Source organism: Oceanicola granulosus HTCC2516 (assembly GCF_000153305.1).
GTDB classification, from domain to species: domain Bacteria; phylum Pseudomonadota; class Alphaproteobacteria; order Rhodobacterales; family Rhodobacteraceae; genus Oceanicola; species Oceanicola granulosus.
Window position 1 is genome coordinate 1,680,697 of record NZ_CH724107.1, and the last position, 54,811, is coordinate 1,735,507.

The 54,811-nt window shown below is 70.5% G+C and carries 57 protein-coding genes and 1 tRNA gene (2 of these 58 running past the window's edge); 32 read left to right on the forward strand and 26 right to left on the reverse strand.

The features are described 5' to 3' along the window. Together OG2516_RS07935 and OG2516_RS07940 are read left to right on the forward strand one after the other, a co-directional pair. On the forward strand, nt 1-109 hold the final stretch of the coding sequence (locus tag OG2516_RS07935) for a sulfite exporter TauE/SafE family protein (RefSeq protein ID WP_007255126.1). It extends 809 nt beyond the left edge of the window; 109 of the gene's 918 nt are visible here — the last part of the coding sequence; the start codon falls outside the window, past its left edge; it ends in the stop codon at nt 107-109. Next, nucleotides 106-861 carry a TIGR02186 family protein gene (locus tag OG2516_RS07940; protein WP_007255127.1) on the forward strand — a complete coding sequence of 252 codons (756 nt, stop codon included), beginning with the start codon at nt 106-108 and terminating at the stop codon, nt 859-861. The genes OG2516_RS07935 and OG2516_RS07940 overlap by 4 nt, the downstream gene beginning before the upstream one ends. Before the next feature lie 3 nt (nt 862-864). On the opposite strand, the gene OG2516_RS07945 is transcribed toward OG2516_RS07940, so the two are convergent. The 5 genes from OG2516_RS07945 to OG2516_RS07960 form a co-directional block, all read right to left on the reverse strand. Then, entirely contained in the window at nt 865-1,593 is a 729-nt protein-coding gene (locus OG2516_RS07945) for an SDR family oxidoreductase (RefSeq protein ID WP_007255128.1), read from the reverse strand. After that, on the reverse strand, nt 1,590-3,119 hold the full coding sequence (locus OG2516_RS07950; protein ID WP_007255129.1) for an ATP-dependent DNA helicase: 1,530 nt from the start codon (nt 3,117-3,119) through the stop codon (nt 1,590-1,592). Before OG2516_RS07950 ends, OG2516_RS07945 begins: the two co-directional genes overlap by 4 nt. A 52-nt stretch (nt 3,120-3,171) precedes the next feature. Continuing rightward, nucleotides 3,172-3,939 carry a helix-turn-helix transcriptional regulator gene (locus tag OG2516_RS07955; protein WP_050769123.1) on the reverse strand — a complete coding sequence of 256 codons (768 nt, stop codon included), beginning with the start codon at nt 3,937-3,939 and terminating at the stop codon, nt 3,172-3,174. Beyond that, the gene (locus tag OG2516_RS20410) at nt 3,884-4,105 is read right to left on the reverse strand and encodes a hypothetical protein (protein ID WP_192808363.1); all 222 of its coding nucleotides are present in this window, start codon (nt 4,103-4,105) and stop codon (nt 3,884-3,886) included. Before OG2516_RS20410 ends, OG2516_RS07955 begins: the two co-directional genes overlap by 56 nt. A gap of 161 nt (nt 4,106-4,266) precedes the next feature. Further along, nucleotides 4,267-5,625: a 1-acyl-sn-glycerol-3-phosphate acyltransferase gene (locus OG2516_RS07960; RefSeq protein WP_040615022.1), complete on the reverse strand. Its 1,359-nt coding sequence runs from the start codon at nt 5,623-5,625 to the stop codon at nt 4,267-4,269. A gap of 287 nt (nt 5,626-5,912) precedes the next feature. Here OG2516_RS07960 and OG2516_RS07965 point away from each other — a divergent pair, with 287 nt between their 5' ends. After that, a complete protein-coding gene (locus tag OG2516_RS07965; RefSeq protein WP_040615023.1) occupies nt 5,913-6,233 on the forward strand; it encodes an H-NS histone family protein in 321 nt (106 codons plus the stop codon). Further along, entirely contained in the window at nt 6,233-6,937 is a 705-nt protein-coding gene (deoD, locus tag OG2516_RS07970) for a purine-nucleoside phosphorylase (RefSeq protein WP_007255133.1), read from the forward strand. The genes OG2516_RS07965 and deoD overlap by 1 nt, the downstream gene beginning before the upstream one ends. 5 nt (nt 6,938-6,942) lie before the next feature. Here deoD and OG2516_RS07975 read toward each other — a convergent pair whose 3' ends face one another. The 10 genes from OG2516_RS07975 to OG2516_RS08020 all read right to left on the reverse strand — a co-directional run bounded on the left by OG2516_RS07975 (nt 6,943) and on the right by OG2516_RS08020 (nt 13,599). After that, nucleotides 6,943-7,788, reverse strand: a complete 846-nt coding sequence (locus OG2516_RS07975) for an urea carboxylase-associated family protein (RefSeq protein WP_007255134.1) — start codon at nt 7,786-7,788, stop codon at nt 6,943-6,945. A 10-nt stretch (nt 7,789-7,798) separates the two neighbouring features. Further along, entirely contained in the window at nt 7,799-8,581 is a 783-nt protein-coding gene (locus OG2516_RS07980; protein WP_007255135.1) for a succinate dehydrogenase iron-sulfur subunit, read from the reverse strand. A gap of 30 nt (nt 8,582-8,611) precedes the next feature. Next, complete coding sequence (locus OG2516_RS07985; protein ID WP_007255136.1) at nt 8,612-8,950, reverse strand: hypothetical protein; 339 nt, start codon at nt 8,948-8,950, stop codon at nt 8,612-8,614. A gap of 14 nt (nt 8,951-8,964) precedes the next feature. Further along, complete coding sequence (locus OG2516_RS07990; protein ID WP_007255137.1) at nt 8,965-9,258, reverse strand: hypothetical protein; 294 nt, start codon at nt 9,256-9,258, stop codon at nt 8,965-8,967. Continuing rightward, nucleotides 9,258-11,063, reverse strand: coding sequence for a succinate dehydrogenase flavoprotein subunit (gene sdhA / locus OG2516_RS07995; protein WP_007255138.1), 1,806 nt, complete (start codon nt 11,061-11,063; stop codon nt 9,258-9,260). The genes OG2516_RS07990 and sdhA overlap by 1 nt, the downstream gene beginning before the upstream one ends. Nucleotides 11,064-11,084: 21 nt before the next feature. Beyond that, entirely contained in the window at nt 11,085-11,456 is a 372-nt protein-coding gene (locus OG2516_RS08000; protein WP_007255139.1) for a succinate dehydrogenase, hydrophobic membrane anchor protein, read from the reverse strand. Between the two features lie 11 nt (nt 11,457-11,467). Further along, the gene (sdhC, locus tag OG2516_RS08005) at nt 11,468-11,851 is read right to left on the reverse strand and encodes a succinate dehydrogenase, cytochrome b556 subunit (RefSeq protein ID WP_007255140.1); all 384 of its coding nucleotides are present in this window, start codon (nt 11,849-11,851) and stop codon (nt 11,468-11,470) included. 151 nt (nt 11,852-12,002) lie between these two features. After that, the gene (locus OG2516_RS08010; protein WP_007255141.1) at nt 12,003-12,209 is read right to left on the reverse strand and encodes a DUF1737 domain-containing protein; all 207 of its coding nucleotides are present in this window, start codon (nt 12,207-12,209) and stop codon (nt 12,003-12,005) included. Continuing rightward, complete coding sequence (locus OG2516_RS08015) at nt 12,206-12,754, reverse strand: NnrU family protein (protein WP_007255142.1); 549 nt, start codon at nt 12,752-12,754, stop codon at nt 12,206-12,208. The genes OG2516_RS08010 and OG2516_RS08015 overlap by 4 nt, the downstream gene beginning before the upstream one ends. Further along, complete coding sequence (locus OG2516_RS08020; protein ID WP_007255143.1) at nt 12,751-13,599, reverse strand: HpcH/HpaI aldolase/citrate lyase family protein; 849 nt, start codon at nt 13,597-13,599, stop codon at nt 12,751-12,753. The genes OG2516_RS08015 and OG2516_RS08020 overlap by 4 nt, the downstream gene beginning before the upstream one ends. 147 nt (nt 13,600-13,746) lie before the next feature. On the opposite strand from OG2516_RS08020, the gene OG2516_RS08025 reads away from it, so the two are divergent. Together OG2516_RS08025 and OG2516_RS18945 are read left to right on the forward strand one after the other, a co-directional pair. After that, nucleotides 13,747-14,061: a hypothetical protein gene (locus OG2516_RS08025; protein ID WP_007255144.1), complete on the forward strand. Its 315-nt coding sequence runs from the start codon at nt 13,747-13,749 to the stop codon at nt 14,059-14,061. A gap of 93 nt (nt 14,062-14,154) precedes the next feature. Continuing rightward, on the forward strand, nt 14,155-14,634 hold the full coding sequence (locus OG2516_RS18945) for a PRC-barrel domain-containing protein (protein WP_007255145.1): 480 nt from the start codon (nt 14,155-14,157) through the stop codon (nt 14,632-14,634). A gap of 4 nt (nt 14,635-14,638) precedes the next feature. Here the strand turns inward: OG2516_RS18945 and OG2516_RS08035 are convergent, their stop codons facing one another. Continuing rightward, nucleotides 14,639-15,391 carry a sulfite exporter TauE/SafE family protein gene (locus OG2516_RS08035; protein ID WP_007255146.1) on the reverse strand — a complete coding sequence of 251 codons (753 nt, stop codon included), beginning with the start codon at nt 15,389-15,391 and terminating at the stop codon, nt 14,639-14,641. Nucleotides 15,392-15,541: 150 nt separating this feature from the next. Between OG2516_RS08035 and mdh the strand changes: the two genes are divergently transcribed. Both mdh and OG2516_RS08045 read left to right on the forward strand, forming a co-directional pair. Further along, complete coding sequence (gene mdh, locus OG2516_RS08040) at nt 15,542-16,504, forward strand: malate dehydrogenase (protein WP_007255147.1); 963 nt, start codon at nt 15,542-15,544, stop codon at nt 16,502-16,504. Nucleotides 16,505-16,592: 88 nt separating this feature from the next. After that, complete coding sequence (locus tag OG2516_RS08045; protein ID WP_007255148.1) at nt 16,593-17,795, forward strand: hypothetical protein; 1,203 nt, start codon at nt 16,593-16,595, stop codon at nt 17,793-17,795. Here the strand turns inward: OG2516_RS08045 and OG2516_RS08050 are convergent. Further along, a complete protein-coding gene (locus OG2516_RS08050) occupies nt 17,792-18,772 on the reverse strand; it encodes a glycosyltransferase family 2 protein (protein ID WP_007255149.1) in 981 nt (326 codons plus the stop codon). The two genes, OG2516_RS08045 and OG2516_RS08050, sit on opposite strands and share 4 nt — an antisense overlap. Before the next feature lie 230 nt (nt 18,773-19,002). On the opposite strand from OG2516_RS08050, the gene sucC reads away from it, so the two are divergent. The 10 genes from sucC (at nt 19,003) to rpe (ending at nt 31,063) form a co-directional block, all read left to right on the forward strand. Beyond that, nucleotides 19,003-20,196 carry an ADP-forming succinate--CoA ligase subunit beta gene (gene sucC / locus OG2516_RS08055; protein WP_007255150.1) on the forward strand — a complete coding sequence of 398 codons (1,194 nt, stop codon included), beginning with the start codon at nt 19,003-19,005 and terminating at the stop codon, nt 20,194-20,196. Between the two features lie 5 nt (nt 20,197-20,201). Continuing rightward, nucleotides 20,202-21,146 (forward strand): hypothetical protein, encoded by a 945-nt coding sequence (locus OG2516_RS08060; RefSeq protein ID WP_007255151.1) that lies wholly within the window; start codon nt 20,202-20,204, stop codon nt 21,144-21,146. A gap of 55 nt (nt 21,147-21,201) precedes the next feature. Next, nucleotides 21,202-22,083: a succinate--CoA ligase subunit alpha gene (sucD, locus tag OG2516_RS08065; RefSeq protein ID WP_007255152.1), complete on the forward strand. Its 882-nt coding sequence runs from the start codon at nt 21,202-21,204 to the stop codon at nt 22,081-22,083. Between the two features lie 208 nt (nt 22,084-22,291). Continuing rightward, the gene (locus OG2516_RS08070) at nt 22,292-25,261 is read left to right on the forward strand and encodes a 2-oxoglutarate dehydrogenase E1 component (RefSeq protein ID WP_007255153.1); all 2,970 of its coding nucleotides are present in this window, start codon (nt 22,292-22,294) and stop codon (nt 25,259-25,261) included. 4 nt (nt 25,262-25,265) lie between these two features. After that, nucleotides 25,266-26,888, forward strand: a complete 1,623-nt coding sequence (gene odhB / locus OG2516_RS08075) for a 2-oxoglutarate dehydrogenase complex dihydrolipoyllysine-residue succinyltransferase (RefSeq protein WP_007255154.1) — start codon at nt 25,266-25,268, stop codon at nt 26,886-26,888. A gap of 5 nt (nt 26,889-26,893) precedes the next feature. Next, complete coding sequence (locus OG2516_RS19925) at nt 26,894-27,556, forward strand: hypothetical protein (RefSeq protein WP_156799298.1); 663 nt, start codon at nt 26,894-26,896, stop codon at nt 27,554-27,556. A 27-nt stretch (nt 27,557-27,583) separates the two neighbouring features. After that, nucleotides 27,584-28,507: a glycosyltransferase family 2 protein gene (locus OG2516_RS08080; protein WP_007255156.1), complete on the forward strand. Its 924-nt coding sequence runs from the start codon at nt 27,584-27,586 to the stop codon at nt 28,505-28,507. Next, entirely contained in the window at nt 28,504-28,926 is a 423-nt protein-coding gene (locus OG2516_RS08085) for an MAPEG family protein (protein WP_007255157.1), read from the forward strand. Before OG2516_RS08080 ends, OG2516_RS08085 begins: the two co-directional genes overlap by 4 nt. A 78-nt stretch (nt 28,927-29,004) precedes the next feature. Next, entirely contained in the window at nt 29,005-30,390 is a 1,386-nt protein-coding gene (lpdA, locus tag OG2516_RS08090; protein WP_007255158.1) for a dihydrolipoyl dehydrogenase, read from the forward strand. Further along, complete coding sequence (gene rpe, locus OG2516_RS08095) at nt 30,383-31,063, forward strand: ribulose-phosphate 3-epimerase (RefSeq protein ID WP_007255159.1); 681 nt, start codon at nt 30,383-30,385, stop codon at nt 31,061-31,063. The genes lpdA and rpe overlap by 8 nt, the downstream gene beginning before the upstream one ends. Nucleotides 31,064-31,163: 100 nt before the next feature. On the opposite strand, the gene OG2516_RS08100 is transcribed toward rpe, so the two are convergent. The 4 genes from OG2516_RS08100 to araD are packed head-to-tail and all read right to left on the reverse strand — an operon-like array spanning nt 31,164 to nt 36,304. Beyond that, the gene (locus OG2516_RS08100; RefSeq protein ID WP_007255160.1) at nt 31,164-32,687 is read right to left on the reverse strand and encodes an aldehyde dehydrogenase (NADP(+)); all 1,524 of its coding nucleotides are present in this window, start codon (nt 32,685-32,687) and stop codon (nt 31,164-31,166) included. Between the two features lie 23 nt (nt 32,688-32,710). Continuing rightward, complete coding sequence (locus OG2516_RS08105) at nt 32,711-33,628, reverse strand: dihydrodipicolinate synthase family protein (protein ID WP_007255161.1); 918 nt, start codon at nt 33,626-33,628, stop codon at nt 32,711-32,713. 10 nt (nt 33,629-33,638) lie between these two features. Next, entirely contained in the window at nt 33,639-34,562 is a 924-nt protein-coding gene (locus OG2516_RS08110; protein ID WP_007255162.1) for a Gfo/Idh/MocA family protein, read from the reverse strand. Beyond that, entirely contained in the window at nt 34,562-36,304 is a 1,743-nt protein-coding gene (araD, locus tag OG2516_RS08115) for an L-arabinonate dehydratase (RefSeq protein WP_007255163.1), read from the reverse strand. Before araD ends, OG2516_RS08110 begins: the two co-directional genes overlap by 1 nt. 129 nt (nt 36,305-36,433) lie before the next feature. Here araD and OG2516_RS08120 point away from each other — a divergent pair, with 129 nt between their 5' ends. Genes OG2516_RS08120 through OG2516_RS20710 form a run of 3 tightly spaced genes read left to right on the forward strand, consistent with a single transcriptional unit; the run spans nt 36,434 to nt 40,063 of the window. Further along, on the forward strand, nt 36,434-37,351 hold the full coding sequence (locus tag OG2516_RS08120) for a LysR family transcriptional regulator (RefSeq protein ID WP_007255164.1): 918 nt from the start codon (nt 36,434-36,436) through the stop codon (nt 37,349-37,351). Nucleotides 37,352-37,409: 58 nt separating this feature from the next. Then, nucleotides 37,410-38,483 carry an NAD(P)/FAD-dependent oxidoreductase gene (locus OG2516_RS08125; RefSeq protein ID WP_007255165.1) on the forward strand — a complete coding sequence of 358 codons (1,074 nt, stop codon included), beginning with the start codon at nt 37,410-37,412 and terminating at the stop codon, nt 38,481-38,483. Further along, nucleotides 38,444-40,063, forward strand: coding sequence for an FAD-dependent oxidoreductase (locus OG2516_RS20710; RefSeq protein ID WP_007255166.1), 1,620 nt, complete (start codon nt 38,444-38,446; stop codon nt 40,061-40,063). Before OG2516_RS08125 ends, OG2516_RS20710 begins: the two co-directional genes overlap by 40 nt. A 3-nt stretch (nt 40,064-40,066) precedes the next feature. Here the strand turns inward: OG2516_RS20710 and OG2516_RS08135 are convergent, their stop codons facing one another. Beyond that, on the reverse strand, nt 40,067-40,483 hold the full coding sequence (locus OG2516_RS08135; RefSeq protein ID WP_007255167.1) for a hypothetical protein: 417 nt from the start codon (nt 40,481-40,483) through the stop codon (nt 40,067-40,069). Nucleotides 40,484-40,662: 179 nt separating this feature from the next. Between OG2516_RS08135 and OG2516_RS08140 the strand changes: the two genes are divergently transcribed. Continuing rightward, nucleotides 40,663-43,167: a cation:proton antiporter gene (locus tag OG2516_RS08140; protein WP_007255168.1), complete on the forward strand. Its 2,505-nt coding sequence runs from the start codon at nt 40,663-40,665 to the stop codon at nt 43,165-43,167. A gap of 14 nt (nt 43,168-43,181) precedes the next feature. Here OG2516_RS08140 and OG2516_RS08145 read toward each other — a convergent pair. The 4 genes from OG2516_RS08145 to OG2516_RS08160 all read right to left on the reverse strand — a co-directional run bounded on the left by OG2516_RS08145 (nt 43,182) and on the right by OG2516_RS08160 (nt 46,895). Continuing rightward, nucleotides 43,182-43,258, reverse strand: a tRNA-Arg gene (locus OG2516_RS08145). Between the two features lie 77 nt (nt 43,259-43,335). Then, nucleotides 43,336-44,736 carry a sensor histidine kinase gene (locus OG2516_RS08150; protein ID WP_007255169.1) on the reverse strand — a complete coding sequence of 467 codons (1,401 nt, stop codon included), beginning with the start codon at nt 44,734-44,736 and terminating at the stop codon, nt 43,336-43,338. 12 nt (nt 44,737-44,748) lie between these two features. Then, nucleotides 44,749-46,164: a dihydrolipoyl dehydrogenase family protein gene (locus OG2516_RS08155; protein ID WP_007255170.1), complete on the reverse strand. Its 1,416-nt coding sequence runs from the start codon at nt 46,162-46,164 to the stop codon at nt 44,749-44,751. Further along, on the reverse strand, nt 46,164-46,895 hold the full coding sequence (locus tag OG2516_RS08160) for a TVP38/TMEM64 family protein (RefSeq protein WP_007255171.1): 732 nt from the start codon (nt 46,893-46,895) through the stop codon (nt 46,164-46,166). Before OG2516_RS08160 ends, OG2516_RS08155 begins: the two co-directional genes overlap by 1 nt. Before the next feature lie 277 nt (nt 46,896-47,172). Between OG2516_RS08160 and rpmH the strand changes: the two genes are divergently transcribed. From rpmH to OG2516_RS08210, 10 genes are all read left to right on the forward strand, one after another. Further along, nucleotides 47,173-47,307: a 50S ribosomal protein L34 gene (gene rpmH, locus OG2516_RS08165; RefSeq protein ID WP_007255172.1), complete on the forward strand. Its 135-nt coding sequence runs from the start codon at nt 47,173-47,175 to the stop codon at nt 47,305-47,307. A gap of 43 nt (nt 47,308-47,350) precedes the next feature. Beyond that, nucleotides 47,351-47,743 (forward strand): ribonuclease P protein component, encoded by a 393-nt coding sequence (gene rnpA, locus OG2516_RS08170; RefSeq protein WP_007255173.1) that lies wholly within the window; start codon nt 47,351-47,353, stop codon nt 47,741-47,743. Next, nucleotides 47,740-47,961, forward strand: coding sequence for a membrane protein insertion efficiency factor YidD (gene yidD, locus OG2516_RS08175; RefSeq protein WP_007255174.1), 222 nt, complete (start codon nt 47,740-47,742; stop codon nt 47,959-47,961). Before rnpA ends, yidD begins: the two co-directional genes overlap by 4 nt. A 70-nt stretch (nt 47,962-48,031) precedes the next feature. Further along, nucleotides 48,032-48,883, forward strand: coding sequence for a tRNA 2-thiocytidine(32) synthetase TtcA (gene ttcA, locus OG2516_RS08180; RefSeq protein ID WP_007255175.1), 852 nt, complete (start codon nt 48,032-48,034; stop codon nt 48,881-48,883). Nucleotides 48,884-48,939: 56 nt separating this feature from the next. Continuing rightward, the gene (locus OG2516_RS08185) at nt 48,940-50,412 is read left to right on the forward strand and encodes a putative bifunctional diguanylate cyclase/phosphodiesterase (protein ID WP_007255176.1); all 1,473 of its coding nucleotides are present in this window, start codon (nt 48,940-48,942) and stop codon (nt 50,410-50,412) included. A gap of 227 nt (nt 50,413-50,639) precedes the next feature. Beyond that, nucleotides 50,640-52,433, forward strand: coding sequence for a membrane protein insertase YidC (yidC, locus tag OG2516_RS08190; RefSeq protein ID WP_007255177.1), 1,794 nt, complete (start codon nt 50,640-50,642; stop codon nt 52,431-52,433). Beyond that, nucleotides 52,430-53,086, forward strand: a complete 657-nt coding sequence (gene yihA, locus OG2516_RS08195) for a ribosome biogenesis GTP-binding protein YihA/YsxC (RefSeq protein WP_007255178.1) — start codon at nt 52,430-52,432, stop codon at nt 53,084-53,086. The genes yidC and yihA overlap by 4 nt, the downstream gene beginning before the upstream one ends. Nucleotides 53,087-53,096: 10 nt before the next feature. Next, a complete protein-coding gene (gene argB / locus OG2516_RS08200; RefSeq protein WP_040615024.1) occupies nt 53,097-53,990 on the forward strand; it encodes an acetylglutamate kinase in 894 nt (297 codons plus the stop codon). After that, entirely contained in the window at nt 53,987-54,622 is a 636-nt protein-coding gene (locus OG2516_RS08205; RefSeq protein ID WP_007255180.1) for a hypothetical protein, read from the forward strand. The genes argB and OG2516_RS08205 overlap by 4 nt, the downstream gene beginning before the upstream one ends. Then, nucleotides 54,612-54,811: part of a SixA phosphatase family protein coding region (locus tag OG2516_RS08210; RefSeq protein ID WP_007255181.1), annotated on the forward strand (this coding region is incomplete at its 3' end). The annotated region continues 298 nt past the right edge of the window; the window shows 200 of its 498 annotated nt. The genes OG2516_RS08205 and OG2516_RS08210, both read left to right, overlap by 11 nt.

A 54,811-nucleotide genomic window follows, 5' to 3' on the forward strand; every position in this document is an offset into this window, starting at 1 on the left:
CCGCATCCTGCTCGCCGGGCTGGTCCTCGCGGTCTGTTTCAAGCTCGGGCTCGACCTCGTCCTGACGCCGCGCGAGGTCTACTCGCTCGATCCGGAGGGCATCGGATGATCCGGCTGCTGCTGGCGCTCCTGCTCCTCGCTCCCGCCGCGCGCGCCGAGACGGTCGTCCTCGGGCTCAGCCAGAACGAGGTCGCCATCACCGCGACGTTCGACGGCTCCGAGATCCTGATCTTCGGCGCCGTCCGGCGGGAGAGCCCCGTTCCCGACGGCGCCGCGCTGGAGGTGGTCATCACCGTCGCCGGCCCGTCGGAGCGGCTCGTGGTGCGCCGCAAGGACCGGGTGGCGGGCATCTGGATGAACACCGAGGGAATGGTGATCGACGCGGCCCCCTCCTTCTACGCGGTCGCCACCACCGGGCCGCTGCGCGAGGTGGTGACCTGGACGGAAGACCTGCGCCACTCGATCTCGATTCCCCGCGCGATCCGCGCCGTGGGCGATATCGAGGGCATCTCCGACCCGCGCAGCTTCCGCGAAGCGCTGATCCGCATCCGCGCGGCCGCGGGCGACTACCAGGTGCTCGAGGAGACCATCGACCTCGAGGAGGACACGCTGTTCTCCACCTCGATCTCGCTGCCGGCGAACCTCACCGAAGGCAACTACGCCACGCGCATCTTCCTCACGCGCGAGGGCGAGGTGGTGGACAGCTACGAGGCGGTCATCGCGGTGCAGAAGGTGGGGCTCGAGCGCTGGCTCCACGCGCTCAGCCAGGAGCAGCCGTTCGTCTACGGGCTGTTGTCGCTCGTCATCGCGATCAGCGCCGGCTGGGGGGCCTCGGCCGCCTTCCGCGCGCTTCAGAGCTGAGCCTCAGCCGCGCCCGATGAGCGGTGCCTTGGTGGCCATGATCGTCTGCCACAGCACGTTGGCCGACAGCGGCAGCTCCGCCATCGCGACCACCGCCTCGGCGACGTGCGCGACGTCCATTGTCGGCTCCGGCTCCACCCCCGCGGCGCGCGCCTTCTCCTTGAGGTGGCCGACCATCTCCGTCTCGGCGTTGCCGATGTCGATCTGCCCGGCGGCGATGTCGAACGGCCGGCCGTCGAGCACGAGGCTCTTGGTCAGCCCCGTCACGCCGTGCTTCGCCGCGGTGTAGGTGACCGAGCCGGCGCGCGGCCGGTCGGCGCTGATCGAGCCGTTGTTGATGATGCGCCCGCCGCGGGGCGTCTGGTGGCGCATGATCCCGAAGGCGGCGCGCGCGCACAGGAACATCCCGGTCAGGTTGACCGACAGCGACAGCATCCAGTTCTCGACGGTGACCTCGTCAATCGGCGCGGCGGGCGTGAAGATGCCGGCGTTGTTGAACAGCAGGTCGAGCCGCCCCTCGGCGGCCGCGAACTCGCCGAACGCGGCGGCGACGGCAGTCGGCTCGGTGACGTCGCAGGGCAGGACCATCGCGGCGCGGCCGCGGGCGATCTCGGCCAGCGCCTCGCGGCGGCGCGCGATCAGGCCGACGCGCCAGCCGTTGTCGAGCAATCCCTCGGCGACGGCGCGGCCGATGCCGCTGCTCGCGCCGGTGACGATGGCGGTCCTGGTCATGCGTCTCCTCCCGTGAGCTCGAGCGGCGCGGCGGGCCTGGCGGCGAGATCGGCCGTGCCCAGCGGCTCGGAGGGGCGGCCGAGCCGGTTGCGGATGACCCAGCGCAGCTCGCGCTCGGCCCGCGTGACGGCGACGTAGGCGAGGCGCTTCCAGAGCGGCTGGCCCGCCTCGATCCGCCCCATGCGCGAGGCGGCGTAGATGTCGGGGCCGAAGACCTGCACCGTGTCCCATTGCGAGCCCTGCGCCTTGTGGATCGTCACGGCGGCGCCGTGAAGGAACGTCGCCCCCATGGAGGCGGCGAAGGGGATGAACGGCTCCTCCTCGCCTTCCTTCTCGATCTTGACGATGCTCGCCGCCGAGACCTGCGGCTCCTCCGCGCCCACCACGTGCAGCCGCGAGAAGCCGGGCCGCCGGCCGGGGCCGAGATAGACCACCTGCGCCCCCTTGATCAGCCCGCGGGCCTCGAGGTCGAGCCGCTTCTTGCGATGCTTCAGCGGCAGCTCGATGCCGTCGCAGATCAGCGGCTCGCCCTCGAGCAGCTCGTCGACGGCCGCGCCGTAGGCGGCGCGGAAGGCGTGGATCAGGCGGATGCGCGTCGCGTTGCGCCAGACGAGGACGGGCGAGCGGGCCATCAGGTCGGCCTCCACCCGCGGCGCCCAGACGACGCGCTCGTCGCGGCCCGCGGCCTCCTCGATCATCCGCTCGAAGGCGTAGAAGTCGACGGCCGGATCGGCGAGCGCGTGGGCGAGGTCGAGGATCGGATTGTCCTCGGCCTGCCGGTGGATGCGGTGCAGTTCGAGCACGCGCTTCTCGGGCAGGCTCTCGAAGACCATCCCGCCGCTCGATTGCACGGGCGGCAGCTGCGCCGGGTCGCCGAACAGCAGCAGGGTCGGGAAGATCTCCTTGAGGTCCTCGAACTGCTTCTCGTCGAGCATGGAGCTTTCGTCGACGAAGCCGATATCGAGCGGCTCCTCGCGCCGCTTCCAGCCGGTGATGAAGTCCGATCCGCGCAGGCCCGCCGCCGCGAGCGCGGCCGGGACGGAGGCGTGGGACTGGTAGGAGGCGTGGGCGCGGTCGAGCGCGACGTCGGTGAGCCCCTCGATCGCCGGCCGCTCGCCATTGCCGGCCAGCCATTCGGCCACCTTCTCGAATTCCGGATCGTAGACCGGCGTGTAGAGGATGCGGTGGATCGTCGTGGCGGGCACGCCCCGCGTGCGCAAAACGCTCGCCGCCTTGTTCGTCGGCGCGAGGATCGCGAGCGTGCGCCGGTCCTTGCGCTTGCGGCCCTCCCAGTCTCCCGAGACGATGTCGACGCCGAGCGCGCGCATCGACTTGTAGAGTTCGGCGAGCAGCATCGTCTTGCCCGAGCCGGCCTTGCCGATGACCGCGAGCACGTTCTCCGCGCCGTCGCGGGGCGGTGTGAGGGTCTCGTCGGCGAGCGAGACGCCGGAAACCGCCAGCGCGTCGGAGATCGTGTCCCAGGCGACAGCCTGGTCGTCGGAGAATTGCAGGGCGGGCAGCGTCATGGCCGGCAGACTATCCCTGCCCTCGGGCGGGGGCCAGCGCCGATCGGCGCGGCTAACGCGGCGGTGCGGCGGCCGCGCCGCGCGTGCCGGGGCCCGCCGGCGCGGCCCCGACGACGATCAGCCCCTCCATCGCCGCCCGCGCGACGGCGTGGGTGGTGTTGGCGGCGCCGAGCTTGAAGCGGGCGCTCTCGATATAGGCCCGCAGCGTATGCTCCGAGATCGACAGGACATCCGCCACCCGGCCGCGGCCGTAGCCTTGCGCGAGGTACGTCAGCGCCTCGATCTCGCGCGGCGACAGGCTCCGCGACGGCGCGGGCAGCGTGGGGCCGGCGAGCTCCAGCGCCTTGCGGTTGAGATAGTGACCGACGAGGATCAGGTCGGGCTGGCGCGCGGCGGTGAATTCGGCCCAGGCCGCGTCACTGGTGGTATCGGTGACGGAGAACAGCGCGAATTGGCCATTGGGCCCCCGAAGCGGAATGGAGAAGCCCTGGCTGCCGACGCCGTGATCGAGCGCGTCGCGGCGATAGGCGCGCGCTGCCTTGCCCGACCAGTCGAGCTCTTTCCAGTCGACCGGATCGAACCGGCGAAAGCCGTCGATGACGACCGGATCGATACGGCGATAGCACCGCCGATCGTATCGCCGCCGCCAATGCTTCGAATAGGTGCCACAACGATATTCTTCCCCTTCCGCCCGAAGCCAATGGTAAACGCAATGCCGAACGCGAAGCCGGTCGCGCATATGGCGCGTTAGCCGCTGCAGGTCTTCAAGCCGATCTGCCTCCTGCAAGCTTGCCAGAATGCCGTGCAATGTCTCTGCCATCCCCGTACACCATGCGTGAAGCCTCCGACTTCCCCGGCCGCGCGCCGATTTCGGCCGCGGCAATTGACGAGGTCAATTCGAGCTGCTTCGAGAGCTCGCCCAGGTCATTTTCATCCGCGAAGGCTTTCAGATCGGCCAGGACGTCGAGAATCCACTTGTTGTTCACCGCTACACTCTCCGGCAGAAGTTAACGAAACATTACCAACCTAAGGTAGCACCGGCGGGCAAGCGCCTCCATTGGCCCTTTCGTCTCCGCCAGAAATGGGGAGGCATCGGCCGGCAAGTGTCTGGAATCGACCGCCAGCCATCGGCGGCGGAAACGGCGCGTTAACGAATGCGCAGGGCCGGTACATCCTCGAAATGGTGGCGGATCGAGTTGGCGTAGAAGGTCAGCACCGGCTCTGCGCTCGCGCTCGCCGCGTCGGCCTCGTCGACGAGCCCGCGGATGCGCAGCCGCGACAGGCCCCGCTCCACCACCTCCGCCGCGCTGCCCGCCGCACGAGGCACGCCGGCCTCGTCCAGCACCGCCAGGTCGGCCGCGACCGCCTCGGCCAGGTCCGCGCCATGCGCGCCCCCGAGGAGCGCGCGCGAGACGAGCGGCACCGGGGGCGCGGGCATGCCGGCCGCAATGCGCCGCATCAGCTCGCGCCCGAGGTCGGCCACGTCCTCGCCCCGCGCCACCACCTCCGACAGCGCCAGCGGCGCGCCGAAGCTCACCCCGGCCTGGCCGAACTTCTTGAAGCGGCGGCTCAGGCGCTGGCCGAAATGCCGCCCCACCGTCCGCACGATCGCCAGCGGCGACACCCCGAACCGGCGCTCGCCGCGCTGCGCGGCGCGGATCAGCACGCGGTCTTCCATCACGCGATCGTAGTTAAGCGCGACCGGCACGAAGACCACTTCGCGCCCGTCCGGATCGTAATCGTCGAGCAGGTAGCTCAGCAGCCCGAGCTTGGGCAGCGCCAGCCGCCCGTCGAGGCTCAGCCCGCCCTCCGGGAACAGCGCCTGCGTCACGCCGCCTTGCGTCGCCATCTGGATGTAGCGGGCCAGCACCTTGCGATACAGGGCATTGCGTGTCCGGCGGCGGATGAAGAACGCGCCCATCATTCGGATCATCGCCGACAGCGGCCAGACCCGCGCCCACTCGCCGACCGCGTAGGACAGCGGCGTCGCGCCGCTGACGAGGTAGGTGACGAGCACGTAGTCCATGTTGGAGCGATGGTTAATGACGAAGACCACCGTCGCGTCCGGATCGACCCCCTCGAGCGCGTCGCGGCCATAGCGGCCGATGCGCACGTTGTAGAGCGAGTTCGCCAGCCAGCGCGCGAGGCGGATACCGATCGAGAAGTAGGCGACGGCGGAGAAGCTCGGGACGATCTCGCGTGCGTAGCGCCGCGCCTGCTCGAACGCGACGTTCTCCGGCACGCCCTGCGCGGTGGCGTGCTCGACGATCGCCTGGCTCACCTCCGGGTCGTAGATCAGCCGCTGGATCATGTCGTGCCGCCGCGCCAGCTTGAACGGCTGGATCGGGCGCACCAGCCTTGTATTGAGCCGCGCGACCAGCCGCTCGGCGCGCTTGCGGAAAAACCAGCGCACGGACGGAAACAGGAAGTGAGACGCGAAAGTGACGGCCGCGAACAACAGGATCAGCAGAAAGAGCCACAGCGGCAATGTCACGTCGCTTGTCATGGCGGGCAAAATCGCAGGAGTGCCGGGCGGTGTAAATGGACGATCTGGGACTACCGAAACGTCCACGATATGGATCGCCACCGTATCAAAATGGCACAGGCGGAATGTCTGACTTTCCCCGAATAGCGCTCATTCCGCCCCTATTGCGCGAGAAAGGAATTGCCGAGCCGAAGGAGGCACGGTATCGTGCAATACCGGCGTTAAGATGGGCGCCTCCCGCGCGGCACTTTACAACTCTTGGGAATTGCGCCGCTCCGGAATGCAACTGAATTAGGATAATGGACCCTATGACTGACCTGTCAGACATGACGCGGAAAGACCTCGAAGCTCTCAAGCGCGACATCGATCGTCAGCTCGAGAAGCTCGCCAAGGACGAGCGCAAGCTCGCGCTCGAGGCGGCCGAGAAAGCGGCGCGGGAGCACGGGTATTCCCTCTCCGAATTGACCGCGGCCGGTGGTGCGAAGAAGGGCAAGTCCGGTTCGGTCAATCCGCCCAAATACCGCAATCCCGACAATCCCGACCAGACCTGGACGGGCAAGGGCCGCCGCCCCGACTGGATCAAGGCTGCCGAGGCCAAGGGCGTCGATATCTCCACGATGCAGATCTGATGACGATCCATATCGGCGCCAAGCCCGGCCAGATCGCGGAAACGGTTCTGATGCCGGGCGATCCCTACCGCGCCCGGTGGGCGGCGGAGACATTTCTCGACGCGCCCGAACTGGTCAATGAAGTCCGCGGAATGCTGGGATATACCGGGACGTGGCGCGGCAATCGCGTCACGATCCAGGGGTCCGGCATGGGCATGCCGTCGCTGTCGATCTACGCCAACGAGCTGATCCGCGATTACGGCGCCCAGACGCTGATCCGCATCGGCTCGTGCGGCGGGATGCAGGAGAAGGTGAAGGTGCGCGACATCGTCATCGCGATGAGCGCGAGCAGCATCTCCACCCCCTCGCTCGGCATCTTCAAGGAGTTCAACTTCGCCCCCTGCGCCGACTGGTCGCTGCTGAGCGCTGCCCACGCGGCCGCCCAGACGCGCGATGTCGGGGTCCATGTCGGCGGCATCTACTCGGCGGACGTGTTCTACGACGAGCGCCCCGACCTCAACGAGCAGATGACCCGGCACGGCATCCTCGGGGTCGAGATGGAAGCGGCGGAGCTCTACAACCTCGCCGCCCGCCACGGCCGGCGCGCGCTGGCGATCCTGACCGTGTCCGACCACCTGATTACCGGCGAGGCCCTGCCCTCGGAGCAGCGCGAGCGCTCGTTCGGGGACATGGTCGAGATCGCGCTCGAGGCGGCCTTCGCCTGAGCCGCCTAGCGGCCGTGCGAGCCGCCATAGGGGTTGCGTTCGGGCGGCTGCCAGCCCCCGAGCGCACCCTCCTCCGGGGCCCAGACCTCCATCAGCAACGGATGACACTGCGCCACGTCGCTGGTGTGCTCGGCGGCACAGTCGCCGCCCGGGCAGGCGCTCAGCACGGCGCGCAGGTCGATCTCCGCGAACAGCGTCAGGTGGTCTCCCGGCCGCACCGGGCTCGCCTTCATGAAGTACCGCCCTTCGGCGTCGAAGCCGGTGCACATGAAGACGTTGAGCACGTCGTGCACGTGCGCCTCCGCCGCCTCCAGCGACAGCCCGGCATCGTCGGCAAGCGCGCGGGTGAGGTTGGAATGGCAGCAATGGTGGTAGTCGCCGCGCCCGAGCAGGCGGCCGGTATAGGGGTCGCAGCGGGTGCCGATGACGTCGTGCACGCGCCCGCCGAAGGCATCGGTGCCGTACCAGCCGAGGCTGTCCTCCACGATCGTCGCCATCGGCCGCAGGTGCGGCAGGCACGACCAGAGCCTGTCGCCGAGGCCGACATGGGTGCCGTGGAGCGCGCGGGTCTTGCCGGAGTAGAAGCGCTCGGAGAGGTCGTCGCGGTGGAACAGGTTGAGGTCGCCCACCTGCGGCCCCTCGACGGACACGATGCGCAGGAACTGCCCCGCCTCGAGGCTTACCGCCGCCGCGTCGCGCGGGGCGACGCGCACCTCGTCCACCTTGCGCGCGCCCGCGAGCGCCGTGCCGTAGAGCGCCAGCGGCGGCGGCGGCAGGCTGTCGGCGGGGTAGACGAGCACCGGCGCCACCGCCCGGCGGGCGGCGGCATCGGCGGGGGCGTCGTCGCTCACGGCGCGGCCCTCAAACGGCGCGCTCGACCATCAGCTTCTTGATGTGCTGGATCGCCCGCGCCGGATTGAGCCCCTTGGGGCAGGTCTTGGCGCAGTTCATGATCGTGTGGCAGCGATAGAGCTTGAACGGGTCCTCGAGCTGGTCGAGCCGCTCGCCCGTCGCCTCGTCGCGGCTGTCGACGATCCAGCGATAGGCGTTGAGCAGCGCCGCCGGGCCGAGGAACTTGTCGCCGTTCCACCAGTAGGAGGGGCACGCCGTGGAGCAGGAGGCGCACATGACGCACTCATAGAGGCCGTCGAGCTTCTTGCGGTCCTCGATGGACTGCTTCCACTCCTTCGCCGGCCGGTTCGTCTTGGTCTCGAGCCAGGGCATGATCGCGGCGTGCTGGGCGTAGAAGTGGGTCAGGTCGGGGATCAGGTCCTTCACCACCGGCATGTGCGGCAGCGGGTAGATCTTGATCTCGTCGCCGCCGATCTCGTCCATGCCGTAGATGCAGGCCAGCGTGTTGATCCCGTCGATGTTCATCGCGCAGGAGCCGCAGATGCCTTCCCGGCAGGAGCGCCGGAAGGTCAGGGTCGGGTCGATCTCGGTCTTGATCTTGATCAGCGCGTCGAGAACCATCGGCCCGCAGCTGTCCATGTCCACCCAGTAGGTGTCGAGCCGCGGGTTCTTCCCGTCATCGGGATTCCAGCGGTAGATCGTGACCTTGCGCAGGTTGGTCGCCCCCTCGGGCTTGGGCCAGGTCTTGCCGACCGTGATCCGGCTGTTCTTGGGGAGGGTGAATTCGACCATGAGTGTATCCCGTTAAGGCTGGCGCGGCGCTCAGACGTTGGCCGCGGTCGCGCAGGCGACGGTTTCTGGACGGGCCAGGATGTCGGCGATCAGCAGCACGACATCGGGGTTCGGATCGGAGGGCACGGCGCCGGCGATGGTGACGAGCTCGGCGGTGGCGGCGTTGGTCATCACGCACTCGGCCACGGCGGAGCCGAGCGCGCCGGGCACCTGCTCGCTCACCACGGCGGCGACGACGGGGCGTGCCTCGGACGGGTCCGGCGGCGCCGTTACCGTGACGGTACGCGGCGCGAGGTCGTCGCCGGGCGCGGGGGCCGCGCAGGCGGCGAGCAGGACGAGGGGGGCGAGCGGAACGAGGCGGGACAGCATGGATGGCACTCCTGTCATTGGCGCAGCCGCGGCGGACGCACCGGCGGCTGTCCCGTCAGATCGTAGACGCAGCTGTCGTAGACTTCCAAGGGATCGCGGCCGCGCAGGTAGTCGGAGGTGACGCCGATCCGGGCCGACGCGAAGCCCCCGGTGCGCGAGTTCGCGCCGATGGTGACGCCGCCCGTCGGCCCCTGTGCCGCCGCCGCCCGCTCCTCGCAGACCTGGGCCGCGCGCAGCGGCGAGGGCGGACTGCACCCCGTCAGCACGGCCGCCGCCAGACCGGCGCAGAGGACCCCGGCGCGCCGCATCAGTAGACGCGCGCCTTCGGCGCGATCTTCTTGAGGTCGATCCCGCCCTCGTCCTCGGCCGTCAGCGGATCGAGGTGCACGGGCCGGTAGTCGAGCGTGACCTTCGCCCCGTCGACCCGGGCCAGCGAGTGCTTGCGCCAGGTCTCGTCGTCGCGGTCCGGGTAGTCCTCGTGGGCGTGCGCCCCGCGGCTCTCCTTGCGCGCCTCGGCGGCGACGACGGTGGCGAGCGCGTTGGGCATCAGGTTGGCGAGTTCGAGCGTCTCCATCAGGTCGGAGTTCCAGACGAGGCTGCGGTCGGTCACCTTCACGTCGTCGAGCTTGCCGGCGATCTTCTCCATCTTGTCGACGCCCTCGGCGAGGGTCTTGTCGGTGCGGAACACCGCCGCGTCGGACTGCATCGCGCGCTGCATCTCGAGGCGCAGCTCGGCGGTGGGGGTGCCGCCATCGGCGTGGCGGAAGCCATCGAAGCGCTCGAACGCGGCGTCGATGGCGGCCCTGGGCGGCGGGGCGACACTGATGTGGGGGTCGACGACCTTGCCCGCCCGGATCGCGGCGGCGCGGCCGAAGACCACCAGGTCGATCAGCGAGTTGGAGCCCAGCCGATTGGCCCCGTGCACCGAGGCACAGCCCGCTTCGCCCACCGCCATCAGGCCCGGCGCGATGGCGTCGGGATCGTCGGCGGTCGGGTTCAGCACCTCGCCCCAGTAATTGGTCGGGATGCCGCCCATGTTGTAGTGCACCGTCGGCAGCACCGGGATCGGCTCCTTGGTGAGATCGACGCCGGCGAAGATGCGGGCGCTCTCGGAGATGCCGGGCAGCCGCTCGGCCAGGGTCTCGGGCGGCAGGTGGTTGAGGTGCAGGTGGATGTGGTCGCCGTCGGGCCCGACGCCGCGGCCCTCGCGGATCTCGAGCGTCATGCAGCGGCTTACCACGTCGCGGCTGGCGAGGTCCTTGTAGGTGGGGGCGTAACGCTCCATGAAGCGCTCGCCCTCGGAATTGGTCAGGTAGCCGCCCTCGCCGCGGGCGCCCTCGGTGATCAGGCAGCCCGAGCCGTAGATGCCGGTCGGGTGGAACTGCACGAACTCCATGTCCTGCAGCGGCAGCCCGGCACGCGCGATCATGCCGCCGCCGTCACCGGTGCAGGTATGGGCGGAGGTGGCCGAGAAGTAGGCGCGGCCGTAGCCGCCGGTCGCGAGCACCACCATCTTGGCGGCGAAGACGTGCATGGTGCCGTCGTCGAGCTTCCACGCCAGCACGCCTCGGCACTGGCCGTCCTCGCTCATCAGCAGATCAATGGCGAAGTACTCGATGTAGAACTCGGCCTGCTCCTTGAGGCTCTGGCCGTAGAGCGTGTGCAGGATCGCGTGACCGGTGCGGTCGGCGGCGGCGCAGGTGCGCTGCACCGGCGGGCCCTCGCCGAACTCGGTGGTGTGGCCGCCGAAGGGGCGCTGGTAGATCTTGCCCTCCTCGGTGCGGCTGAAGGGCACGCCGTAATGCTCGAGCTCGTAGACCGCCTTGGGCGCCTCGCGGGCGAGGTATTCCATCGCGTCGGTGTCGCCGAGCCAGTCGGAGCCCTTCACGGTGTCGTACATGTGCCACTGCCAGTTGTCGGGGCCCATGTTGGACAGCGACGCGGCGATGCCGCCCTGGGCGGCGACGGTGTGGGAGCGGGTCGGAAACACCTTGGTGATGCAGGCGGTGCGCAGTCCCTGCTCGGCCATCCCCAGCGTCGCGCGGAGCCCGGCGCCGCCGGCGCCCACCACCACGACGTCGTATTCGTGAGTCTCGTATTCGTATGCGGCCATGCGGACGGCTCTCCTGACGGATTAGAGGGCGAGGCGGGCGATGGCGAAGACGCCCGCGGCGAGCGCGGCGTAGCTCAGGCAGGCCGTGCCGACGATCAGCGCCTTGCGGGTCAGCCCGCGGGTGTAGTCGTCGATCAGGATCTGCACGCCGCCGCGGAAATGGAGCAGCCCCACCGCGATGGTGAGCAGCGCGACGATGGCCGGGAACGGCCGGTGGTAGTAGACCACCGCCTCCTCGTAGCCCATGCCCAGCGCGCCGCCGAAGGTGAAGATGAACAGCACCACGAGGACGACCAGCGCCGCCGACGACAGCGACATCTGCCAGTGCTTCTCGGTGCCGCGCTTGGCCGAGCCGAGGCCCGAGGCGCGCTTGCGGTCGGTGATGTAGGGCATGGTCGGCTCCCTCAGACGGCGATGGCGGTGAAGATGGTGAGCAGCACCGAGGCGATCATCGCGGCGGTCGCGTAGGTCTCGGAGGAGGAGACGTCGAGCATGTAGCCCTGGTCCCAGATCAGGTGCCGCACGCCCGCGAACAGGTGGTACCACACGGCGAGCACACTCAGGAACATCACGAGATCGCCGAACCACGAGGTGATGAAGCCGTTGGCGCGGGCGTAGGCCTCGGGGCCGGTGGCGAGGGCGACGAACCACCAGACGATCATCAGCGCCGCGACGATCAGCGCGTTGCCGGTGATGCGGGTGAGGATCGAGCTGATCGCCGGCAGCGACCAGCGCCAGACGGTCAGGTGGGGGCTGAGGGGCCGGTTGCCCCGGTTGACGTCGGCCATGGTCGATCCCTTCGTCTTTGCACCAGAGGGTTTAGCGTGCCTACAGGCTATGTCACGCCGCGAAGGCCGCGGACAAGGTGCAATATGTGCGCAATTCCGCTGAAAACGGCAAACGTGATCACGGCCGGAAGGGCTGTGATCACAGTTAGTGCTATTGCTGCCCCAGCTTCATCGACGGCTCGTAGGGCGCGTCGATCTCCTTCGTCACCGCCTGCCCGCAGCGCATCACGCCGTTGGCCTGGTCGTAGGCGTATTGCGGGTCGCCGTAGAGCTCCCACCCCTTCGCGAGCGCCTCGCTCACCCTGTGGCAGAAGGCCGACGTGTCGTCGGCCGAGAGGAAACGGTAGATCTTGCTCATCCGAACGGCCTCGGTCCTATCCATCCATGTATCAGCGCCACCACGACGAACAGCACGAGCGCCGCGACCGCCGAGGTGATCTCCTTGCGCACCGGCAACGGGTGCGCGGGCCGCGTCCACGGCCCCTCGATGCGGTTCAGCGTCACGATCTCCGCCACCGCCCAGGCCAGCAGGCCGCCGAACAGCACGAGGCTCTCGGTGTCGCCGTTCACCAGCAGGTGCGCGCCGGCCCAGAGGCCGAAGGCGGTCAGCTGCGGGTGGCGCAGGTGGCGGGTGATCCAGGTCTTCGCGCCGGAGGCGGCGAAGAGGTAGAAGGCGAGCAGCACCAGCAGGTTGTTGATGCCGGTCAGCGCCGGGGTGCGGCTCCAGTAGACGGTGCCGTCGGCCATCCGGTAGCCGATCACCATCAACACGATGCTCACCACCAGCGCCAGCGCCACCGCGCCCTTGCCGCGCTCGCCCATCCGCGCCCGTGCCCGTGGCGCGAGGCGCTTGAAGAAGTGCGCCGCCCACCACAGGGCCACGCCCAGAACCAGCCAGATCATCGCTCCATCCCCTCGCGCGCGCGGATCGCCTCCGCCCGGCGCAGCCTGTCCCGCGCGGCGGCGACGTGCAAGTTCTCCACGATCCGCCCGTCGACCACCGCCACCCCCTGCCCGCGCGCCAGCGCCGCCTCGTGCGCGGCGATCTGGCGGCGCGCGAGGTCGCACTCCGCCTCCGTCGGCGCGAAGGCCGCGTTGGCCGCGGCGATCTGCCCGGGGTGGATCACGGTCTTGCCGTCGAAGCCGAGCCGCCGCCCCTCGGCGCACTCCGCCGCCAGCCCCTCGGCATCGTCGAGCGCGGTGAACACCCCATCGAGCGCCAGGATGCCCGCGGCGCGCGCGGCGAGCAGGCCCGTCTGCAGCGCCACCGCCAGCTCCGCCCGCCCCGCCCCCGGCGCGGCGCCGAGGTCGTGGGCGAGGTCGTTCGTCCCCATCACCAGCCCCGCCACGGCCGGATGCGCGGCGATCTCCGCGGCGGCGAGCACACCGGCCGGCGTCTCGATCATCGCCCAGAGCGCCCGCCCCGGCAGCAGCGCCGCCGCCGCCTCGACGTCGCCGCCCGAGGCGACCTTGGGCAGCAGCACCCCCGCGACCTCCAGCCCCGCGACCGCCGCCGCGTCGGCCCGGCCCCATTCCGTCGCCAGCGCGTTGATCCGCACCAGCCGCAGCTTGCCCGCGCCCGCGACAATCCCCGCCGCCAGCGCGTCGCGCGCCGCGCCCTTGTGCCCGGGTGCGACGGCGTCCTCGAGGTCGTAGATGATCCCGTCGCAGGGCAGCGTGCCCGCCTTCGCCATCGCCCGCGCGTTGGCGGCGGGCACGTAGAGGACGGAGCGGCAGAGCGGGGTCATGGGCGGGTCCGGTGGCTGTCGGGCCCGGCGACGATGGCCACATGCGGCGGGAAGTTTCAACCGCGCGCACCGTTAACCGGTTCTTCGGCAAGATCGCTCATCCTGCCCCTCGAGACGCCTCATGTCCCGCCAGGAAAGGTGACCGCCATGACCAACACGCCCCTGCCGCTCTGCCTCGGCGCCGCCGCGCTGATCCTCGCCGCCGCACCAGCTCCCGCCCAGCAGAGCGCCTGCGCCGATCACGAGACCGTTGTCAGCCGCCTCGCCGAGCGCTACGGCGAGAGCCGCCGCGCCATCGGGCTCGCCGCCAACAACATGGTGCTCGAGATCTTCGCCTCGGCCGAGACGGGCACCTGGACGATCACCGCCACCCGCCCCGGCGGCCCCACCTGCCTCGTCGCCTCCGGCGAGGCGTTCCAGGCCCTCGCCGACCCCCTCCCCGCCGACGACGCCCCCGCCTGACGATCCGGCGGCCGGCATCGCGCCATGAAACCCTCTTTCGCCCGCACGGGTTGTCCGCCCATGCGGCGCCCGTCCGCGACAGGAGTGTTCCCGATGTCCCGCCTTCCCACCGCCGCCCTCGCCTTCGCCCTCGCCCTCGCCGCCAGCACCGCCCCGGCGCAGGACAGCGATACCGCCAGCACCGGCATCGGCACCGAAGAGTTCGGCCCCCGCGCAATGCTCGCCAGCGAGCTGCTCGGCCAGCGGCTCTTCGCCACCCGGTCCGAACTGCCCACCGACGGCGACACGATCAGCATCGCCAACACCGACTGGTCGGACATCGGCGAGATCAACGACCTGATCCTCGCCGAGGACGGCATCCCGCTCGCCGCGCTCGTCGGCGTCGGCGGGTTCCTCGGCATCGGCGAGAAGGAGGTCGCGATCGGGATGAGCAACATCACGATGATCCACGGCGAGGACGGCCAGCGCTTCTTGGTCATCGACGCCACCGAGGACGAGCTGCGCGCCGCGCCGGCGTTCGAGGGGCTGCGGAGTGCCGCGGAGGAAGCCTCGGGCGAGGCCGCGTCGGACTGACGGCTCAGCCCAGCCCGACCCAGATCAGCCGCACTCCCGTCACCACCAGCAGAACGTAGGTCAGCCCGAAGAACACCCGCTCCGACACCCAGTGATGCGCCCGCACGCCGAGCCACGTCCCCGCCAGCGCCACCGGCGCGAGGAGCAGCGCGGCGAGGAGGGTGTCGGCGGTGAAGATGCCGATCATCGCGTAGGGAATCACCTTCATCAGGTTCACCGCCCAGAAGATGATGACCGTCGTCGCCTGGAAGGTCGTCTTGCCGAGCGACTGGCTGAGCAGGAACACCGCCGCCGGCGGCCCGCCGGCGTGGCTGACGAAGCTGGTGAACCCCACGAACGTGCCCGTCAGCCCGGCGAGCGGCCAGGAAAACGGCATCTTGCCGATCCGCAGCCAGCCCCGCTCGCGGGCGATCTGGTAGCCCACGAACAGCAGGCACATCAGCCCGATCAGCACCCGGAACAGGTCGGCCGGCACGACGAGGTAGAGCCACGCGCCGAGCGCCACGCCGGGGATCGCGCCGAGGATGATGCCGAGCGCCGAGGGCCGGTGCCACTGGCCGCGGTAGGCGCGCAGGGCGGCGACGTCGACCAGCATCAGCAGCGGCAGCATCATGCCCAGCGCCAGCCCCGGCGGCATCGCCAGCGCCAGAATCGCCGCCGCCGCGAAGGCCGCGCCCGAGCCGAAGCCGGCCTTGGAGACGGCCGCGAAGAGCACCGCCGGGACGGCCAGCGCGAAGAAGACGAGATCGAAACTCATGGTGATCTTTTTTCAATGACTTGCGCGGAGTGTTAGCGCCCGAACCGGCCAAGCGCCAGCGCGCGGCCCGGCGCAGCGGCCTTGCACGGCTTGCGGCGAGCGAATAACCCCTCGCCGAAGAAGAGTGGAACAGTAGGGACACGTACCACCATGGCCAGACCCAAGATCGCGCTCATCGGCGCCGGACAGATCGGCGGCACCCTCGCGCATCTCGCCGTCCTCAAGGAGCTGGGGGACGTCGTCCTCTTCGACATCGCCGAGGGCACGCCCCAGGGCAAGGCGCTCGACATCGCAGAGAGCGGCCCGGCCGAGCGGTTCGACGCCAAGCTCAAGGGCACCAACGACTATGCCGACATCGCCGGCGCCGACGTCTGCATCGTCACCGCCGGGGTGCCGCGCAAGCCCGGCATGAGCCGCGACGACCTGCTCGGCATCAACCTCAAGGTGATGAAGGCCGTGGGCGAGGGCATCAAGGCCAACGCGCCCGACGCCTTTGTCATCTGCATCACCAACCCGCTCGACGCGATGGTCTGGGCGCTGCGCGAATTCTCGGGCCTGCCCCACGAGAAGGTCTGCGGCATGGCCGGCGTGCTCGATTCGGCCCGCTTCCGCCACTTCCTCGCCGAGGAGTTCGACGTTTCGATGAAGGACGTCACCGCCTTCGTCCTCGGCGGCCACGGCGACACGATGGTCCCGCTCACCCGCTACTCCACCGTCGCCGGCATCCCGCTGCCCGACCTGGTCGAGATGGGCTGGACCTCGAAGGAGAAGCTCGACGCCATCGTGCAGCGCACCCGCGACGGCGGCGCCGAGATCGTCGGCCTGCTCAAGACCGGCTCCGCCTTCTACGCTCCCGCCTCCTCCGCCATCGAGATGGCCGAGGCGTTCCTCAAGGACCAGAAGCGCGTCCTGCCCTGCGCGGCCTACGTCGACGGCGCCTACGGGCTCGACGGCTTCTACGTGGGCGTGCCCACGGTGATCGGCGCCGGCGGCGTCGAGCGGGTCGTCGAAATCAAGATGAACAAGGACGAGCAGGCGATGTTCGACAAGTCCGTCGACGCCGTGAAGGGCCTGGTCGAGGCCTGCAAGGGCATCGACAGCTCGCTCTCCTGAGCCGAAAATCGGCCCGGCCCGGAATTTCCGCTACGGAAAGCCGGGCCGGCCGCGCTAGGCTGGGCCATCGCCACAGATGAGCCCGCCCATGCGCCACACGATCCTCCCCCGCCTCGTCGCCCTCGCCCTCGCCCTCGCCCTGCCCGCGCCCGCCGCCGCGCAGGACATCTCCGCCGCGCTCGCCGCCGACGGCCTCGCCGCGACGGAGACCCGACTCGCCGCCCTGACCGAGCCGAGCCCCGAGGAGCGCTTCGCCCTCGGCGGCGTCCGCCTGCTGCGCTCGGTCGAGCGCGCGCTGCAGCTGCGCTACCGCCACGGCCTGTCGCCCGAGCTCGCGCTGGTCCCGGTGCTGCGCCTGCCGATCCCGCCCAATCCCGCGCCCGAACCGTTTCGCCCCGAGGCGGTGGAGGAGATGTTCACCGCCATCGACGCCGACCTCGCCGCCGCCATCGAGACGCTCGCCCCCATCGGCGACGACACCGAGCTCGGCCTCGTCATCGACCTCGCCGACATCTGGTTCGACATCGACGCCAACGGCAGCCGCGGCTGGGGCGAGGGCCTGGCCGACGTCACGTTCTTCTACCTCGGCTTCGGCGATGCCACCGCCATCACCCCGCCCAGCGTCCGCTTCGACACCGCCGACGCCGCGTGGCTCGCGGCCTACGCCCACCTCCTGAGCGCCGTCTCCAACATCGTCCTCGCCCTGTCGCCGACCGACGCCATCACCGAGGTGACGGAGGCCACCGCCGGCTTCGCCGCGATCAACGCCGAGACCGGCGAGGTCGCGGTCTGGGACGAGCAGGTCGGCACCGCCGTCGACCTCGTCGCGATCCTGCTCTCGGCGATCGAGCAGCAGCCAGACCCGGCCCACAGCCGCGCCGCGCTCGCTCATCTCGAGGCGATGATCGGCCACAACCGCACCTTCTGGACCCGCGTCGCGCAGGAGCGCGACAACGACCGCGAATGGATCCCCAACAAGACGCAGGTCTCCGCGATGGGCCTGCCGTTTCCGCCCGAGACCGGCCCGGCGTGGCTGTCGGTGCTGGACGAAGGCGAGCGCGCGCTGAAGGGCGAGCTGCTGATCCCCTACTGGCGCCTCGGCCCCGGCGCCGGCCTCAACCTGCGCCGGATCCTCACCGATCCGCCCGAGATCGACATCATCGCCCTGATTCAGGGCAGCGCGCTGCTGCCCTACGTCGAGCGCGGCCCGCTGATGCGCGGCAGCTCCCTCGCCCGCTTCCGCACGCTCGGCGGCGGCGACGCGGCGCTCTACGCGGTGGTGCTGAACTAGCGCCCGGCGAAGTCGCGGTCGAACGCGGCGGGGGTGAAGGCGCCGGCGCCGAAATCGGGCCAGAGCCGGGCGACGGCGGCGCGCGGATCGAGCTCCTGCTCGATCAGCACCCCCGCCGCCCGCATCTCGGCGAGCTGCGCCGCGTCGGCGCGCAGCAGCCGGTCGTGGAGCGCGACGGCCTCGGCGAGCGGCTTGTCCTTGGCGAATTCGATCTGGCGCAGCCGGCCCTGGTGACGGCGGCGGGTCTTCGTCTTGGCCGCGGCGGCGGGCGCCATGACCCGCTTCCGCTGCAACTTCGTCGCCCAGCTGGCCGGGGTCAGCCCGTCGAAATGGTGCAGCCCGACGCGCGGCAGGCTCTTGACCCGCGCCCGGGCGATCTCCTTGCCGGCCTCGTCCTGCGCGGAGTGGATGTGGAGCCGCAGCCCGCTGCCCCGGCGCACCATGCTCTTCCACGTCGCGTAGCCCGCCATGCCGCGGTTCATGTAGTCGGCGACGTCGCCGTAGAGCGCGGCGACCTTGTCGGCGTCCTGCGCCGGCTTGCGGAAGATGCCCTCGAAGATGTGAGTTCCACCGTCGCCGGGGCGGTAGATGCGCTCGCGCACCGGCAGCCGCACCGCGTCGATCTCGGGCCCCATCAGCTCCAGCATCTCGCCCAGCAGAGCGCCGTTGCCGACGAACTCGTCGGCGTCGCAATGCAGCACCCAGTCGGCCTGCGCCTGCGCGAGCAGCCGGTTGGCGTTGCGCACCTGGCGATAGGTGTGCGGCCGCCGCGCGGCGGGGTGCAGCCTGCGCTCGAACCAGCCGTACTCGCGCACGTCGACCTGCGCCTGCCCGGCCATCATCGCCTTGAGCTCGGGGGCGGGCTTGTCGCAGAACAGGGTGATCCGCGCCGCCCCCTCCGCGAGGTGGTGCGCCACGAACGCGGCGACGAGCGACGCCGGCTCGTTGACCGTCGCGACGATTTCCCAGCTGGCCATGCGCGCTCCCTCTTGCTGGCCCGATCTATCTCCGCCGGCACGGGACATTCAAGCGCTCCGCCGGGAGCTGGTCGGTAGATGTTGGCGATAACACGACTAAATTTGTGATCACACGTTTCCGGAGCGTTATCACATTTGTCGCTTTTTCCGCCTATCCGCCCGATTGACCCTTAAAAGCATGGCCGCGCTGTGCTTGAAGAGACCAAACGCAGCCAGCTCGAGGAGCCGCCATGAACATCCACGAATATCAGGCAAAAGCGTTGCTACGCTCTTACGGCGCCCCGGTCAGCGACGGCCGCGCGGTCTTCCGCGCCGAAGAGGCGAAGTCGGCGGCGGGCGAGCTCGACGGCCCGCTCTGGGTGGTCAAGGCGCAGATCCACGCCGGCGGCCGCGGCAAGGGCTCCTTTCAGGAGGCCGACGCGGGCGACAAGGGCGGCGTCCGGCTGGCCAAGTCGGTCGAGGAAGCCGCCGAGGAGGCCAAGCGCATGCTCGGCCGCACGCTGGTGACCCACCAGACCGGCCCGGCGGGCAAGCAGGTCAACCGCGTCTACATCGAGGACGGCTCCGACATCGAGCGCGAGCTCTACCTCGCCCTCCTCGTCGACCGGCAGACCAGCCGCGTCTCCTTCGTCGCCTCCACCGAGGGCGGGATGGACATCGAGGAGGTCGCCGCCTCCACGCCCGAGAAGATTCTGTCCTTCTCCGTCGATCCGGCCACCGGCTACCAGCCGTTCCACGGCCGTCGCATCGGCTTCGCCCTCGGGCTCGAGGGCGCGGCGCTCAAGCAGTGCGTGAAGCTGATGGGCACGCTCTACAAGATGTTCGTCGAGCGCGACATGGAGATGCTCGAGATCAACCCGCTGATCGTCACCGACAAGGGCGACCTCAAGTGCCTCGACGCCAAGATCGGCTTCGACGGAAACGCGCTCTACCGCCAGCCCGACATCCTGTCGCTGCGCGACGAGACCGAGGAAGACGCCAAGGAGCTCGCCGCCTCCAAGTACGACCTCAACTACATCGCGCTCGACGGCGAGATCGGCTGCATGGTCAACGGTGCCGGCCTCGCGATGGCGACGATGGACATCATCAAGCTCTACGGCGCCGAGCCGGCCAACTTCCTCGACGTGGGCGGCGGCGCGACCAAGGAGAAGGTGACCGAGGCGTTCAAGATCATCACCTCCGATCCGCAGGTGAAGGGCATCCTCGTCAACATCTTCGGCGGCATCATGCGCTGCGACGTGATCGCCGAGGGCGTCATCGCCGCGGTCAAGGAGGTCGGGCTCGAAGTGCCGCTCGTGGTCCGGCTCGAGGGCACCAACGTCGAGAAGGGCAAGGAGATCATCGCCCAGTCCGGCCTCAACGTCATCGCCGCCGACGACCTCAAGGACGGCGCCGAGAAGATCGTCAAGGCGGTCAAGGGCTGAGCGAGATGCGGGCCGTCGCCCATATCGGGATGCCCAAGACCGGATCGAGCACGATCCAGGGCTTCCTCGCCGAGCACGGCGCGCACCTGCGCGCCCACGGCCTGCATTACGCCAATTACAGCCCCCGGCAGGATCAGGCCGAGTTCCTGCTGGCCACCCACCAGCGGCTCGGCCGCCCGATCCGCAACCCGGCGATGCGCCACGCGCTCGGCGCCGGCACGCCCGAGAAGCAGGCGGCGCGGGTCGCCGAGTTCGAGCGCGCGCTCGACGCCGACCTCGCCCGCCTCGCGCCCGGCACCCGCTACCTCGTCTCGTGCGAGATGATCGGCTGGCCCTACCGGCGCGAGGGCTTCATGCGAACCTTCCACGAGTGGATGACCCAGCGCTTCGACGAGGTGGATTACGTCATCTACCTGCGCCCGCAGGACAGCTGGATGCTGAGCGAGTACAGCCAGCTGCTGCGCAACGGCGGCACCAAGTCGATGGAGGAGTTCCTCCGCACCGTCACCCCGCCCGACTACCACGCGCTGATCCGCCGCTGGGAGGGGATCGCCGGCACCGACCGTGTCGACGTCCGCCTGCTCGATCCGGCGCGGCTCAAGGCGGGCGATCTGGTGGCCGACTTCTGCGACGCGCTCGCCATCCCCGCGCCCGAGGGCACGGGGGCGGCGCGGCGCAACGAGAAGCTCTCCGCCGTCGCCGCCGCGCGGACCCTGCGCATCAACCGCGCGCTCCGGCGCGTCCAGGGCAGCCGCGCCGGGCACGCCGTGGCGGAGGGGCTGCGCCGCCTGTCCGCCTCCGCCGCCGCCCGGAGCGCGCCGCCGCTCAGCTTCCGCCCCGAGCAGTCCGCCCGGATCCGCGAGGTCACCGCCCGGTCCAACGACCGGCTGCGCGCCGCCCGCTTCCCCGAGCTCGACTGCCTATTCCCCACCATGCGGCCCGCCCCGTGAGGCCGCAGCCGACACCCGCCCGACATCGGGCACACCAGACAAAGGACGAGGGCACATGGCCGTACTGATCGACGAGACCACCAAGGTGATCTGCCAGGGCCTCACCGGCTCGCAAGGCACCTTCCATTCCGAACAGGCGATCGCCTACGGCACCAAGATGGTCGGCGGCGTCACCCCCGGCAAGGGCGGGCAGACCCACCTCGACCTGCCGGTGTTCAACTCGGTGCACGAGGCCAGGGCCGCGACCGAGGCCAACGCCTCGGTGATCTACGTCCCCCCGCCCTTCGCGGCGGATTCGATCCTCGAGGCGATCGACGCCCAGATGGAGCTGATCGTCTGCATCACCGAGGGCATCCCAGTGCTCGACATGATGCGCGTCAAGCGCGCCCTCGAGGGCAGCGCCTCGGTGCTGATCGGGCCGAACTGCCCCGGGGTGATCACGCCGGACGCCTGCAAGATCGGCATCATGCCCGGCCACATCCACAAGCGCGGGACCGTCGGCGTCGTCTCGCGCTCGGGCACGCTCACCTACGAGGCGGTCAAGCAGACCACCGATGTCGGGCTCGGCCAGTCCACCTGCGTCGGCATCGGCGGCGACCCGATCAAGGGGACCGAGCACATCGACGTGCTCGAGTGGTTCCTCGCCGACGACGAGACCGAGAGCATCATCATGATCGGCGAGATCGGCGGCAGCGCCGAGGAGGAGGCCGCGCAGTTCCTCAAGGACGAGGCCAAGCGCGGCCGCACGAAGCCGGTCGCCGGCTTCATCGCCGGCCGCACCGCGCCTCCGGGCCGCCGCATGGGCCATGCCGGCGCCATCGTCGCCGGCGGCAAGGGCGGCGCCGAGGACAAGATCGAGGCGATGAAGTCCGCCGGCATCGTGGTCGCCGACAGCCCCGCCACGCTCGGCGAGGCCGTGCTCGAGGCGATCGGCTAGGCCATGCCCGCCCGGGCCGCCTCCCGCGCCAGCCTGCCGCCGCGTGCGGCGGGTGCGGCGTTGCCCCGCGCCCGATCCATCATATCTAACGGTGCGCCCGCCCCGCGGACGCGCCGGACCCCGCGCGCACGCCTCGCCGTCGCGCCCTCACCCGTCTCGCGCTTCCGCGGCGCACCCCGGCCAAGACCCGCCTGAAAGGCCACGAGCGATGACCGACCAGTCCCCGAACGACGTCTTCCACGCCTCCTCCTTCCTGCAGGGGGCGAACGCCGACTACATCGAGCAGCTCTACGCGCGCTACGCCGACGATCCGCGCGCCGTCGACGAGAGCTGGCGGGAGTTCTTCAAGGCCCTCGGCGACCAGACCGGCGCCGCCAAGGCCGAGGCCGCCGGGCCCTCCTGGGCCCGCGCCGACTGGCCGCCCCAGCCCAGCGACGAGCTGACCGCCGCGCTCGACGGCCAGTGGCCGGCCGAGACGCGCCCCGACGCCAAGGCCGCCGGCGACAAGATCCGCGACAAGGCCGCCGCCACCGGCGTCTCCGTCAGCGAGGAGCAGATCCGCCACGCGGTGCTCGACTCGATCCGCGCGCTGATGCTGATCCGCGCCTACCGCATCCGCGGCCACCTCGCCGCCGACCTCGATCCGCTCGGCATGCGCGAGCAGGTCCCCCACCCCGAGCTCGACCCGGCCAGCTACGGCTTCACCAAGGCCGACATGGACCGGCCGATCTTCATCGACAACGTGCTCGGCCTCGAGATCGCGAGCCTCAACGAGATCCTCGAGATCGTGCGCCGCACCTATTGCGGCACCTTCGCGCTCCAGTACATGCACATCTCCGACCCCGAGCAGGCGGCGTGGCTCAAGGAGCGGATCGAGGGCTACGGCAAGGAGATCCACTTCACCCAGACCGGCCGCAAGGCGATCCTCAACAAGCTGGTCGAGGCCGAGGGCTTCGAGAAGTTCCTGCACGTCAAGTACATGGGCACCAAGCGCTTCGGCCTCGACGGCGGCGAGGCGCTGATCCCGGCGATGGAGCAGATCATCAAGCGCGGCGGCGCGCTCGGGATCAAGGACATCGTCATCGGCATGCCGCACCGGGGCCGGCTCAGCGTGCTCGCCAACGTCATGCAGAAGCCCTACAAGGCGATCTTCAACGAGTTCCAGGGCGGCTCCTTCAAGCCCGAGGACGTCGACGGCTCGGGCGACGTGAAGTACCACCTCGGCGCCTCGTCCGACCGCGAGTTCGACGGCAACGTCGTCCACCTCAGCCTGACCGCCAACCCCAGCCACCTCGAGGCGGTCAACCCGGTCGTGCTCGGCAAGGTGCGCGCCAAGCAGGATCAGCTGAAGGACACCGAGCGCAAGCAGGTCATGGGCATCCTGCTGCACGGCGACGCCGCCTTCGCGGGCCAAGGCGTGGTGGCCGAGGGGTTCGGCCTCTCCGGCCTGCGCGGCCACAAGACCGGCGGCACCATGCACATCGTGGTGAACAACCAGATCGGCTTCACCACCGCGCCGCACTTCTCGCGCTCCAGCCCCTACCCCACCGACATCGCGCTGATGGTCGAGGCCCCGATCTTCCACGTCAACGGCGACGACCCGGAGGCCGTCGTCCACGCCGCGCGCGTCGCCACCGAGTTCCGCCAGAAGTTCGGCAAGGACGTGGTGATCGACATGATCTGCTACCGTCGCTTCGGCCACAACGAGGGCGACGAGCCGATGTTCACCAACCCGGTGATGTACAAGAAGATCAAGGGCCACAAGACGACCCTGACCCTCTACACCGAGCGGCTGGTCAAGGACGGGCTGATCCCCGAGGGCGAGATCGAGGACATGAAGGCCTCGTTCCAGTCGATGCTCAACGAGGAGTTCGAGGCCGGTAAGACCTACAAGCCCAACAAGGCCGACTGGCTCGACGGGCGCTGGTCGCACATGGACAAGATGAAGGAGGGCAAGTACCAGCGCGGCAAGACCTGGATCAAGCGCGAGACGCTCGAACAGATCGGCAAGGCGCTGACCAACGCCCCCGACGACTTCACCGTCCACCGCACCGTCCAGCGCCTGCTCGAGTCCAAGCGCCAGATGTTCGAGACGGGCGACGGCTTCGACTGGGCCACCGCCGAGGCGCTGGCCTTCGGCTCGCTGCTCACCGAGGGCTACCCGGTGCGTCTCTCCGGCCAGGACAGCGCGCGCGGCACCTTCTCGCAGCGCCACTCCGCGCTCGTCAGCCAGGAGACGGAAGAGCGCTACTACCCGCTCAACCACATCCGCGAGGGCCAGGCCCGCTACGAGGTCATCGACTCGATGCTCTCCGAGTACGCGGTGCTCGGCTTCGAGTACGGCTATTCCCTCGCCGAGCCCAACGCGCTGACGCTCTGGGAGGCCCAGTTCGGCGACTTCGCCAACGGCGCGCAGATCATGTTCGACCAGTTCATCTCGTCGGGCGAGAGCAAGTGGCTGCGCATGTCGGGCCTCGTGATGCTGCTGCCGCACGGCTACATGGGCCAGGGCCCCGAGCACTCCTCCGCCCGCCTCGAGCGCTTCCTGCAGATGTGCGGGCAGGACAACTGGATCGTCGCCAACTGCACGACCCCGGCCAACTACTTCCACATCCTGCGCCGCCAGCTGCACCGCTCGTTCCGCAAGCCGCTCGTGCTGATGACCCCGAAGGACCTGCTGCGCCACAAGCTCGCGGTCTCGCGCGACGAGGACTTCCTGCAGGGCTCCTCCTTCCACCGGGTCCTCTGGGACGACGCCGAGAAGGGCAACTCCGACACCGAGCTGAAGCCCGACGGCGAGATCAAGCGCGTCGTCATGTGCTCGGGCCGGGTCTACTTCGACCTGCTCGAGGAGCGTGATGCGCGCGGCATCGACGACATCTACCTGATGCGCTTCGAGCAGTTCTACCCGTTCCCCGCCCAGTCGGCGGTGAAGGAGCTCGAGCGCTTCAAGGGCGCCGAGATGATCTGGTGCCAGGAAGAGCCCAAGAACCAGGGCGCCTGGTCCTTCATCGAGCCCAACCTCGAGTGGGTCCTGTCGCGCATCGACGCCGCCAACAAGCGGCCCCGCTACGTCGGCCGCCCCGCCGCCGCCTCCCCGGCGACCGGCCTCGCCTCCCAGCACAAAGCCCAGCAAGAGGCGCTCGTGAACGACGCCCTGACCATCGAAGGGAACTGATCAGATGTCCGTAGAAGTCCGCGTCCCCGCCCTCGGAGAGAGCGTCACCGAAGCCACCGTCGCCACCTGGTTCAAGAAGCCGGGCGACGCCGTCGAGGCCGACGAGATGCTCTGCGAGCTCGAGACCGACAAGGTGACGGTCGAGGTCCCCTCCCCCGCCGCCGGCAAGCTCGACGAGATCGTCGCCGCCGAGGGCGAGACGGTCGGCGTCGACGCGCTGCTCGCCAACATCGCCGAGGCCGGCCACGCCGGCTCCTCGACCGACATCAAGCCCCGCGAGGGCAAGAGCGCCAACCCCGAGCCCGCCGAGCCCGACGCCGGCACCGAGGGCAAGAGCGGCGCCGACGGCTCGGGCGACGGCGGCGGCGGCGGCGAGGAGATCGAGATCACCGTCCCCGCCCTCGGCGAGAGCGTCACCGAGGCCACCGTCTCGACCTGGTTCAAGAAGCCCGGCGACAGCTTCGAGGCCGACGAGATGCTCTGCGAGCTCGAGACCGACAAGGTCTCCGTCGAGGTGCCCGCCCCCGCCGCCGGCACCCTGAGCAAGCTGCTCGCCGAGGAAGGCGCCACCGTCGAGGCCGGCGGCAAGCTCGCCCTGATGACCACCGGCAAGGCCGCCGCCTCGGCCAAGGCCGAGGGCACGCCCGCGACCACCACGAGCCAGACCCCCGAGGGCGACCGCGGCGGCTACGGCGACCGCGGCACCCCCGACACGCCGCCCACCACCGAGAGCCGCGGCGACATCGAGGACGCGCCCTCCGCCAAGAAGATGATGGCCGAGAAGAACCTCTCCGCCGACGCCGTCACCGGCACCGGCAAGGGCGGGCGCATCATGAAGGAAGACGTGCTCAACGCGCTCAACAAGCCGCAGCAGGCCGAGGCGCCCAAGCCCCAGGCCGCCCGCGCGCCCTCCACCCCGGCCGACGCCGACCGCGAGGAGCGGGTCAAGATGACCCGCCTGCGCCAGACCATCGCCCGCCGCCTCAAGGAGGCGCAGAACAACGCCGCCATGCTGACCACCTACAACGAGGTGGACATGGGCGGCATCATGGACCTGCGCAACGAGTACAAGGACCTGTTCCTCAAGAAGCACGGCGTGAAGCTCGGCTTCATGTCCTTCTTCGTGAAGGCCTGCTGCCACGCGCTCAACGAGGTGCCCGACGTCAACGCCGAGATCGACGGCACCGACGTGGTCTACAAGAACTACGTCAACATGGGCATCGCCGTCGGCACCCCCAACGGCCTCGTCGTGCCCGTCGTGCGCGACGCCCACGAGAAGGGCTTCGCCCAGATCGAGAAGGAGATCGCCGAGCTCGGCGCCAAGGGCCGCGACGGCAAGCTGTCGATGGCCGACATGCAGGGCGGCAGCTTCACCATCTCCAACGGCGGCGTCTATGGCTCGCTGATGTCCTCGCCGATCCTCAACCCGCCGCAATCGGGCATCCTCGGCATGCACAAGATCCAGGAGCGTCCGATGGTCGTGAAGGGCCAGATCGTCGCCCGCCCGATGATGTACCTCGCCCTCAGCTACGACCACCGTATCGTCGACGGCAAGGGCGCCGTGACCTTCCTCGTGCGCGTGAAGGAAGCGCTCGAGGATCCCCGCCGCCTGCTGATGGACCTCTGAGCAGAATGAAGTACATCTTCGCGTTTCTGCAGCCGGAGAAGCTGCCGGAAAAACCCCTCGATCGCTTCTTCGCGATGTTCGATGCCGCTAACGAGATGGTCGATAATCTAGTAACTGACGATAGCCAGCCCGATTTCGATAATCTAGTTTTCGATGAGTATTCAAGTGTCTTAGAAACGTCCGCAGAAGCTTTGGGGATTCACCTTCCAATAACTCCCGGAAATGACTCTAGCCTTCACTACAGAATGAGGCGGGCTGTCGGGAAAATGAAGTTGGAGAACATACTTCGCCGAGGAGAAGAAGAGAAGCTGACGCTCCTAAGTCCCGCAACTCGCTCCGAGATTCAGCTCCAGATCGACGTACTGAGGAAATCTATTGAAACCTCCTCTATTCCCGAAAATCGGAAGATGAAGTTGAACAAGAAGCTCGAGCAGATAGAGGAGATCATCGACGAAGGGATCATCGACGTACGGAATGTACTTATGATCCTATCCATAGTTGGCGCCGGGCTCGTGACTACAACAGGATTCCTCGCTGATGCACCAGGTGCGATTGGTACCATCACGGCACTTATCGGAGTGGAGCAAGACGCACAGAGCGATGAACCAATTATGCTTGAGAGGGACGAACCTCCGAAACTTCTACAGGGGCCACTCGAAAGGGAATAGTTACTCCTGCCAAAGGAAACTCCTTCAATGACTCCCGCGATCATGTCCTGCATGCGCGACGAGGGCGCGCACCTGCTCGAGTGGCTCGCCTACCACCGCGCCATCGGCTTCGGCGAGATCGTCGTCTGCAGCAACGACTGCACCGACGGCTCCGACATTCTGCTCGACCGCCTCCACGCCGCCGGCGCCGTCACCCACATCCGCAACGACGTGCCCCCCGGCACCGCGCCCCAGGCGAGCGGCGCGCGACGCGCCCTCGACCACCTGCGCGGCCGCGCGCCCTGGGTGCTGCACATCGACGCCGACGAGTTCCTCAACGTCCACCTCGGCGCGGGCCGCGTCCACGTCCTCCTCGCCCAGGCCCCCGACGCCGACTGCATCGCGCTCGGCTGGCGCAACTTCGGCGACAACGGCCACGCCGCCTGGCCCGGCGCCACCCTGCCGCACTTCACCCGCCGCGAAGGCCCGCCCGCGCCCGACGAGGCCTACTTCAAGTGCCTGTTCCGCCCCGACCGCTTCGGCCACGCCCACGCCCACATGCCGACCGACCCGCGCGTCGCCGACCCGGTGCTCGTCAACGCCGCCGGCGAGCGCATTGCCAACGGACAGCTGTCCGCTACCGCACCACGTGTCCGCTTCTTCCCCGTAGGGAAGGCGCTGCGCCTCGATCACGCCTGCATCAACCACTACGGCGTCAAGTCGCCCGACCTGTTCTCCCTCAAGCGCGCCCGCGGCCGCGGCGAGAACACCAGCGGCGCCGGCAAGTACCGCGTCGGCTCCCAGTGGCACCGCCGCGCCAACCGCAACGACGTCGAGGACACCAGCATCCTGCGCCACCGCCCCGCCACCGACGCCGCCCTCGCCGAGCTGCGCGCGCTTCCGGGCGTCGCCGCCGCCGAGGCCGCCTGCCGCGCCTGGCTCGACACCGCCCGCCTGGAGGCCGCGCGATGACCTTCGAGCTCACCGCCCTCGCCCTCGCCGCCCTGCTCCAGGCCGCCCAGCTCGTCCTCATGGCGGTTCCCGCGAATCTCGAGCTCGGCCCCGGCAAGACCCTCTCGCCGCGCGACCCGCACCGGCTGAAGGCGCCCCTGGCGGAGCAGGTCTCGCCCCGCACCGGCCGCCTCTACCGCGCCTACGACAACCACAACGAGGCGCTGCTGCTCTTCGCCATCGCCTGCGTCCTCGTCACCCTCGCCGGCGCCGCCTCCCCCCTCACCGCCGGCCTCGCCGCCGCCTACCTCGTCGCCCGCGCCCTCTACGTGCCCGCCTACGCCTTCGGCTGGGTGCCCTGGCGCTCGCTCTTCTTCGCCGTCGCCTGGTTCGCCAGCCTCGCGATGATCCTGATCGCCCTCTTCGCTTCATCTGGCTGAAAATATGCCCGGGGGGAGGCGCGGCACGCGCCTCGGGGGCAGGCAGCCCCCTCCCCGGCCAAACGAAAGGACAAACCCATGGCAGACTACGACGTGATCGTCATCGGCTCCGGCCCCGGCGGCTATGTCTGCGCCATCCGCTGCGCCCAGCTCGGCCTCAAGACCGCCTGCGTCGAGGCCCGCGACACCCTCGGCGGCACCTGCCTCAACATCGGCTGCATCCCCTCCAAGGCGCTGCTCCACGCCACCGAGATGCTGCACGAGGCCGAGCACAACTTCGCCGAGATGGGCCTGAAGGGCAAAAGCCCGTCCGTCGACTGGAAGCAGATGCTCGCCTACAAGGACAAGACCATCTCGCAAAACACCGGCGGCATCGAGTTCCTGTTCAAGAAGAACAAGATCGACTGGCTCAAGGGCTGGGGCTCGATCCCCGAGGCCGGCAAGGTCAAGGTCGGCGACGAGACCCACAACGCCAGGCACATCGTCATCGCCTCGGGCTCCGAGCCCAGCGCGCTCAAGGGCGTCGAGGTCGACGAGAAGACCGTCGTTACCTCCACCGGCGCGCTCGAGCTCGGCAAGGTGCCCAGGAAGATGGTCGTGATCGGCGCCGGCGTCATCGGGCTCGAGCTCGGCTCGGTCTACCGCCGGCTCGGCGCCGAGGTCACCGTCGTCGAGTTCCTCGACCAGATCACCCCGACGATGGACGGCGAGGTCGCCAAGCAGTTCAAGCGGATGCTCGGCAAGCAGGGCTTCGAGTTCGTCCTCGGCGCCGCGGTGCAGTCGGTCGAGACGAAGGGCGGCAAGGCGACGGTCCACTACAAGCTGCGCAAGGACGACAGCGACGCCAGCCTCGAGGCCGACACCGTCCTCGTCTCCACCGGCCGCCGCCCCTTCACCGACAAGCTCGGCCTCGACGCGCTCGGCGTCGAGCTCGAGCGCGGCATGATCAAGACCGACGACCACTTCCGCACCAACGTCGCGGGCATCTACGCCATCGGCGACGCGATCAAGGGGCCGATGCTGGCCCACAAGGCCGAGGACGAGGGCATGGCCTGCGCCGAGGGCATCGCCGGGCAGCACCCGCACGTCAATTACGGGGTGATCCCCTCGGTCATCTACACCCACCCCGAGGTCGCCGCCGTGGGCTTCACCGAGGAAGAGCTCAAGGAGCAGGGCCGCGCCTACAAGGTCGGCAAGTTCCCCTTCATGGGCAACGCCCGTGCCAAGGCCAACTTCGCCGGCGAGGGTTTCGTCAAGCTGCTCGCCGACGCCGAGACCGACCGCATCCTCGGCGCGCACATCATCGGCCCCATGGCCGGAGACCTGATCCACGAGATCTGCGTCGCGATGGAGTTCGGCGCCGCCGCCGAGGACATCGCCCGCACCTGCCACGCCCACCCGACCTACTCCGAGGCGGTGCGCGAGGCCGCGCTGGCCTGCGGCGACGGGGCGATCCATGTCTGAGCGCCGCGTCGCCATCGCGCCCTCGATCCTCGCCGCCGACTTCGCCGACTTCGGCCGCGAGGTCCGCGCGGTCGAGGACCAGGGCGCCGACATGATCCACGTCGACGTGATGGACGGGCACTTCGTGCCCAACCTCACCTTCGGCCCGCAGATGGTGAAGGCCCTGCGCCCGCACGTGAAGACGGTGATGGACGTCCACCTGATGATCGCCCCGGTCGATCCCTACATCGACGCCTACGCCGAGGCCGGGGCCGACATCCTGAGCGCCCACTACGAAGCCGGCCCGCACATCCACCGCACCCTGCAGGCGATCCGCGGCCACGGCATGAAGGCCGGCCTCGCCCTCAATCCCGGCACCCCCGTCGAGGTCGCCGGCCCCGTGCTCGACCTCTGCGACACAGTGCTGGTGATGACGGTCAATCCGGGCTTCGGCGGCCAGTCCTTCCTCGAGAGCCAGCTCGAGCAGATCCGCCGCCTGCGCGCGATGATCGGCGACCGCCCGATCACCATCGGCATCGACGGCGGCGTCGACACCCGCACCGCCCCCCTCGCCGCCGCCGCGGGCGGCGACATGCTCGTTGCCGGCTCCGCGATCTTCAAGCACGGCTCCGCCGACGACCCGGCCCCCTACGGCGAGGCCATCACCGCCCTCCGCGAGGCCGCCCGCCCGTAGGGTGCGCATTCATTGCGCACCCCACCCAATCGCCGGCAAGGCAACAAAAAACCCGGCGCAGCCGCCTGCGCCGGGTCAGTCAGCGTCCGGGCCTGATCGCTCAGGCGAGGTCCGCAGGGAGCAGGGCGTCGGGCATGTTCTGGTAGCAGACCGGCCGCAGGAAGCGGCGGATCGAGAGCGTGCCGACGGAGGTGGCGCCGAAGTTGGTGGAGGCCGGGTAGGGGCCGCCGTGGACCATCGTGTCGGAGACCTCCACGCCGGTCGGGAAGCCATTGACCAGCAGCCGGCCCGCCTTGCGCTCGACGATCGGCATCAGCGAGCGGGCGAGCTCGGTGTCGCCGTCGTCCATCTGCAGCGTCACGGTCAGCTGGCCGGCGAAGCTCTGGGCCACCTCGCGCATCTCCTCGTCGCTCTCGACGGTGACGATCAGGCCGAGCGGGCCGAAGACCTCTTCCGCCAGCTCGTGGTTGCCCACCCAGTCGGAGCCCTTGACCATGTAGAGGTACGGCGTCGCGGTGCGGCCCTCGCAGGTGGTCTTGAGCAGCTCGCGCACGCCCTGCCCCGCGCCGACGCGCTTGGTCCCCTCCTGGTAGGCCTTGGCGATGCCGCCGGTCAGCATGACCTGCTCGCCCACTTCGGCCAGCGCCGCCTTGGCGGCCTCGGCGAAGGCCTCGGCCTGGTCGGCGCGGACCACGGCGATGCCGGGGTTGGTGCAGAACTGCCCCGCGCCCATGGTCAGCGAGCCGGCCCAGCCCTTGGCGATCTCGGCGGAGCGGGCGGACATCGCCTCGGGCAGCAGGAACATCGGGTTGACCGAGCCGAGTTCGCCGAAGAACGGGATCGGCTCGTCACGCTGGGCGCACAGGTCGAACAGCGCGCGGCCGCCGCCGAGCGAGCCGGTGAAGCCGACGGCCTTGATCAGCGGGTGCTGCACCAGCGCCTGCCCGGTCTCGCGGGTGCCGCCCTGCACGAGGGAGAACACGCCCTTGGGCATCCCGCACGCTTCGACGGCGGCCTTGATCGCCTCGGCGACGATCTCGCCGGTGCCGGGGTGCGCGGAGTGGCCCTTGACCACGACCGGGCAGCCGGCGGCCAGCGCGGCGGCGGTGTCGCCCCCGGCGGTGGAGAAGGCGAGCGGGAAGTTCGACGCGCCGAAGACGGCGACCGGGCCGATGGGCCGCTGCACCATCTTCAGGTCCGGGCGCGGCAGCGGCTGACGATCGGGGAGCGCCTCGTCGTGGCGGCGGTCGAGGTAGTCGCCCTTGAGGATGTGGTCGGCGAAGAGCCGCAGCTGGCCGACGGTGCGGCCGCGCTCGCCCTGCAGGCGCGCCTCGGGCAGGCCGGTCTCGGCGCTGCCGATGGCGGTGATCGCCTCGGCGCGGGCCTCGATCTCGTCGGCGATGGTGTTGAGGAACTTCGCGCGCGCCTCGCGGCTCGAGTAGCCGTAGCTCCAGAAGGCCTCCTCGGCGGCCGTCACGGCGGCGTCCACGTGGGCGGGCGTGCCGACGGAGAAGTCGTGCGCCGGCCCGCTCGCGGGCTCGGAGGCGAAGGTGGCGTCGCCGGCCACCCACTCGCCGGCGATCAGGTGGCGGCCATGCGGGGTGAAGGGGGTCGCTCCGTCCATGTGTCGGGCTCCTATGTCAGTCGTCACTTGCCCCATTTCAGGGCGATGAGGTCGAGATCGCGGGCGAGGTCCAGCAGCCGATCCTTGGTGCGCTGCGACATCGGCTTCAGCGGATGGCGCACATGGTCCGAGCCGATCACGCCGCCCGCGGCGTAGACGGTCTTGCAGGCGCGAAGCCCGCATTGTCTGTTCTCGTGATTAATGAGCGGCAGGCACCTTTGCCAACCCCTCAGCGCGGCTTCTTTGTCGCCCTTGAGGTAGTCGCGGACGATCTCGCCGATATGCTCGGGGAACAGCCCCGACGTCATCGTCCCGGTGCAGCCCGCGTCGAGGTCGGCGAGCAGGGTCACGGCCTCTTCGCCGTCGAACGGCCCGACGATGGCGTCGCCGCCCTGCTCGATCAGCGCGGCGAGCTTGTCGGCGGCGAAGGGGCACTCGATCTTGAAGTAGGAGACATTCTCGATCTCACGCGCCATCCGCACCAGCAGCGGCACCGACAGCGTCACGCCCGAGAGCGGCGCGTCCTGCACCATGATCGGGATCGACACCGCGTCGGAGACCGCGCGGAAGTGCTCCATGATGCCCTCGTCGTCGGCCTTGAGGCCCGCGCCGTGGTAGGGCGGCATCATCATCAGCATCGACGCGCCCATCGCCTCGGCCGCCTTGGCGCGGGCGACGGCGATGTCGGTGGAGAAATGGCTCGTCGTCACGATCACCGGCACGCGGCCCGCGTTGTGCTCGAGGCTGACGCGCTGCATCTCGGTGCGCTCGTCGTCCGACAGCAGGAACTGCTCCGAGTAGTTGGCGAGGATGCAGAAGGCGTCGACGCCCTGGTCGATCAGGCAGTCGACGACGTTCCTCATCCCCTGCGGGTCGAGCGTGCCGTCGTCGTGGAATGGCGTGGGGGCAACGGGCAGGATGCCGGTGAGCGGGCTTTGCATGGGGATGGCCTCAGAAGTGGAACGGATCGGTGACGAGACGGCGGCCGAGCAGGAAGGCGTCGGCCACGTGGCGCAGCGGGGCGAGGTCGACGTCGCTCTCGCCGGCCGCGATCAGCTCGGCGAAGCGCGCGTAGAGCCCGGCATACTCGCCGTCGCCGCCGGTCGCGACGATGTCGCCGTCGACGGCCAGCTCCGCGCCGCCCTTGGAGAGCCGCGCGGTGCCCTCGTCGCAGGTCAGCACGATGTCCCAGCTCTGCTCGCCCTCCTGGCGCCAGTCGAACGCGGCGCCGACCTCGGCGCCGCCGGGGTCGGTGAAGGCGAGGTCGGCGGCGATGGGCGTGTCGCGGTTCTCGGGGAAGGTGAGATCGGCGCGGTGCAGGAACAGGCCGCGCGGGTAGATCGCGGTGAGGACGGACAGGCCGTTGATGCCGGGATCGAACACGCCGAGCCCGCCGGCCTGCCAGATCCACTCCTGGCCCGGGTGCCAGCGGCGCACGTCTTCCTTCCAGATCACCTCGACCTTGCGGATGCTCTTGCCGGCGAGCCAGTCGCGCGCCGCGCCGACGGCGGCGGCCTCGCGCGAGTGCCACGAGGCGAACAGCGTGACGCCCCGCGCCCGCGCCAGCGCGACCAGGTCATGGACCTCCGAAAGCGTCGCGCCCGGCGGCTTCTCGAGCATCACGTGCCGCCCCGCCTCGAGCGCGCGGCGGGCGTCGGCGTAGCGCACCTGCGGCGGGGTGCAGAGCGAGACCGCCGGGATGTCGGGCCGCGCGGCGAGCAGGCTGGCGAGGTCGGAATGGGCCTCGACCCCCTCCACCTGCGCGTTGCGGCTGGCCGTGGCGGCCAGCGCGAGGTCGGGGTTGGCGGCGAGCGCCGGGACGTGCTGGTCCCGCGCGATCTTGCCGATCCCGACGAGGGCGACGGCCTGCGCCATCAGTGCGAGTCCTTCGGGATCGGCGCGCCGCGGCAGCCCTTGAGGAAGTCGAAGTCGGCCCCGGTATCGGCGCCCTGCACGTGGTCGTGGAACATCCGCGCATAGCCGCTCGCGGGCGGCTCGATCGGGTTCTTCCACTCCGCCAGCCGCCGCGCGATCTCCTCGTCGGAGAGGTCGAGATGCAGCCGCCGGGCGGGGACGTCGAGCTCGATGATGTCGCCGTCGCGCACGATCGCCAGCGGGCCACCCGCGGCGGCCTCGGGCGAGGTGTGCAGCACCACGGTGCCGTAGGCGGTGCCCGACATCCGCGCGTCGGAGATCCGCACCATGTCGGTGATGCCCTTCTTCAGCACCTTCGGCGGCAGGCCCATGTTGCCCACCTCCGACATCCCCGGATAGCCCTTGGGCCCGCAATTCTTGAGCACCATCACGCAGGTCTCGTCGATGTCGAGGTCGGGGTCGTTGATCTTGGCCTTGTAGTCGTCGATGTCCTCGAAGACGACGGCGCGGCCGCGGTGGACCATCAGCTCGGGCGTCGCCGCCGAGGGCTTGAGCACCGCGCCGCTGGGGGCGAGGTTGCCCTTCAGCACCGCGACGCCACCGGACTGGGCGAGCGCGCGCTCGGGCGGCAGGATGACGTCGTCGTTCCAGTGCTTGACGTCCTTGACCTGCTCCCAGGCGGTCTCGCCCGAGACGGTCAGCGCGTCCTTGTTGAGCAGCCCGGCCTCGCCGAGCCGCTTGAGCACGACGGGCAGGCCGCCGGCGTAGAAGAACTCCTCCATCAGGTACTCGCCCGACGGCATCAGGTTGACGAAGGTCGGCACGTCGCGGCCGAGCCGGTCCCAGTCCTCGAGGCTGAGGTCGAGCCCGACGCGGCCGGCGATGGCGAGCAGGTGGATCACCGCGTTGGTCGAGCCGCCGATGGCGGCGTTGGTGCGGATCGCGTTCTCGAAGGCCTCGCGGGTGAGGATGTCGGAGGGCTTGAGGTCGTCCTTGACCATCTGCACGATGCGCCGCCCCGTCACCTGCGCCATCGCGCGGCGGCGGCTGTCGACGGCCGGAATCGCGGCGTTGCCCGACAGCGCCATGCCCAGCGCCTCGGCCATGCTCGCCATCGTCGAGGCGGTGCCCATCGTGTTGCACGAGCCCGCCGAGCGCGACATCGACGCCTCGGCCTCGGAGAACTCCTCCTGGGTCATGTCGCCGGCCTTCACCGCCTCGGAGAACTTCCACAGGTGGGTGCCCGAGCCCACGCGCTCGCCGGCGAAGTAGCCGTTGAGCATCGGCCCGCCGGTGACGACGATGGAGGGCAGGTCGGTGGAGGCGGCGGCCATGAGCAGCGACGGCGTGGTCTTGTCGCAGCCCACCAGCAGCACGCAGCCGTCGATGGGCTGGCCGCGCATCTGCTCCTCGACGGCCATCGCCGCGAGGTTGCGGAACATCATCGCGGTCGGGCGGAAGGCGCTCTCGGAGGCGGAGAAGGCGGGCACCTCGAGCGGGAAGCCCCCGGCCTCGTAGATGCCGTGCTTCACCCGCTCGGCGAGGTCGCGCAGGTGGGCGTTGCACGGGGTGAGTTCCGACCAGGTGTTCAGGATCGCGATCACCGGGCGGCCGTCGAACAGGTCCGGCGGGAAGCCCTGGTTCCGCATCCAGCCGCGGTGGTAGATGTTGTCGCGGCTGTTGCCGCCGAACCATTCCTGCGAGCGCAGCTTGCGGGGCCATTTAGCGGCTTTGAACGCCATCTTCCTCTCCTGTCTGCCGAGGCGGCGCCGGGCCGCGGGTGTGGTGCGGACGCTACGCCAGCGGCGGCATATCATGCAAATCCGTTTTCGCCGCATGTGCATGACGCATTTGGTATGCGATGGACGGCCATGAGCCACGACCTCGCCAAGCTGCAGCTGCGCCATTACCGGCTGATCGACGCCATCGCCTCGCAGGGGCAGCTGTCGGTCGCCGCCGAGGTGCTGGCGGTGTCGCAGCCCGCCGCCTCGCGGATGCTGGCGGAGGTGGAGCGCACGCTCGGGGCACCCCTGTTCGAGCGGCACCCGAAGGGGATGCGGCCGACGCCGCTGGGCGAGGTGCTGGCGCGGCGGGCGCGGTGGCTGGTGAGCGAGCTCGACGAGGCCGCCGCCGAACTCGCGGCGTTCCGCGCCGGCCGCTTCGGCACCGTGCGGATCGGCGCGGTGACGGGCGCGGCGGTGGCCATCGTCGCCCCGGCGATCCGGGCGCTGGGGGTGGAGCGGGCGGACACCGACATTCACGTCGAGGTCGGCCCGAGCGGCGAGTTGATGGCGGCGCTCGAGGCGGGCGAGCTGGACTTCGCCGTCTGCCGCCTCGCGCAGGGCTTCGACGCGCGCACTTTCGAGCTGCTCGACAGCCACGTGGAGGAGGTCCGCCTCGTGGTGCGCGAGGGCCATCCCCTGCCCCGCCACCGGGTGCCGCTGGCGGCGCTGGCGGGGGCGGGCTGGGTGATCCAGTCGTCGGGCACGCCGATGCGCGCGGCGATGGAGGCCGCCTACGTCGCCGCCGGCCTCGCGCCGCCGACGGAGATCGTCAACACCAGCTCGACGCTCGTGACGATGGCGCTGCTGGCGCAGAGTGACCTCGTCGCCCCGGTGGCGCGCGAGGTGGCGGAGCTGATCGCGGGGCCGGGGATGCCGCTGCGCCGCCTCGCGCTCGACCGCGAGATCGTCATCTCGCCCTACCACCTGATCCGCCACCGCGCCCGGCCGCTCACGCCGCTCGCCGCGCGGCTCATGGCGCTGGTCACGGAGCGGATGACGGGATGAGGGCTGGCCCGCGCCGGACGCCGTGCTAACAAACGCCCAGACGAGGAGGAGCCGGCACATGCACATCGCGATCATCGGCGCCGGGGTCATCGGCATCACGACCGCCCTGGCCCTGGCCGGGCGAGGCCACCGGGTCACGGTGCTCGACCGCGAGGGCATTGCGGCGGGCGCGTCGCAGGGCAATGCCGGGGGCTTCGCCTTCTCCGAGGTGATCCCGCTGGCGACGCCGCGCATCATGACGCAGGCGCCGAAGTGGCTGGCCGACCCGGACGGGCCGCTCAGCATCCCGCCGGGCTACCTGCTTCCCATCGCGCCGTGGCTGGTCCGGTTCTGGCGCGCGAGCCGCCCCGACCGCTACCGCGCCGCCGTCACCGCGCAGGCGGCGCTGATGGCGCTGTCACGCCGCGAGCTCGAGGCGCTGGTCGCGGCGCAGGGGCTGGAGGGGCTGCTGCGCCGGCAGGGGCAGCTCAGCGTCTATCGCAGCGAGGCCGCCTTCGACGCCGCCGGCCCGGCGCGCGAGGAGGCGCGGGCGGCAGGGGTGACCCTCGACGTGCTGCGCGGTGCGGGGGCGCTCGCGGAGGTCCAGCCGGGGCTCGCGCCCGACTTCGTGCACGGGACGTTCACGCCGGACTGGATCAACGTCGTCGATCCCAAGGCGTGGGTCGAGGCGCTGGCCGAGCGGCTGCGCGCGCGCGGCGGCGCGATCCGCGAGGCCGAGGCGAAGGCGGTGCGCTGCGAGGGCGAGGGCGTGGTGGTCGAGACGCGCGCGGGGCCGGTCGCGGCCGACCGCGCCGTGGTGGCCTGCGGGGCGTGGTCGCTGCCGGTGATCGAGGGCCTCGGCCTGCGCCCGCCGCTCGAGACGGAGCGCGGCTACAACACCACCCTGCCGTCGGGCGCGTTCGACCTGCGCACGCAGGTCACCTTCGCCGAGCACGGCTTTGTGGCCAGCCGCATCGGCGAGGGCGTGCGCATCGGCGGCGCCGTCGAGCTGGGCGGGCTGACGCGGCCGCCGCGCATGGCGCGGGCGGAGGCGATGCTGCGCAAGGCGCGCCGCTTCCTGCCGGGCTGCGCACCGAGGGCGGACGGCAGTGGATGGGCTTCCGCCCGTCGCTGCCGGACTCGCTGCCCGTGATCGGACAGGCGCCTGGCGCGCCGCAGGTGCTGCTCGCCTTCGGTCACGGCCATCTCGGCCTCACCCAGTCTCCCGCGACGGCCCGCCTCATCGCCGACCTCGTCGACGGCCGCAGCCCCGAGATCCACCTGGCCCCCTACCGCGTCGACCGCTTCCGCGGCGCGGTGAAGACCCGCACGGCCGACACCCCCGCACCGCGCGCGCCCGCCACGCCCGCGCCGGCGGGCGACGACCCGCGGCCGCTCGTCCACTTCACGCCACGCACCGGCTGGATCAACGATCCGAACGGCCTGATCCACGCCGACGGGCAGTGGCACGCCTTCTATCAGTACAACCCCGCCGGCATCACACACGGGCCGATGCACTGGGGCCACGCGGTCAGCGACGACCTGCTGAACTGGAGCGAGCTCGACGTCGCCCTCGCGCCCGACCCGGACGAGGGCGAGGCGTTCTCCGGCAGCGCCGTCGCCGCCAGCGAGGGCCCGTTCGCCCCCGCGCTGGGCGACGCGGCCTACGCGCTGGTCTATACCGGCCACCAGCCGCTCGACGCGCCGCCGCCCGGCGACGCGCGCGAGCGCCAGTGCCTCGCCCTCGCCGGGCCCGGGCTCGACGGCATCCGCCGCTTCGAGCGCAACCCGGTGCTCGAGGATGCCGAGTACCGGCATTTCCGCGATCCGAAGGTGATCTTCCACGCCGAAAGCGGCCGCTGGATCATGGTGATCACCCTGGGGCAGGAGATCGGCTTCTACAGCTCGCCCGACCTCGTCGAATGGCGCGCCGAGAGCCGCTTCGGCGCCGGGCACGGCGCGCACAGCGAGCATCCGTGGGAGTGTCCCGACCTGTTCCCCCTCGACGCCCCCGACGGAGCGCGGCGATGGGTGCTGGTGGTCGGCGTCGCCACCGGCGGCGTCACCGGCGGATCGGCGACGCAGTATTTCGTCGGCGACTTCGACGGCACGACCTTCACCTGCGCCGACAGCCCCGAAACGGTGCTCTGGCTCGACCACGGCCCCGACTTCTACGCTGCGCAGACCTTCTCGGGCGCGCCGCAGCGGACGATGCTCGCCTGGATGAACAACTGGGCCTACGCCCAGCAGACCCTGGACGGCGCCGACTGGCGCGGCAGCCTCAGCCTCGCGCGGGTGCTGCGGCTGGAGGACAGCCCCGATGGCCCGCGCCTCTGCCACGCCTTCACCGACCTCGGCCCGGTCGCCCGCGTGGGGCTCGGCGAGCGGCGGCAGACGGACGGCCTCTGGCGCATCGACGAGACGCTCGAGCTCGCCGACGGCGCGGCCCGCCACCTGCGCCTCGCGCCCGACGCGCCGACGCTGGAGCTGCGCCGCGCGGGCGACATGGTGAGCGCGCGGCTGCTGCGCGACGGGCGGCTGGACGGGGCCGACGTGCCGGCCTTCGCCGTCGACAGCACCGCCCGCATCCCCTGCCCCGGCCCGGTGCGGCTCGAGGCGGTGATGGACCGCACGCGCATCGAGATCCTAATCGCCGACGGGCGCGCGAGCTTCTCGGCGCTGTCCTACGCCCACGAGCCCGGCGCGGCCGCCCCGGTGCTCGACGACCTGTGAGCCTCAGCGCTCGCAGGTGATGTTGACCATGTGCGTCTGGGTGCGCACCTGCACGTACATCTGCCGCCCGTCGAGGCGGCGCACGGTCATCTGGTAGGGCTCCTGCATCCCGTTGGCGCGTGTCAGCTGGCCGCGGAAGCGCACCGCGTCGGGCTCGATGTCGGGCGCGAGATCGTACTGCCCGCCCCCCTGGATGCCGATCTGGCCGAGGGCGAAGTTGAAGTAGTAGCCCTGCATCCCGAAGGTGCCGTCGGCATTGGCGGTGAGCTGGTACTCCCAGTAATGCTTGTCGTCGGCGAGCCCGCTGAGCGGGTCCATCGCGTGCTTGCACAGGTACTGCCCGGCGATCTGGGTGAGATGGTCCGCGGCGACCGGCCCGGCCACGAGGCCCGCCAGCAGCGCGGAGATAATGATCCGCATGATGCCACTCCGTCATTGAATGGCGGCAATATAGCATGCGGCCGGCTGCCCCGCGCAGCGATAATCGACAGGCGGATCAGCGGGCTGCGGCGCTCGATGCCCGAAATTGAGGCGAATCGAGGACGCGCGCGGCGCCGACAGGCGATGGTCTCGCCCGCGCGAGGTGGTATTCCCTCGGCATGGACATCGTTCTGATCACCGCGGTCATCGCCTCGCTGTTCCTCGTCATCGCCGCCGCCGAGCCGCTCGCGGCGCGCCTTCGGCTGCCCTACAGCGTGATCCTCGCGGTGCTCGGCATGATGATCGGCGTGGCCGCGCTGTTCTTCCTGCGCACCGAGCTGACCGACGCGCTCAACCCCGTCGCCGAGGCGATCCTCGGCCTGCCGATCCGCTCGAACGTGTTCCTCTACGTGTTCCTGCCGACGCTGCTGTTCCAGGCGACGCTGGGGATGAACCTGCGCCGGATGCTCGACGACTGGGTGCCGATCCTCGTGCTCGCGGTGGTGGCCGTCGTCGTGGCGACGCTGAGCGTGGGCTACGCGCTGGCGTGGGTCAGCCCGCTGCCGCTGGTGGCGTGCCTGCTGATCGGCGCGATCGTGTCGACGACCGACCCGTCGGCCGTCGTCTCGATCTTCCGCTCGATCTCGGCGCCGCGCCGGCTGGCGCGGATCATCGAGGGCGAGAGCCTGCTCAACGACGCCGCCGCCATCGCGCTGTTCGGCCTGTTCATGGGCTTCGTCATGCGCGGCGTGCCCGACCCCGAGATCGGCCCGGCGCTGGCGCGCTTCCCGATCCTGATCGGCGGCGGTGCGGCGGCGGGCTGGCTGGCGGCGCGGGTCGGCCTGTGGGTCATGGCGCTGTTCGGGCGGCACGAGCTGGCGGTGATCTCCGTCTCCGTCGCCCTGCCCTACCTCGCCTATATCGGCGCCGAGCAGAGCATCGGCGCCTCGGGCGTCATCGCCGTCGTCGCGGCGGGCCTGACGCTCAACCTCGCCGGGCCGGGCCGGCTGCCGCCGCAGGCGTGGCTCAACCTGCGCGAGGTCTGGGACCTGCTCGCCCACTGGGCCGGGGCGCTGATCTTCATCCTCGCCGCGCTGCTGATCCCGCGCCTGCTGGAGGGCACCCGGCCCGGGGACTTCCTGCTGATCGGCGTCGTCATCCTCGCCGCCATCGCGGCGCGCGCGGTGATCCTGTTCGGTCTGCTGCCGCTGCTGACGCTCCTGCGCGCCTCCCCCGTCGTCGAGCGCCCCTATCGCACCGCGATCCTCTGGGGCGGCCTGCGCGGCGCGGTGACGCTGGCGCTGGCGCTGGCGGTGACCGAGAGCTTCCGCGTGCCCGTCGAGGTGAAGCGGCTGGTCGGCATCCTCGCGACGGGCTTCACCCTCTTCACCCTGCTGGTGCAGGGCACGACCCTGCGGATGGTGATCGGGTGGCTCGGCCTCGACCGGCTGTCGTCGATCGACGAGGCGATCTCGCGGCAGGTCGTCGCCGTCGCGCTGCAGACCGTGCGCGAGGACGTGGCGCGCACCACCGAGGCCTACGCCCTGTCGCGCGATATCGTGCGCTCGGAAGCCAAGGCCTTCGGCGAGCGGCTCGAGTTGGCGGTGAAGGCCGCGGAGGACACCACCGACATCCTCGAGCGCGACCGGATCACGCTGGGGCTGATCGCGCTGGCGGGCTTCGAGCGCGAGACCATCCTCGACCGGGTGCGCGAGCGGACGATCTCGGGCGCGATGGCCGAACCGATCCTGTCCGACGCCGACCGGCTCATCGAGGCGACCCGCGTCGGCGGGCGCAACGGCTACCAGCGCGCGGCGCGGCGCTCCGTCGCCTATGGCGGCGCGTTCCGGCTGGCGGTGTTGCTGCACAACCGGCTGCGCCTGTCGGCGCCGCTGGTGCGGATGACGTCCGACCGCTTCGAGCGGCTGCTGTCGCAACGGCTGATCCTGCGCGACCTCGGCGCCTTCGTCGACACCCGCATCCGCCGCATCCACGGCCCCCGCGTCGCCGACCTGCTGCACGAGCTGCTCGCCCGGCGGATCGACATCGTCGAGACCGCGCTCGAGGGGCTGCGGCTGCAATATCCGGGCCATGCCGAGGAGCTGGAGCGCCGCTTCATCCGCCGCACCGCGCTGCGGATGGAGGAGCGCGAATACACCGCGATGCGCGAGGACGGACTGATCGGGGCCGAGGTCTACACCGCCCTGATGCAGGATCTCGCCGGCCGCCGCGCCCTCGCCGAGGCCCGCCCACGCCTCGACCTCGCGGTGCAGCGCGCCGTCCTCGTGCGCCAGTTCCCCTTCTTCGCCGATCTCGACGAGGCGGCGCTGCGGCGGCTCAGCCGCTCGCTGCGCACCCGCTACGTCGACGCCGGCCGGGTGATCGTGCGCAAGGACACCCCCCTGCGGAGCGTCTACTTCATCGCCTCCGGCGCGGTCGAGCTCGAGCGGGCCGGCCAGACCTGGCGGCTGGGGCGGGGCGAGATGTTCGGGCAGATGGCGATCCTGTCGGACCGGACCCGGCGCACCGAGGTCCGCACCATCGCCCCCTCGACCCTGCTCGTCCTCGACGAGACCCGCTTCCGCTCGCTGCTCAAGCGCAGCGCCCCGCTGCGCAACGCGGTGCGCGCCAGCGCCGAGAAGCGGGGCATCGAGCTGTCCAGCCTCGAGGAGATGGAGCTATAGGCGGTGAGGGGGAGTGGCGCGCTGGGGAGGATTCGAACCCCCGACCCCTTGATTCGTAGTCAAGTACTCTATCCAACTGAGCTACCAGCGCGTGAGGCCGGGATTTAGAGAACCCGGCCGGGGAGCGCAAGGGGCCGTTTCGCTTTTCGCCGGGTCAGCCGGGCCGGCTCACTCGGCGGCGGCGGGAAGCGCCATGCTGGTCTTGGGGAGCGAGATCACGAACTCGGTCCCGGTCTCGTCGGTGCGGCGCAGCTCGAGGCGGCCGCCGTGGCCGCGCACGAGGTCGGCGGAGATGGCGAGGCCGAGGCCGGAGCCGCCCTTGGTCGCGCCGCCCTGGAACGGCTGGAAAAGGTGCTCGCGCGCCCGCGCGGGCAGGCCGGGGCCGGTGTCGGCGACGTGGATCCACCAGGTCTCCTCGTCCTCGCCGGCGGTGATGCAGATCTCGCCGGGCTTGCCCGTGGCGAGGATCGCCTGGCGGGCGTTGCGCACGAGGTTGGCCAGGACGCGGTAGAGCTGTTCGCCGTCGGCGCGCAGGGTCATCGAGTAGGGGATGTCCTCGGCGAAGGAGATGTCGTGCTCGCCCGCGGCGAGGCGCTCGCTGTCGATCACGTCGGAGACGATGGCGGCGAGGTTGACGCGGTTGAGCGCCGGCGGCGGCTCCTCGACGCGGCCGAACACCAGCACCGTCTCGCAGAGGTTGACCGCGCGGGTGATGGAATTGACGAGCTTGGGCGCGAGCCGCTTCACGAGCGGGTCGTCGGAGCCCTCGATCCGGTCGGTGAAGAGCTGCGCCGAGGTCAGCATGTTGCGCAGGTCGTGGCTGATCTTGGACACGGCGGCCCCGAGGCCGGCGAGCCGGTCCTTCTGCTTGAGCGCGCCGGTCAGCTGGGTCTGCATCGACGCGAGCGCCTGCTCGGCCTCGCGCAGCTCGCGGATGCCGGCCTGGGGGATGATGATGCGGCGGGCGTCCTCGGGGGCGTCGGCGTAGGCCTGCATCGCGGCGATGACGCCCTTGATCGGCTTCACCAGGATCGCGCGCACGGCGAGGAACAGCAGCAGCGCGGTGATGACGGAGATCACCGCCGACAGCGCCAGGATGCGCAGGCCGTAGTCGATCATCGCGGCGCGCAGCGGACCGGTCTCCATCGTGACCTCGATCAACAGCCCGCCGTCCTGCACCGGGCTGCCCATGACGCGGATGATCCGGTCGGTCGGGTCGAGCAGGCGCCGCATCGCGTCGTGGAGCAGGGTCAGCGGCGTGGCGTCACGCATGTCGAAGGTGGCGGAGATATCCTCGGGGATCGGCGAGGACAGGACCAGCTGGCGGACCTCGTCACGGCGCAGCACCACATTGAACACGCCGGCATTGTCGAGCAGCTCCCGCTCTAGCTCGGCGTCGATCAACTCGTCGGCGAGCAGCGCCAGCGACGCGATCTGCGCCCGCTCGAGGCGCAGCAGCAGGTAATCCTCGCGGAACCGCGCGACAGACGGCACGAAGATCATGACCTCGGCCAACATGACGAAGACCGTGGTGAGGACCAGGAACCGCCCTGAGAGCGAATTCAGCATGCATTCCCTTCGCTAGGGCAGCCATCGCTGAACGATACGCACCACCCCCTTGACCAGATCGCTCTCGAAGAGCTTTGGGCTAAAATAGGCGCTCGCGGCCCGTTTGTTAATCTCGCTGAAAGTCGGATAGGGCAGAACGGTGTTGGAGATGGCCGACATCTTCAGCCCGTTGGCGATCGCCATCGCCCAAGTCCCGATGAGCTCGCCCGCGAGGTGGCCGACGATCGAGGCGCCGACGGGGCGGCCGCGCACCACCATCACCTTGATGTGCCCGGTGGTGCGCTTCTCGGCGACGGCGCGGTCGTTGTGGCCGTACTCGGCGCTTACCACGGTGAGGCGATCGCCGTGTTTCTCGCGCGCCTGCGCCTCGGTCAGGCCGACCTGCGCGAGCTCCGGGTCGGTGTAGGTGGCCCAGGGGATGTGGCCCGTCTTGGCCTTCGCGGGCAGGCCGAGCACGGCCGAGCGCACCACGATGCCGCCGTGGTAGCCGGCGAGGTGGGTGAACTGCATGCCGCCCGCCGCGTCGCCGATGGCGTAGACGCGGCGGTTGGACTTGCTGCGCAGGTCCTCGCCCACATCGACGCCGCGCTTGTCGTGCGCCACGTTGGCCTTGTCGAGCCCGAGCGCGTCGACGTTCACCTTGCGCCCGACCGCGACGAGCAGGTGCGAACCGGTGAAGTCGCCCTGGCCGGTATGGACGGTGACACCGTCGCCGCCCGAGACCCGCTCGGCGTGCGCGCCCTCGACGATGGTCACCCCCTCCTCCCGCAGGCGGGCGAGGACGATCGCGGTGTGCTCCGGATCGTCCTTGGCGAGCGGCGTGTTGCCCTCGATGACGGTGACGCGCGAGCCGAGCCGCACATGCGCCTGCGCCATCTCCATGCCGATGTTGCCGCCGCCGATGATGAGCAGGTGCTCCGGGCGTTCGCGCAGCTCGAAGATCGTCTCGTTGGTGTGCACCTCGACCTCGTCCAGCCCCTCGATCGGCGGCACCAGCGGCCCCGAACCGGTGGCGATGACGAAGCGGCGGGCGCGGATGCGGTAGCCGGGGCAGTCCACTTCCGTCTCCGAGACGAAGCGGCCGTACTCGCGGATCACCTTGACGCCGAACCCCTCGAATCGCTCCTGGCTGTCCATCGGCGCGATGGCGGCGATGGCTTCGTGCACGTGGCCCTTGGCGGCGGCATAGTCCACCTCCGCCGGCTGGGGCGCGACGCCGTAGGGCCGCCCGTCGCCCATCGCGTGCGCCTGCCGCGCCGCCGCGATCAGCGCCTTCGAGGGCACGCAGCCGTAATTGAGGCAGTCGCCGCCCATCTCGCCGCCCTCGAGCAGCACCACCCGCGCGCCCATCTGCGCCGCGCCCGCGGCGACGGACAGCCCGCCCGAGCCGGCGCCGAGGATGCAGATGTCGGTCTCGATATGCTCCATCAGAGGCCTTTCCGGCCGCGCACGGCCTTGAGCAGGATCGGCAGCGCCGCGAGCAGGCACAATCCAAGGATCGGCAGCAGGATGCGCGGCTCGAAGATGATGCCGAGATCGGGCGTGCCGCCCTGCTCGAACACCTCGCCCAGCCCCGCACCCACCGACGTGAAGACGAGCGCGCCGGGGATGATGCCGAGGAACGTGGTGATCGCGTAGCGCCGCAACGGCACCCCGACGAGCGCCGGCACGAGGTTGGCCACGAAGAACGGCACAGCGGGGACGAGGCGGATCAGGAACAGCATCGACCACTGGTTGTCGTCGATCCCCTCCTTGATGCGCTTCACCATTCCCTCGCCCGCTTCCATGCGCTGCGCCAGCCGCTCGCCGAGGCCCCAGCGGGCGGCGAGGAAGATGGCGATGGCGCCCGCGGTGGCGGCGGCGACGTTGTAGAGCACGCCGGGGAAGGTCGCGAACAGGAAGCCGCCGGTGAGCGTCGCCACCGTCGCGCCGGGCAGGGAGAAGGCGACGATTGCCGCGTAGGCCAGCATGAAGCCGGCCACCGTCAGCACGTAGTTCGCGTCGCGAAACTCGAGCAGCGCCGCGCGGTTGTCGCGCAGCGCGTCGAAGCTGAGCTGGTCGCGCAGGAAAAAGGCGCCGAGGGCGGCGACGATTGCGATGGCGATCAGCGGCAGGCGCCGGATCACGGCGTTCTGCCGCGCGTGGGGCAAGTCTGTCATGTCGTCTCCTCGGGCCATGCTCCGACGCAACATGGCGCAGCACCGCGCCCGGACACAGCCATGTCACGCGTGCTTGATCCACCGTGGCGCGCGCGGCGACTTTGTTACAGGATGAGGCCTGCGGGGGCGGCGAATGTTGCAGCGCCAAAAACTCGCGCCGCCGGGGGCGAGTCGCGTTGACAGGCGGCGGGGGGCGCATTAGAGGACGGGCTTCGAATTTGATGCTGGCCTCGGCATCCGCTCCGCGCGGACCGGCCACGACAGACGGAGAGACGCGATGAAGCGCACCTTTCAGCCTTCGAACCGGGTTCGCAAGAACCGCCACGGGTTCCGCGCGCGCATGGCCACCAAGGCCGGCCGCAAGATCCTGAACAACCGTCGCGCCCGCGGCCGCAAGTCGCTCAGCGCCTGAGTCCGCGCCGGGAGCGGCCGTGCCGCGCCCGGAGGCTTGCCCGATGAGCGATACGCCCGAAGACACCGCCGAGGCCCCGCCTGCGGCGGTTTCGTCGTGCCCGGCGATCGAGCGGCTGCGCGAGCGGGCCGATTTCCTTGCCGCCGCGCGCGGCCGCAGCAAGGGGACCGCGGGATTCCACCTGCAGGCCCGGCGGCGGCCGGGTGGCGAGGGGCCCGCGCGCGTCGGCTTCACCTGTTCCAAGAAGGTCGGCAACGCCGTCGCGCGCAACCGCGCCAAGCGGCGCCTGCGCGAGATCGCCCGCCTCGAGCTGCCCGCCCACGGGCGCCCCGGCTGGGACTACGTCCTGATCGGCCGGCGCACCGCGACCGACGTCACGCCCTTCGCGCAGATGCGCGCCGACCTCGCCGCCGCCCTCGCCGAGGTGCACCGGTGAGCCCCGGCGCCCGCCTGCTCGCCCTGCCCGTCCGGGCCTACCGGCTGCTGCTGTCGCCTTGGGTCGGCCACGGCTGCCGCTACCACCCCACCTGCTCGGCCTACGCGCTCGAGGCGCTCGAACGGCACGGCGCGCTGCGCGGCGGCTGGCTCACCGCGCGGCGGATCCTGCGCTGTCACCCGTGGGGCGGCTCGGGCATCGACAACGTACCCGACTGAGTCTGAACAGCCGGTTAACGCGCGGCCGAATCTCTTCCCCCGCGCTACTTTCCCTGCCATATCCGCGCCCATGTTCGACAACGCCGACGACATCCATCCGCTCTTCGAGGGCGCGCCCGACAGCACGGAGTTCAAGAAGCTCCGCAAGCGAATCGTGCGCGAGACCCGCGAGGCGATCGAGCAGTACGGCATGGTCGAGCGCGGCGCGAAGTGGCTCGTCTGCCTCTCCGGCGGCAAGGACAGCTACACCCTCCTCGCGGTCCTGCACGAGCTGCAATGGCGCGGCCTGCTCCCCGTCGAGCTGCTCGCCTGCAACCTCGACCAGGGCCAGCCCGGCTTCCCGGCGACGGTGCTGCCGGAGTTCCTCGAGAAGATGGGCGTGCCGCACCGGATCGAGTACCAGGACACCTATTCCATTGTGGTCGACAAGGTGCCCGCGGGCCGCACCTTCTGCGCGCTCTGCTCGCGCCTGCGCCGCGGCAATCTCTACCGGATCGCCCGCGAGGAGGGCTGTTCGGCCGTCGTGCTCGGCCACCACCGCGACGACATCCTCGAGACCTTCTTCATGAACCTCTTCCACGGCGGCCGGCTCGCGACGATGCCGCCGAAGCTGGTTAACGAGGAGGGCGATCTGTTCGTCTACCGCCCCCTCGCCCATGTCGCCGAGGCCGATTGCGAGCGCTTCGCCAGCGCGATGAACTACCCGATCATCCCGTGCGACCTCTGCGGCAGCCAGGACGGGCTGCAGCGCCAACAGGTCAAGCAGATCCTCGACGGTTGGGAGAAGAACAGCCCCGGCCGCCGGCAGGTGATGTTCCGCGCGCTGATGAACGCCCGCCCCTCGCACCTGCTCGACCCGAAGCTGTTCGATTTCGCAGGGTTAACGCGCGGCACCGGCGAGGACATTCTCGACCTGCGTTAACTCGCTGGTGAGGCCGCCGCGCTAGCCTGCCAGGGAATCGGTAGTGGGGCAGGCACATGGCGGACAGGCCGCTTCTCATACGCACCCGGATCGCGCTCGTCGCGGCGCTGATGGCGATCGCCGCGTGGCTGGTGCTGCAACAGCCCGCGCTGCTCGCGGCCGCGTTCCTGCTGCCGGCAATGCTCGCGATCGGCAGCGATGGGCGGCTCCGCGCGCAGGAGGCGGACGCGCTGACGGGCCTGCTGCGCCACGACGGCCTCTGCCGTGTGCTCGACGCGGAGGACGGGGCGCACACGCGCGGCGCGCTGGTGCTCGAGATGGACGGCTGGCAGGCGCTCGAGGAGCGGCTCGAGCGGGCCGAGCTCGACCGGCTCCTCGCCGTGCTGGGCCAAAGGCTGCGGCTCGCGGTGCGCGGCGGCGACCATTGCGCCCGCTTCGAGGGGCCGACCTTCGCCGTCGGCCTGCCGCCCTCGCCCGATCTGGGCGCGGCAGCGGCGGAGCGGCTGGCGCGGCGGGTGCAGGAGGTGCTCGCGCAGCCGCTGAGGTTGGGCGACGACGCGTTCCGCCCCTCCCTCTCGCTCGGGCTGGCGCTCTCGTGCGACGGCGCGAGGGCCGATGCCGCGGCGCTGCTCCAGGCGGCCCGGCTGGCGCAGATCGAGGCCGCCCGCGCCGGTCCGGGGGAGGTGCGCCGCTACGGTCCGAACATGCAGGAGCGCGTCGCGCGCCGCGAGGTGATGGTGCGCGACCTGTCCCGCGCGCTCGCGGCGGGCGAGATCGGCGTGCAGTTCCAGCCGCAGATCGAGCTGGCGAGCGATGCCGTCACCGGCTTCGAGGCGCTGGCGCGGTGGACGTCGGCCGAGCTCGGTCCGGTGCCGCCGCCCGAATTTCTCGCCGCCGCGCGGCAGGCGGGGCTGGTGGAGCGGCTCGGCCAGACGATCCTCGACGAGGCGCTGCGCGCCCTCGCCGGCTGGGATGCCGTGGGGCTCCCCGTGCCGGCGGTCGCGGTGAACCTCAGCGCCGAAGAGCTGCGCGATCCCGGCCTCGTCGACCGCGTCGCCTTCACCCTCGCCCGCCATGACCTCGCGCCGGGGCGGCTGACGATCGAGGTGCTCGAGACGGTCGTGTCGGAGCCGGACGGCGCGGCGGCGGAGACGCTCCACGCGCTCGCCCGCCTCGGCTGCCGCATCGATCTCGACGATTTCGGCACTGGGCACGCATCGATCACCTCCATCCGCCGCTTCCCCGTCGACCGGATCAAGATCGACCGCTCCTTCGTCGCCTCCGTCGATACCGAGATCGAGCAACGCGGGATGATGGAGGCGATCCTGACCATGGCCGACCGGCTTGGCCTCGACACGCTGGCGGAAGGGGTCGAGACGCCGGAGGAGCTCGCCGCGCTGCGCGAGCTCGGGTGCCGGCAGGCGCAGGGCTTCCTGATCGCCCGGCCGATGCCCGCCGAGGCCGCGCGCGCCTGGCTGGAGAGCCGGCCGGAGGCGCGGCGGGAGGTGCGGCGACGACGGACCGGCTAGGGGCGCGGCCGGACGGCGCAAAATCGCCTGTCGCGGCTCCGGATCGCTCGCGCCGGGAAAAGCGCCAGTCGCACGAGGCACTTCCGCCTCGCCCGGCCAGGCCCGCGACGCGCCGGAAGCGCGGCGAAAGGACCGCCCCCAGCCTTCCCCCTTGACCTTTGCGCCCTTGAAATGTTGAACGCCCCTGACTTTCCCGAAGAACACGCGGACAAAGGCGAAGAGGTCGCATGGACGATCAGAACAAGAATCTCATCCTGGCCACCGCGCTCAGTTTCATCGTGATCCTGATCTGGTTCGTGCTGTTCCCCCCGCCCGAGCAGGCCCCCGGCCTGACCAACGCAGAGGGCGAGGTCGTCGCCCAGGACGACACGGCCCTGCGCGACGAGATGTCGCCCGACGGCGCGATCGACGGCACCGCCGCCGGCACCCCGGTCGCGACGCTCGAGCAGGACGCGCCTGTCGAGGCCGCCCGCGTCGCCATCGAGACGCCGCGCCTCGTCGGCTCGATCAACACCGCCGGCGGCCGCATCGACGACCTGAAGCTCACCGCCTACCACGAGACCCTCGACCCGGACTCGCCGCTCGTGCGGCTGCTCTCGCCGGGCGGCGAGGAGGCGCAGTATTACGCGCTGCACGGCTGGATCGCGCTCTCGGGCGCCAGCGCCGACGAGGTCCCCGGCGACAGCACCGTCTGGGAGATCGAGGAGGGCGAGACGCTCACGCCCGACAGCCCCGTCGTGCTGCGCTGGGAGAACGGCGCCGGCCTCGTCTTCCGCAAGACCATCGCCGTCGACGACAACTACCTGTTCACCGTCACCCAGTCGGTCGAGAACACCACCGGCGACGCCGTGGAGCTGCGCCCCTACGGCCAGGTGCGCCGCCACGGCCTGCCCGACAGCCGGCAGTTCTTCATCCTGCACGAGGGCGTCGTGCGGATGGCCGACGGCGAGCTGGAGGAGATCGACTACGACGACCTCCCCGACCTGACCGCCGAGGAGAGCCGCATCGAGGTCGCCGAGGACGGCTGGGTCGGCTTCACCGACAAGTACTGGATGACGACCCTCGTGCCCGCCTCCGGCACCCCGTTCCGCTCGGTGGCGCGCGAGGTCAACGGCATCTACCTGACCGAGAGCATCTACCCGCCCGTCGCCGTCGCCGCGGGCGAGACGGTCAGCGCCGAGAGCCACGTATTCGCCGGCGCCAAGGAGTGGGAGACGATCCGCGCCTACGAGGCCGCCGGCATCGACCGCTTCGTCGATTCGATCGACTGGGGCTGGTTCTTCTTCCTGACCAAGCCGATCTTCGCGCTGCTGCACTGGCTCAACGGAGTCATCGGCAACATGGGCTGGTCGATCATCGTGCTGACGCTGATCATCAAGGCCGTGCTGTTCCCGCTGGCCTACAAGTCCTACGCCTCGATGGCCAAGATGAAGGAGCTGCAGCCCGAGATGGAGAAGCTCAAGGAGCGCGCCGGCGACGACCGCCAGGCGCTCCAGAAGGGCATGATGGAGCTCTACAAGACCAACAAGGTGAACCCGGCTTCGGGCTGCCTGCCGATCCTGCTCCAGATCCCGATCTTCTTCTCGCTCTACAAGGTGATCTTCGTCACCCTCGAGCTGCGCCACGCGCCCTGGATCGGCTGGATCCGCGACCTCTCCGCGCCCGATCCGAGTTCGATCCTCAACCTGTTCGGCCTGCTGCCGTGGGACACGCCGGACCCGGGCTCGATCTTCTTCATCTTCAGCCTCGGCGTGCTGCCGATCCTGCTCGGCATCTCCATGTGGCTGCAGCAGAAGCTGAACCCGGCGCCGCCGGACCCGACGCAGCGGATGATCTTCGCCTGGATGCCCTGGGTGTTCATGTTCATGCTCGGCAGCTTCGCCAGCGGCCTGGTGATCTACTGGATCGCCAACAACATGATCACCTTCACCCAGCAGTACCTCATCATGCGCAGCCACGGCTACAAGCCCGACATCCTCGGCAACATCCGGGGCAAGGGCGCGGCGGCCGCGAAGAAGTGAGCGCGCCGCTTCCGTTCCCGCTGGCCGAGCCGCCCGACGCGCCGGAGCGCGAGGCCGGCCGGCGGCTGTTCGCCGGCGAGGTGACCTTCGTGAAGGGCGTCGTCGCGATGTCGGGCCTGCCCGGCGCCGACCGGCCCGAGGTCTGCTTCGCCGGCCGCTCCAACGTCGGCAAGTCGACGCTGATCAACGCCCTCACCGGCCGCAAGGCGCTGGCGCGGGCGTCCAACACGCCCGGGCGGACGCAGGAGATCAACTACTTCGCGCTGGCCGACAGCCACTACCTCGTCGACCTGCCCGGCTACGGCTTCGCCAACGCTCCGGTGGCGGTGGTCGCCAAGTGGCAGGCGCTGCTCAAGCAGTACCTGCAGGGTCGCCAGACCTTGCGCCGGGCCTTCGTGCTGATCGATGCCCGCCACGGCGCCAAGGCGGTGGACGAGGAGATCATGGCGCTGCTCGACAGTGCCGCCGTGACGTTCCAGTGCGTGCTGACCAAGGCTGACAAGATCAAGGCGAGCGAGCGCGACCGCGTGCTCGACCAGGTCCGCGCCACGCTCGCCAGGCACCCCGCCGCCTACCCCGAGATCGTGTTGACCTCGTCGGAGAAGGGGGATGGGATCGAGACGCTCCGGGCCATCGTCGCGGGGATCGACTGACGGGACGGAGATGAGGACGCAGAACATGGACCGGGACTGGATCGCCACCGCGCGCACGCTGTCGGAGGCGCTGCCCTACCTGCAGCGCTATTCCGGCGCCATCGTCGTCGTGAAGTTCGGCGGCAACGCCATGGGCGGCGTCGAGGAAATGGCCGACTTCGCCCGCGACATCGTGCTGATGCGCCAGGTCGGGCTGAACCCGGTCGTGGTCCATGGCGGCGGCCCGATGATCAACGACCTGCTCAAGCGGCTCGGCATCGAATCGCGCTTCGTGCGCGGCAAGCGGGTCACCGACCAGGCCACCGTCGAGGTGGTCGAGATGGTGCTCACCGGCCTCGTCAACAAGCGCATCGTGCAGGCGATCATGGACGAGGGCGGCCGCGCCGTGGGGCTGTCGGGCAAGGACGACGACCTGATGGTCTGCGAGGCCGACGACCCCGAGCTCGGCTTCGTCGGCCGGCCGATCGAGATGAACGTCCAGGTGCTGCGCGACCTGTTCGCCGCCGGGATCATCCCGGTGATCGCGCCGGTGGCGACGGGCATGGACCCCAACGAGACCTTCAACGTCAACGGCGACACCGCCGCGGGCGCCATCGCCGGGGCGCTCAAGGCCGACCGGCTGCTGCTGCTCACCGACGTGCAGGGGGTCAAGGACAAGGACGGCAACGTCGTCACCCAGCTCTCCCCCGAGGACGTGCGCGCGATGATCGCCGACGGCACCATCGCCGGCGGCATGATCCCCAAGGTGGAGACCGCGCTGAAGGCGCTCGACGAGGGCGTGCGCGGCGCGGTGATCTGCGACGGCCGGCTGCCCAACGCGACGCTGCTCGAGCTGTTCACCGAGTACGGCGCGGGCTCGATCATCCGCTCCACCGAGCCGCGGGTGAAGCCGCGCGGCGCGTGACCCTCGCCGAGAGGCTCGCCGCGGCGGGGCTGTTCGTCTCCGGCACGGTGGAGGTCGCGCCGCAGGACGGGCTGGCGCCGGACGTGCGCCGGCTGCTGCTGCTCTCGCCCGACGAGCCGCGCTTCTGGGACATCTTCCAGACCGCGCCGGAGGCCGGCGACGGGGCGCCCGACCCGCTCGACCGCTGGTCGGCGCGGGTCATCGGCGGCATCGCCGAGGCCGAGGGCGCGCACGCCTACTTCCCCTTCGGCGGCCCGCCCTGGCACCCGTTCGTCGGCTGGGCCCTGCGCTCGGGGCGCTCGCACGCGTCGCCGGTGGGGCTGATGGTGCACGTGGAGGCCGGCCTCTTCGTCTCGTGGCGCGGCGCGCTCGGGGTCGCGGAGGCCCCTGCCCTCGCGCCGGCGCCGTCGCCCTGCCCCGCCTGCGACAAGCCTTGCCTCTCCGCCTGTCCGGTGGGAGCCTTCGCCTCGGGCACCTACGACGTGCCCCGCTGCAAGGGCTGGCTCGGCCGCCCCGAGGGCGCGGCCTGCCGCGACGGGGGATGCCTCGTACGGCGCGCCTGCCCGGTGGGACGGGAGCGGCGCCGGCCCGCGCAGTCGGCCTTTCACATGCGAGCCTTCCATGGCGCTTGACCTGCTCCTGATCCGCCACGCCAAGTCCGACTGGGACGATCCCGACGCCGACGACCACGCGCGCGTGCTCAACCCGCGGGGCCGCCGCTCGGCGCGGGCCATCGGCCGCTGGCTGGCGGAGCGGGGCGCGCCCGGCGAGGTGCTGTGCTCCGACGCCGCGCGCACGCTCGAGACGTGGGAGCTGATCGC

Coding starts and splice junctions, on each gene's coding strand:
- OG2516_RS07940 (WP_007255127.1), top strand. CDS start 106: ATGATCCGGCTGCTGCTGGCGCTCCTGCTCCTCGCTCCCGCCGCGCGC.
- OG2516_RS07945 (WP_007255128.1), bottom strand. CDS start 1,593: ATGACCAGGACCGCCATCGTCACCGGCGCGAGCAGCGGCATCGGCCGC.
- OG2516_RS07950 (WP_007255129.1), bottom strand. CDS start 3,119: ATGACGCTGCCCGCCCTGCAATTCTCCGACGACCAGGCTGTCGCCTGG.
- OG2516_RS07955 (WP_050769123.1), bottom strand. CDS start 3,939: ATGGCAGAGACATTGCACGGCATTCTGGCAAGCTTGCAGGAGGCAGAT.
- OG2516_RS07960 (WP_040615022.1), bottom strand. CDS start 5,625: ATGACAAGCGACGTGACATTGCCGCTGTGGCTCTTTCTGCTGATCCTG.
- OG2516_RS07965 (WP_040615023.1), top strand. CDS start 5,913: ATGACTGACCTGTCAGACATGACGCGGAAAGACCTCGAAGCTCTCAAG.
- deoD (WP_007255133.1), top strand. CDS start 6,233: ATGACGATCCATATCGGCGCCAAGCCCGGCCAGATCGCGGAAACGGTT.
- OG2516_RS07980 (WP_007255135.1), bottom strand. CDS start 8,581: ATGGTCGAATTCACCCTCCCCAAGAACAGCCGGATCACGGTCGGCAAG.
- OG2516_RS07985 (WP_007255136.1), bottom strand. CDS start 8,950: ATGCTGTCCCGCCTCGTTCCGCTCGCCCCCCTCGTCCTGCTCGCCGCC.
- OG2516_RS07990 (WP_007255137.1), bottom strand. CDS start 9,258: ATGCGGCGCGCCGGGGTCCTCTGCGCCGGTCTGGCGGCGGCCGTGCTG.
- sdhA (WP_007255138.1), bottom strand. CDS start 11,063: ATGGCCGCATACGAATACGAGACTCACGAATACGACGTCGTGGTGGTG.
- OG2516_RS08000 (WP_007255139.1), bottom strand. CDS start 11,456: ATGCCCTACATCACCGACCGCAAGCGCGCCTCGGGCCTCGGCTCGGCC.
- sdhC (WP_007255140.1), bottom strand. CDS start 11,851: ATGGCCGACGTCAACCGGGGCAACCGGCCCCTCAGCCCCCACCTGACC.
- OG2516_RS08010 (WP_007255141.1), bottom strand. CDS start 12,209: ATGAGCAAGATCTACCGTTTCCTCTCGGCCGACGACACGTCGGCCTTC.
- OG2516_RS08015 (WP_007255142.1), bottom strand. CDS start 12,754: ATGATCTGGCTGGTTCTGGGCGTGGCCCTGTGGTGGGCGGCGCACTTC.
- OG2516_RS08020 (WP_007255143.1), bottom strand. CDS start 13,599: ATGACCCCGCTCTGCCGCTCCGTCCTCTACGTGCCCGCCGCCAACGCG.
- OG2516_RS08025 (WP_007255144.1), top strand. CDS start 13,747: ATGACCAACACGCCCCTGCCGCTCTGCCTCGGCGCCGCCGCGCTGATC.
- OG2516_RS18945 (WP_007255145.1), top strand. CDS start 14,155: ATGTCCCGCCTTCCCACCGCCGCCCTCGCCTTCGCCCTCGCCCTCGCC.
- OG2516_RS08035 (WP_007255146.1), bottom strand. CDS start 15,391: ATGAGTTTCGATCTCGTCTTCTTCGCGCTGGCCGTCCCGGCGGTGCTC.
- mdh (WP_007255147.1), top strand. CDS start 15,542: ATGGCCAGACCCAAGATCGCGCTCATCGGCGCCGGACAGATCGGCGGC.
- OG2516_RS08045 (WP_007255148.1), top strand. CDS start 16,593: ATGCGCCACACGATCCTCCCCCGCCTCGTCGCCCTCGCCCTCGCCCTC.
- OG2516_RS08050 (WP_007255149.1), bottom strand. CDS start 18,772: ATGGCCAGCTGGGAAATCGTCGCGACGGTCAACGAGCCGGCGTCGCTC.
- sucC (WP_007255150.1), top strand. CDS start 19,003: ATGAACATCCACGAATATCAGGCAAAAGCGTTGCTACGCTCTTACGGC.
- OG2516_RS08060 (WP_007255151.1), top strand. CDS start 20,202: ATGCGGGCCGTCGCCCATATCGGGATGCCCAAGACCGGATCGAGCACG.
- sucD (WP_007255152.1), top strand. CDS start 21,202: ATGGCCGTACTGATCGACGAGACCACCAAGGTGATCTGCCAGGGCCTC.
- OG2516_RS08070 (WP_007255153.1), top strand. CDS start 22,292: ATGACCGACCAGTCCCCGAACGACGTCTTCCACGCCTCCTCCTTCCTG.
- odhB (WP_007255154.1), top strand. CDS start 25,266: ATGTCCGTAGAAGTCCGCGTCCCCGCCCTCGGAGAGAGCGTCACCGAA.
- OG2516_RS19925 (WP_156799298.1), top strand. CDS start 26,894: ATGAAGTACATCTTCGCGTTTCTGCAGCCGGAGAAGCTGCCGGAAAAA.
- OG2516_RS08080 (WP_007255156.1), top strand. CDS start 27,584: ATGACTCCCGCGATCATGTCCTGCATGCGCGACGAGGGCGCGCACCTG.
- OG2516_RS08085 (WP_007255157.1), top strand. CDS start 28,504: ATGACCTTCGAGCTCACCGCCCTCGCCCTCGCCGCCCTGCTCCAGGCC.
- lpdA (WP_007255158.1), top strand. CDS start 29,005: ATGGCAGACTACGACGTGATCGTCATCGGCTCCGGCCCCGGCGGCTAT.
- rpe (WP_007255159.1), top strand. CDS start 30,383: ATGTCTGAGCGCCGCGTCGCCATCGCGCCCTCGATCCTCGCCGCCGAC.
- OG2516_RS08100 (WP_007255160.1), bottom strand. CDS start 32,687: ATGGACGGAGCGACCCCCTTCACCCCGCATGGCCGCCACCTGATCGCC.
- OG2516_RS08105 (WP_007255161.1), bottom strand. CDS start 33,628: ATGCAAAGCCCGCTCACCGGCATCCTGCCCGTTGCCCCCACGCCATTC.
- OG2516_RS08110 (WP_007255162.1), bottom strand. CDS start 34,562: ATGGCGCAGGCCGTCGCCCTCGTCGGGATCGGCAAGATCGCGCGGGAC.
- araD (WP_007255163.1), bottom strand. CDS start 36,304: ATGGCGTTCAAAGCCGCTAAATGGCCCCGCAAGCTGCGCTCGCAGGAA.
- OG2516_RS08120 (WP_007255164.1), top strand. CDS start 36,434: ATGAGCCACGACCTCGCCAAGCTGCAGCTGCGCCATTACCGGCTGATC.
- OG2516_RS08125 (WP_007255165.1), top strand. CDS start 37,410: ATGCACATCGCGATCATCGGCGCCGGGGTCATCGGCATCACGACCGCC.
- OG2516_RS20710 (WP_007255166.1), top strand. CDS start 38,444: ATGGGCTTCCGCCCGTCGCTGCCGGACTCGCTGCCCGTGATCGGACAG.
- OG2516_RS08135 (WP_007255167.1), bottom strand. CDS start 40,483: ATGCGGATCATTATCTCCGCGCTGCTGGCGGGCCTCGTGGCCGGGCCG.
- OG2516_RS08140 (WP_007255168.1), top strand. CDS start 40,663: ATGGACATCGTTCTGATCACCGCGGTCATCGCCTCGCTGTTCCTCGTC.
- OG2516_RS08150 (WP_007255169.1), bottom strand. CDS start 44,736: ATGCTGAATTCGCTCTCAGGGCGGTTCCTGGTCCTCACCACGGTCTTC.
- OG2516_RS08155 (WP_007255170.1), bottom strand. CDS start 46,164: ATGGAGCATATCGAGACCGACATCTGCATCCTCGGCGCCGGCTCGGGC.
- OG2516_RS08160 (WP_007255171.1), bottom strand. CDS start 46,895: ATGACAGACTTGCCCCACGCGCGGCAGAACGCCGTGATCCGGCGCCTG.
- rpmH (WP_007255172.1), top strand. CDS start 47,173: ATGAAGCGCACCTTTCAGCCTTCGAACCGGGTTCGCAAGAACCGCCAC.
- rnpA (WP_007255173.1), top strand. CDS start 47,351: ATGAGCGATACGCCCGAAGACACCGCCGAGGCCCCGCCTGCGGCGGTT.
- ttcA (WP_007255175.1), top strand. CDS start 48,032: ATGTTCGACAACGCCGACGACATCCATCCGCTCTTCGAGGGCGCGCCC.
- OG2516_RS08185 (WP_007255176.1), top strand. CDS start 48,940: ATGGCGGACAGGCCGCTTCTCATACGCACCCGGATCGCGCTCGTCGCG.
- yidC (WP_007255177.1), top strand. CDS start 50,640: ATGGACGATCAGAACAAGAATCTCATCCTGGCCACCGCGCTCAGTTTC.
- argB (WP_040615024.1), top strand. CDS start 53,097: ATGAGGACGCAGAACATGGACCGGGACTGGATCGCCACCGCGCGCACG.